25 protein-coding genes (1 of these 25 running past the window's edge) are annotated in these 57,671 nt (G+C 41.4%); 11 read left to right on the top strand and 14 right to left on the bottom strand.

Translation table 11 applies throughout. The annotated features are described in order from the left end of the window. From HQN83_RS13400 to HQN83_RS13380, 5 genes are all read left to right on the top strand, one after another. Positions 1–28,058, top strand: the 3' portion of a protein-coding gene (locus tag HQN83_RS13400; protein ID WP_173090867.1) for a DUF7927 domain-containing protein. Its footprint begins 4,627 nt before the window's first position; 28,058 of the gene's 32,685 nt are visible here — the last part of the coding sequence; its start codon lies beyond the left edge, outside the window; it ends in the stop codon at positions 28,056–28,058. Between the two features lie 16 nt (positions 28,059–28,074). Then, the gene (locus HQN83_RS13395) at positions 28,075–29,067 is read left to right on the top strand and encodes a PorP/SprF family type IX secretion system membrane protein (protein WP_173090866.1); all 993 of its coding nucleotides are present in this window, start codon (positions 28,075–28,077) and stop codon (positions 29,065–29,067) included. A 15-nt stretch (positions 29,068–29,082) separates the two neighbouring features. Further along, positions 29,083–31,080, top strand: coding sequence for an OmpA family protein (locus HQN83_RS13390; RefSeq protein WP_173090865.1), 1,998 nt, complete (start codon positions 29,083–29,085; stop codon positions 31,078–31,080). 439 nt (positions 31,081–31,519) lie between these two features. After that, entirely contained in the window at positions 31,520–32,395 is an 876-nt protein-coding gene (locus HQN83_RS13385) for an ROK family protein (RefSeq protein ID WP_173090864.1), read from the top strand. Between the two features lie 3 nt (positions 32,396–32,398). Beyond that, positions 32,399–33,217, top strand: a complete 819-nt coding sequence (locus tag HQN83_RS13380; RefSeq protein ID WP_173090863.1) for an alpha/beta hydrolase — start codon at positions 32,399–32,401, stop codon at positions 33,215–33,217. A gap of 86 nt (positions 33,218–33,303) precedes the next feature. Here HQN83_RS13380 and HQN83_RS13375 read toward each other — a convergent pair whose 3' ends face one another. Continuing rightward, entirely contained in the window at positions 33,304–33,933 is a 630-nt protein-coding gene (locus tag HQN83_RS13375; protein WP_173090862.1) for a DUF6266 family protein, read from the bottom strand. A gap of 400 nt (positions 33,934–34,333) precedes the next feature. Here HQN83_RS13375 and HQN83_RS13370 point away from each other — a divergent pair, with 400 nt between their 5' ends. Further along, positions 34,334–35,254, top strand: coding sequence for a TIM barrel protein (locus HQN83_RS13370; protein ID WP_173090861.1), 921 nt, complete (start codon positions 34,334–34,336; stop codon positions 35,252–35,254). 169 nt (positions 35,255–35,423) lie between these two features. Here the strand turns inward: HQN83_RS13370 and ettA are convergent, their stop codons facing one another. Continuing rightward, positions 35,424–37,103 (bottom strand): energy-dependent translational throttle protein EttA, encoded by a 1,680-nt coding sequence (gene ettA, locus HQN83_RS13365; RefSeq protein WP_173090860.1) that lies wholly within the window; start codon positions 37,101–37,103, stop codon positions 35,424–35,426. A 187-nt stretch (positions 37,104–37,290) separates the two neighbouring features. Between ettA and HQN83_RS13360 the strand changes: the two genes are divergently transcribed. The 5 genes from HQN83_RS13360 to HQN83_RS13340 all read left to right on the top strand — a co-directional run bounded on the left by HQN83_RS13360 (position 37,291) and on the right by HQN83_RS13340 (position 44,385). Then, on the top strand, positions 37,291–39,831 hold the full coding sequence (locus HQN83_RS13360) for an ATP-dependent Clp protease ATP-binding subunit (protein ID WP_173090859.1): 2,541 nt from the start codon (positions 37,291–37,293) through the stop codon (positions 39,829–39,831). A gap of 210 nt (positions 39,832–40,041) precedes the next feature. After that, a complete protein-coding gene (locus HQN83_RS13355) occupies positions 40,042–41,010 on the top strand; it encodes a formylglycine-generating enzyme family protein (protein WP_173090858.1) in 969 nt (322 codons plus the stop codon). A gap of 46 nt (positions 41,011–41,056) precedes the next feature. Next, positions 41,057–42,382 (top strand): Gfo/Idh/MocA family protein, encoded by a 1,326-nt coding sequence (locus HQN83_RS13350; RefSeq protein ID WP_173090857.1) that lies wholly within the window; start codon positions 41,057–41,059, stop codon positions 42,380–42,382. A 14-nt stretch (positions 42,383–42,396) separates the two neighbouring features. Beyond that, on the top strand, positions 42,397–43,407 hold the full coding sequence (locus tag HQN83_RS13345; RefSeq protein ID WP_173090856.1) for an FAD:protein FMN transferase: 1,011 nt from the start codon (positions 42,397–42,399) through the stop codon (positions 43,405–43,407). Positions 43,408–43,446: 39 nt separating this feature from the next. Next, the gene (locus HQN83_RS13340; protein WP_173090855.1) at positions 43,447–44,385 is read left to right on the top strand and encodes a hydroxypyruvate isomerase family protein; all 939 of its coding nucleotides are present in this window, start codon (positions 43,447–43,449) and stop codon (positions 44,383–44,385) included. 2 nt (positions 44,386–44,387) lie between these two features. Here the strand turns inward: HQN83_RS13340 and HQN83_RS13335 are convergent, their stop codons facing one another. From HQN83_RS13335 to HQN83_RS13280, 12 genes are all read right to left on the bottom strand, one after another. Continuing rightward, positions 44,388–45,461 carry a PA0069 family radical SAM protein gene (locus tag HQN83_RS13335; protein WP_173090854.1) on the bottom strand — a complete coding sequence of 358 codons (1,074 nt, stop codon included), beginning with the start codon at positions 45,459–45,461 and terminating at the stop codon, positions 44,388–44,390. A 41-nt stretch (positions 45,462–45,502) separates the two neighbouring features. Continuing rightward, positions 45,503–46,735 carry a carboxypeptidase-like regulatory domain-containing protein gene (locus HQN83_RS13330; RefSeq protein WP_173090853.1) on the bottom strand — a complete coding sequence of 411 codons (1,233 nt, stop codon included), beginning with the start codon at positions 46,733–46,735 and terminating at the stop codon, positions 45,503–45,505. A 9-nt stretch (positions 46,736–46,744) separates the two neighbouring features. Beyond that, positions 46,745–47,974 (bottom strand): carboxypeptidase-like regulatory domain-containing protein, encoded by a 1,230-nt coding sequence (locus tag HQN83_RS13325; RefSeq protein ID WP_173090852.1) that lies wholly within the window; start codon positions 47,972–47,974, stop codon positions 46,745–46,747. Positions 47,975–47,992: 18 nt separating this feature from the next. Then, a complete protein-coding gene (locus tag HQN83_RS13320) occupies positions 47,993–48,808 on the bottom strand; it encodes an enoyl-ACP reductase FabI (RefSeq protein ID WP_173090851.1) in 816 nt (271 codons plus the stop codon). Positions 48,809–48,884: 76 nt separating this feature from the next. Further along, positions 48,885–50,543 carry a DNA repair protein RecN gene (gene recN / locus HQN83_RS13315; RefSeq protein ID WP_173090850.1) on the bottom strand — a complete coding sequence of 553 codons (1,659 nt, stop codon included), beginning with the start codon at positions 50,541–50,543 and terminating at the stop codon, positions 48,885–48,887. Positions 50,544–50,690: 147 nt separating this feature from the next. Then, positions 50,691–52,466, bottom strand: a complete 1,776-nt coding sequence (locus HQN83_RS13310; RefSeq protein ID WP_173090849.1) for a M56 family metallopeptidase — start codon at positions 52,464–52,466, stop codon at positions 50,691–50,693. 27 nt (positions 52,467–52,493) lie between these two features. Beyond that, positions 52,494–52,874 (bottom strand): BlaI/MecI/CopY family transcriptional regulator, encoded by a 381-nt coding sequence (locus HQN83_RS13305; RefSeq protein ID WP_173090848.1) that lies wholly within the window; start codon positions 52,872–52,874, stop codon positions 52,494–52,496. Positions 52,875–52,949: 75 nt separating this feature from the next. After that, positions 52,950–53,894 (bottom strand): type IX secretion system protein PorD, encoded by a 945-nt coding sequence (gene porD / locus HQN83_RS13300; protein WP_173090847.1) that lies wholly within the window; start codon positions 53,892–53,894, stop codon positions 52,950–52,952. Positions 53,895–53,896: 2 nt separating this feature from the next. After that, the gene (gene coaBC / locus HQN83_RS13295) at positions 53,897–55,090 is read right to left on the bottom strand and encodes a bifunctional phosphopantothenoylcysteine decarboxylase/phosphopantothenate--cysteine ligase CoaBC (protein ID WP_173090846.1); all 1,194 of its coding nucleotides are present in this window, start codon (positions 55,088–55,090) and stop codon (positions 53,897–53,899) included. Positions 55,091–55,111: 21 nt separating this feature from the next. Then, positions 55,112–55,438 (bottom strand): DNA-directed RNA polymerase subunit omega, encoded by a 327-nt coding sequence (locus tag HQN83_RS13290; protein ID WP_173090845.1) that lies wholly within the window; start codon positions 55,436–55,438, stop codon positions 55,112–55,114. After that, a complete protein-coding gene (locus HQN83_RS13285; protein WP_173090844.1) occupies positions 55,438–56,376 on the bottom strand; it encodes an outer membrane protein assembly factor BamD in 939 nt (312 codons plus the stop codon). The genes HQN83_RS13290 and HQN83_RS13285 overlap by 1 nt, the downstream gene beginning before the upstream one ends. Positions 56,377–56,463: 87 nt before the next feature. Then, on the bottom strand, positions 56,464–56,838 hold the full coding sequence (locus HQN83_RS13280) for a DUF5655 domain-containing protein (protein ID WP_173090843.1): 375 nt from the start codon (positions 56,836–56,838) through the stop codon (positions 56,464–56,466). Positions 56,839–57,671: the final 833 nt, after the last annotated feature.

The raw sequence follows: 57,671 nt of genomic DNA, 5'->3' as shown, positions 1-57,671 counted from the left end.
GGCAAATAAGTACGGATAACATTAGCTTTACTAATATTGCATCGGCTACAGGGACAAATTATGATCCGGCTGCAATTAGTCAAACTACGTACTTCAAGCGTTTAGTTACATCTGGAGTATGTTCAATTCAGGCAAGTAGCAATGTTATTACTTTTACCGTTAATCCGGTACTAACTCCTGGGGCTATAAGCGCAAATCAAACCTTCTGTGTAAACGGAGATCCTGCTGCTTTTACAGCAACTGCTCCAACCGGAGGTAATGGAACTTATACTTATCAATGGCAAATAAGTACAGATAATACTAATTTCACTAATATCTCAGGAGCTACTGCAGCTACTTACGATGCGTCTGCCATTACTCAAACAACTTATTACAGACGAGTAGTTACTAGTGCCGGAGTTGGTTGCGGTCCGGTTTTTAGTGCTTCGGTTTCGGTTACAATTCAACCTTTAATTACTAATAATAGTATAACTGTTCCAGCTACAAATGAATACTGTGAAACAGGCGACCCTGGTGTTATTGTTGGCTCAACTCCGATAGGAGGTAGTGGAACTTATACTTATACCTGGGAGCAAAGCACAAATGGTACAGATTGGAGTCCGGTAGCTGGTGCAATCGGTAAAGACCTCGATCCAAATGCCATTTCAGTAACAACCCAATATCGCCGTTTAGTAACATCAGGTACTTGTAACGCTATTAGTACTCCGATTACTGTTACTATAAATAAAACACCAACTGTTGCAAATGCAGGTGCCGACATGGAGCACTGCGTGCAGGATTTATTTAATCTTTCGGCAAATACTCCTACTGTAGGTATCGGAGTATGGGCGGTGGTATCTGGGCAGGCGGTTATTGATGCTCCTAATTCAGCAACATCTACTGCTAATGTTCCTCAAGGAAGTACAGCAACGTTATCATGGACAATAACTAATGGAAGTTGCCCACCATCTGTTGATTTGGTAACACTTACAAATTATGCCTCTCCAAGTACTGCAAATGCCGGACAAGATGTTACGCAAAATAATTCGGGCGTATTTACCATGCAAGGTAACGTGCCTAGTATTGGATCGGGAAAATGGACTGTAAAAGCAGGAAGCACAGCAACAATTGCAGATCCTACAAACCCAAATACCGGGGTTACTATTGCACCTAATACCTCAGCAACCTTAGTTTGGACCATAAGTAACGGGCCTTGCGGAGTTTCAACCGATGAAGTGACAATCAATTATGTAGTTAGCGCAGATATAGTTGTGGCAAAATCATTGCTTACAACTGGAACTATTACCGCAGGACAGTCAATTACTTACCAGATTGTTGCAAGTAACAATGGTCCTAGTAATGCTACAGGCGTAATTATTACTGATGCTGTTCCTTCAGATATTGCCGTAACTTCAATTGCAGCAAATACAAGTGGTTCTGCTTCAGTTGTTCAAAATACATCTGCAGGAAATTCAGTAAATGTTACTGCCAATATTGACGCAGGAACAGGAAATTCAGTAACCATAACTGTTACCGGAACAATCCGTCCTGACTATGCAGGCTCATTAACCAATACTGTAACTGCTACTTCTCCAAATCAACCTGATCCAAATGGAGCAACCTCTACTGTTACTACTCCGGTTACCAGAGTACCGGTATTAGCCGTAGTTAAAAACGGTCCTGCAAATGTGGTTGCCGGTCAATCTATAGCTTATAAAATTACAGTTAGCAACACGAGTATAAGTGATGCTATCTCTACCGTTATTACTGATGCCATACCATCACAGATTACAAATATTACCTGGGCAGCTTCTAAAACAGGTATTGCCTCATTTATCGGAGCTGGAACCGGAACGGGTAATGCTGTAAATTTAACCGGTAGTATCCCTGCAGGTAGTGGAAACACTATTGTGATAGATGTTACAGGTACAGTTTTGCCATCAGCAACAGGAAGTTTCGACAATATTGCAAAAGTTACTCCAGCTGAGCCAGGAGTGCCTCCGGTTAATTCAAATACTGTAACTACTAATGTTTCAAGTGTAACTGGTTTGGTTATGCTTAAAAACGGACCATCATCTGGCGAAGCAGGTAAAGCAATCAGTTATACCTTAACCATCACCAATAACGGAGCTAGTGATGCTCGAAATGCAATCATTAATGACTTGATCCCAGCGGAAATTAAAAACGTAAGCTGGACAGCTGTTACACAGGGTGGAGCCTTGATCAACGGAACTGCGAACGGATCAGGGAATTCAATTAACCTGAACGCCAACATACCAACAGGTGGAATTAATGCAATTAAGGTTACTGTAAATGGTACCATTGATCCATCTTTCAGCGGCGTACTTACAAATACTGCAATAGCAACTCCATCAGAAACAGGAAGTTTACCATCAAGTTCAACTGCAAAAACAAGAGTAACAAGAACTCCGATTGTAGGCGTTACTAAGGCTGCACCAGCAACCTTAACCGCAGGACAGCCAATTACTTATACAATAACAGCTACAAATACCAGCATTGCTGATGCAAAGGCTTTAGTGATTAAAGATAATGTGCCGGCTCAGATTAGTAATGTTAGCTGGACTGCAAGTGCTGCTGGTCAGGCAGCTGTTAGTGGAACTTTTAATGGAACAGGTAATGTAATAAGTATAACAGGGGATCTCCCAACTGGTGCCGCAAATAAAATTGTGATCACTGTTACAGGAACTGTAAACCCTTCTTTCAGTGGTTCTTTAGAGAATACCGTAACCGCTACCCCTTCAGAACCAGGTACAACTCCTCAAACGGCAACAGGAATAACAGAGATTAGTAGAAAGCCTGTTCTGGTTATACAAAAAAGTGGACCGGCAACTATAAAATCTGGTGAGCAGATTACCTATACTATTGATATTTCAAATACAAGTTCTTCTGATGCTATCGATGTTGCAATTAATGACATAGTACCTGCCGGATTAACGAATGTATCATGGACTAGCTCAACAGCTGGTTTGGCTACCGTGGCTACAGGCATTAATGGAAGTGGAAACACAATGGCCGTTAAGGGAAGTATTCCATCTGGTGTAAGCAATAAGATCACGATGCAGGTTACCGGTACCGTTGATCCTTCATTTAGTGGTACATTAATCAATACTGCAACTGCTACTCCACATGAACCTGGAACTACATCGGTAAATTCTACTGTGAATACAGAGGTTAGCCGAACACCAATTATTAGTTTAAGTAAAAGCGGCCCTGCATCTCTTATTGCCGGACAACAGATTAGCTATACAATTGAGGCAACAAACCTAAGTACATCAGATGCTAAAACATTGGCAATTGTGGACAATGTGCCGACGCAAATTACTAACGTAAGCTGGACGACAAGTGTAGCAGGAACTGCTCTTGTTAACAATCCTTCAAATGGAACCGGTAATGCTATTAATATCACAGGCGATTTACCGGCAGGTTCTGCAAACAAAATTACCATAACGGTTAACGGTACAGTAGATCCGGCATTTAACGGAACACTTACCAATAGTGCTACAGCTACACCAGCTGAGCCTGGAACAAGTCCTAAAACTGCTACCAGCACTACCAATGTTAGCAGAACACCAGTATTAGCCATACAAAAAGGAGGCCCTGGAGTAATTTCGGCAGGTCAGGAAATTACCTATTCTATAGTTGTCAGCAATACCGGTACCGCAAATGCTATTGGTGCAACTATTAACGATGCGGTACCTGCCAATATCACTAATGTGACATGGACGAGTGTTGTGGGTGGTACAGCAAGTATAACCAGTGGTTCAACTGGTTCGGGTAACAGTATAGCGTTAAACGCTAATTTACCTGCCGGTTTAAGTAATACAATTACTGTTAATGTTAAAGGAACTGTTATTGCCTCGGCAACCGGTTCTTTGGTAAATACGGCAACTGTAACTCCAATAGAACCCGGTACAACACCTGGAACTTCTACTTTAACGACTGTTGTTAACAGTAAGCCATCAGTAACATTGGTTAAAACAGGTCCTTCAGTAATTTCTGCAGGTCAAGTAGTAAACTATACAGTAACAGCAATAAATAATGGTCCTTCTGATGCAAGAGTTTTGGCTATTGCAGACGTTGTACCTGCCACTCTTACAAATGTAACATGGACAGCTACAGCTACCGGAACTGCATCTGTAACAACAGGCGGTTCTGGAACAGGAAATAATGTTTCCATTAGCGGCGATTTACCTGCAGGATCTGCAAATACAATCTTAATCAACATCAGTGGATCAGTTCCTGCAAATGCAATTCCTGGAACATTCGCAAATACTGCTGTAGCAACGCCTTCAGAAGCAGGTATTACACCGGTAAATTCAAATACAATTACGACTACTATTGATCAAAAATTAGCAGTTACGATACAAAAATCTGCTCCGCCTGCACTTTTTGCCGGAGAAGATATTACTTATACGTTGTTAGTAGGCAACACTGGTCCAAGTGATGCGAAAAACTTATCCATTACTGATGAGATTCCAGCCGGAATAACCAATGTAAGTTGGACCGCGACAGCTCAGGGAGCCGCAACTTTAGTATCTGGTTCAACAGGTACAGGTAGCCAACTTAATGTAAGTGCAAATATCCCTGGGGGGAATGCCAATATAATTTCAATTACAATAAAAGGAAAAGTTGATGCCAGATATAATGGTACTCAGCTTGTAAATACTGCTGTAGCAACACCTTCTGAATCAGGTAATCCACCGGTAAATTCTAATACCACTACAACTCAGATCAGCAAGCAGGCAGATATTCAAATTACTAAAGGAGGTCCGGCTACTGCCGTTGCAGGTTCTGCAGTAACTTATACAATACTTGTAAATAACCAAGGGCCAAGTAATGCCGAAAACGTAAATATAATTGACAACATACCTGCTGGTATTGTTAGTCCTGTTTGGACGGCAACAGCTACTGATGGTGCAACGCTATCAGGCCCTGCAAGTGGTGCCGGTAACATTAATCTGTTTGCTGCTATCCCATCTAATACTGGTAAGGTAACCATTGTTGTTAATGGAACTTTATCAAAAGACTATGCCGCTGCAAGTCTGGTAAATACAACTACAGCTACACCTGAAGCAGGTGTAGTGGATCCAAGTCCGGCTACAAGTACAGTAACCACAGCGGTTAACCGTGTAGCTAATTTGAGGATCATTAAATCTGGACCTGCAGACATTGGAGCTGGAGGTGCAATCACTTATAGCCTTCGTGTAATTAATGACGGTCCAAGTGATGCATCAGGAGTAGAAATCAAAGATGCTTTGCCTGCTCAGGTTTTAAATGCAACATGGACAGCAACAGCTAGTAATGGCGCTATAGTAAGTGCAGCTACTGGTAGTGGTAATGTGAACTTGATCGGTAGTATCCCATCAGGAACAGGAGAAATAGATGTTACAATTAATGGAACGGTTGATCCTGCGAGTACTGATGGATCTAGCTTCAGTAACACTGCTACTGCAAACTTCCCTGCAGGAAGCCCTATAACTGATCCTGATCTTACCTCTAATTCAAGTACAGTTCCTACCAAGGTGAATAATGATCCTGTACTTAAGGTTTCAAAAAGTGGGCCTTCCAATGTAAATATTGGCGATAGGATAGACTATACAATTATCATCAGGAATGGTGGAGCAGGTAATATCACCAATGCAGAGATTACAGACAATGTACCTGCCGATATTGAAGTTTTAGGCTGGACTGCCACAGCACAAAGTGGAGCTTCTTTGAATGGTATTCTTAATAATACAATTACAGGAACTAGCTCTTCAATTGTTTTAATGGGAGATATCCCTGCCGGTGATCCTTCGACAATTATTAGTATCACTATTCAAGGTAAAGTTAAAACAACAGCTCATCCAACATTTACCAATACCGTATCAGTTGAGGCTAATGGAAAAAGAGAAAGTTCTGTTGTAACGGCAGTTAACACTTCTACTGATATTATAGTAGAGAAAGCTGGTCCGCAAACGATCAAAGCTGGCGAGAATATAGCTTATACTATCAAAGTTTCTAATGCAGGTCCAATTGACGCTGCGGGATTAACTATTAATGATAATATTCCAACTAATATCCAAAATGTAAGCTGGACGGCTGTTGCCTATGGTTTAGCAAGTGTGGGTACAGCAAATGGAAATACGGGCGTGATCCAAACTACAGCGGATATTGCTGCTGGTTCAGGAAATTACATTTTATTTAGTGTAACAGGTACTGTTAATCCGGCTATGCCATCTGGAAGTATTAAAAACACTGCTTCTGTGGTATTGCCCGTTGGTGTAACCGACTTTAACATGGATAACAATACCAGTGATGTAACCACTGCTGTTACGTCTCAATCTGGATTTGTGGTTAGGAAGTCGGGACCGCAAGATGCTTTATCAGGTACAGGAATAACTTATACTATAAAGGTTTCAAACGCTGGTCCAAGTAATGCAAGTCAAGCCGAAATCAGGGATATTGTTCCTGCTGGTATTAACAATGTAACCTGGACAACAAGTAGTACGGGGGCTGCTGCGGTAACCGCAGGTAATACAGGATCAGGATCTACTATAGTTGTAACCGCAGATTTCCCTGCGGGTTCCGGCAATGAGGTAACAATAGTTGTTAACGGTACTATAGATCCAGGTTTTACGGGTGAGCTATTAAATAATGCGACAGTTAAGCCTACAGAACCAGGTAATCCACCGGTAAAATCAGATGATGTAAAAACAACAGTAACCAATAAGTCCGGTATTCGTATTGTTAAGTCTGGGCCTTCATCAATTGATGCTGGAAAAACGCTTACTTATAAACTGGAAGTAACAAACTCCGGACCTGGAAATGCAGTGGATGCTGAAATATCAGATGCTATACCAGCTGCACTCACAAATGTAAGTTGGTCGACTGCCACAGAGGCCGGTGCTACAATTACATCGGGAGCTACGGGTAGTGGTAATGCATTGTCTGTAGTTGCTAGTCTTCCTGCCGGGGCCAGTAAAGTGGTTGTCACAGTAACGGCTCAGGTTCCTGCAGATGCGATTGCCGGGAACATTAGCAATACAGCAAAAGTAACTCCTAAGGAGCCTAATAATCCTGAAGTACCGTCTGATCCTGTTGTTACTGAGGTAATTCAGAATTCAGGTTTAACTTTAACTAAAAATGGCCCATCTGCTATTAATGCAGGTGAGTTTATTACCTATACTTTAAACATCGGAAACACTGGCCCGTCCAATGCGAAAGGGGCTCAGTTATCAGATCTTGTTCCTTCAGTGGTTAGAGTGATCTCATGGACCTCAACCACAAGTGGTGGAGCTGTAGTCAATAGTGGTGCTACAGGGTCGGATAGAAACATTAATATGAATGTTGATGTTCCGGTTGGTGGAAACATCGCCGTTACCGTTAATGCGGTAGTAGAACCATTATTTGCAGGTAACATTGTAAATAAAGCTGTTCTTACTCCGTCAGAAAGTGGTAAAACTCCAATTGAGGCTACAGTAACAACAACTTCTGTTAGATTAACAGACATAAAAATAACCAAGAGCGCTACTGGAACGGCAACTGCCGGACAGCAACTGACCTATCAGATTGCAGTTTCTAATAACGGACCAAGTACAGCCCTGGCTTTGAAAATTGAGGATGCTATACCGGTTGAACTAAAAAATGTTAGCTGGAGTACAGTAACTTCAGGAAATGCCTTTGTTGCTACTGGTGCAACTGGAACAGGTAATGCGCTTAGTTTAACTGCCACAATTCCGGCAGGACAGCCAAATGGTTTAGTAATTAATGTGCAGGGAACTATTGATCCTTCGTTTAAAGGAACTTTAAGCAATACCGCCAAAGCTACACCTGCTGATCCTAATAACCCACCTGTCGTAACTCCGCCTGTTGAGACTGTTGTTGAGCAACGCCCTGTTATTGTGATTAACAAAACAGGCCCCTCAACAGCTACTGCCGGATCAACAATCAGTTATGTTGTTGAAGTTGAGAACACCGGATTGAGCAATGCCAAGGATCTGGTAATAACGGATAATGTATCCGCGAACTTAACCAATGTTAGTTGGACAGCACTTGTAAGTGGTACAGGTAGTATCACCCAGGGAGCTACTGGTACCGGAAATGCTATAAGTGTTAAAGGAGATTTGCCAGCTGGAAACAATGGTAAAATAACAATTACAGTAAAAGGAACCGTTGATCCATCTTTTGCAGGAACAATAAGTAATCTAGCTACAGCAACACCATCTGAGGTAGGTAATCCACCTGTTGTAACACCACCGGTAACTACGCAGGTAGATCAGAAACCGGCTATTGTAATAACAAAATCGGGCCCTGCTACAGCAAATGCAGGCGGTCAGATTTCTTATGTAATTGACGTAAGCAACACAGGGTTAAGTAATGCCAAGGATTTGGTAATTACAGATAATATACCTGCTAATATTACTAATGTTAACTGGACTACCAGTGTTGAAGGCACAAGCGCTGTTACAGCTGGTGGAACTGGTACCGGAAATGCTTTAAGCGTTACAGGAAATATTCCGGCAGGTTCAGCCAATAAAATACACATCAACATAACAGGAACTATTGATCCTTCATTTGGAGGAACATTGAGTAACAGTGCTACTGCAACCCCTTCAGAACCGGGTAATCCACCAGTGGTTACTCCTCCTGTTGAAACGGTTACAGAGCAACATCCGGTTATAGTGATCACTAAGGTAGCACCGGCAGTTGCAATAGCCGGTGCTGAGATCACCTATACAATTGAAGCAACAAATACAGGGTTAAGTAATGCGAAGGACCTGTTGATTTCAGATAATGTTTCTGCCGTTCTTAGCAATGTAAGCTGGACGACAGCTGTTGCAGGAACAGGATTAGTAACCTCTGGCGGAACAGGAACAGGCAACAATATTAGCATTAAGGGAAATATTCCTGCAGGAGCAACTAATAAAATCATTGTTACTATAAAAGGTACAATTAGTCCTTCTTTCGTCGGTATTTTAAGTAATGTGGCTACGGCTACACCATCAGAACCAGGTAATCCACCGGTAGTAACTCCACCTGCAGAAACTCAGGTAGATCAGAAACCGTTCATAGTGGTAACTAAAACCGGTCCGGCTACCGCAACAGCCGGGGCTGAGGTTGCATACGTAATTGAAGTAGTAAATACCGGTTTAAGCGATGCCAGTAATCTGGTAATTACTGATGAGGTTCCGGCTGCATTAAGCAATGTAAGTTGGGCAGCAACAGCTGCTGGTAATAGCAGTATTAATGGCTCATCTACAGGTAATGGAAACCAGTTAATTATAAATGCCAATATTCCTACAGGTATGGGTAAGATCACTATTGCTCTTAAGGGAACATTGGATCCTTCGTTTAGTGGTAAGCTAGATAATATCGCGATAGCTACACCAGTTGAAAAAGGCAATCCACCGTTAATAACGCCACCTGTAACGACTATTGTAGATCAGAAACCTGTTATTGCCTTAACTAAAACCGGTCCTGCAACAGCAGTAGCCGGAGCAGAGATTACCTATGTAATTGAAGCCGCAAATACCGGATTGAGCAATGCCAAAGATCTGGTGATTACCGATAATGTACCGGCCGGCTTAAATAATGTAAGCTGGACCGCAACTGCATCGGGTACTGCAATGGTAAGTGCAGGAGGTAATGGTTCGGGCAATGCGATCAGCATTACCGGTAATATCCCTGCAAGCAATGGCAGTAAAATCAGCATTACCGTAAAAGGAACCATAGATGCTTCGTTTGCAGGTAAGCTGAGTAATATTGCTACGGCTACCCCGTCAGAACCGGGTAATCCGCCAGTGGTAACTCCACCTGCAGAAACTACTGTAGACCAGAAACCGGTTATCGTGATCACTAAAACAGCCCCTTCAAGCGGGGTTGCCGGAGCCGAGCTTACTTATGTGATTGAGGCCAGCAATACCGGATTGAGCAATGCAAAAGACCTGGTGATTACTGACAATGTACCTGCGGAGCTGAGCAATGTAAGCTGGAGCAGCAGTGTAACCGGATCAGGGTTAGTGACTTCAGGAGGAACAGGTACAGGTAACACAATCAGTGTAACCGGTAATCTTCCTGCAGGTAACGGCAATAAGATCACCATCACTATCAAAGGTACTATAGCCCCTTCATTTGTAGGCAAATTGAGCAATACGGCGAAAGGTACACCTTCAGAACCGGGCAACCCACCGGTGGTAACCCCACCTGCAGAAACCGAAGTTGGTTCTGTACCGGGAGTAACCATCCATAAAACAGGTCCTGTAACGGCAGTTTCAGGTACAGAGGTGATTTACCTGATCGAAGCAGGCAATACCGGCTTAAGTAATGCAGTTGGTTTGACCATCAGTGATGCTGTACCTGCTACATTAAGCAATGTAACCTGGAGCAGCAGTGTGTCGGGATCGGCAGTAATCACCTCAGGTGGTACTGGTACAGGAAATACGATTAGTGTAAAAGGAAATATCCCTGCGGGAGGCAGCAATACCATCCTGATTACGGTGAAAGGAACCATTGCCCCATCGTTTAATGGTAACCTTGCCAATACAGCTACAGCTACCCCGGCAGAGCCGAACACGACACCGGTAAGTTCAACAAGTACTACCGTGGTGAGCAAAACCCCGGTACTATCGATTCAGAAAAACGGACCTGCAAGCATTTCAGCAGGACAGGCGATTAGCTATACGCTTAATGTAAGCAATACAGGGACAGCAAATGCAGACAATGCAGCAATCACTGATATTGTTCCTGTAAATGTGAACAATGTTAGCTGGACAGCGGTAGCGGATGGTACGGCGACTATTTTAAGTGGTGCAAATGGTACTGGTAATTCGGTATCACTGAATGCCAACATCCCGGCAGGTGCTGGTAATGTGATCCGTGTAACGGTAAACGGAACAGTGAATGCTTCGGCAAGTGGCAGTTTAGAAAACAGTGCTACCGTAACACCATCAGAACCGGGCACGAGTCCTGTAACTTCAACAGTAAGTACGGCTGTTAACCAGTCACCATCAATAGCATTGGTAAAAACCGGACCATCAGTAGTTTCAGCAGGACAGTCGGTTACCTATACTTTAACGGCTACCAACAATGGGCCATCGAATGCACAGAACCTGTCGATTACCGATGCGGTTCCGGCAGGATTAACCAATGTCAGCTGGACGGCAGTAGCTTCAGGTAGTGCAACAGTAAGCACTGGCGGCAATGGTACAGGTAATACTGTTTCCGTAAAAGGAGATATTGGGGCAGGAGCAGGCAATAATATTGTAATTACCATCACTGGTGACATAGATGCTTCAGCCTTACCAGGAACGATCAGCAATGTGGCCACAGCTACTCCATCAGAGCCTGGTATTCCACCAGTGAACTCGAATACGATTACCACCACCATCAATAATAAAGTAAACATCCGTGCAGTTAAATCAGCACCATCAAGTGTTTCAGCAGGAGAACAGTTGACCTATACTTTACAAGTATTTAATGATGGCCCTTCTAATGCAGTTAATTTGGCTATCGCGGATCCCCTTCCGGCAGGATTGGGTAATATTAGCTGGAATACTGTAGTATCTGGAGCAGCAGCAATAGTGGAGAATGGTACAGGTACGGGTAGTTCAGTGAACCTGAAAGTGAATTTACCTGCAGGTTCAACGAACAGTGCTACAGTTACAATAACCGGAACTGTTAATGCTTCATTTAATGGAACATCACTTAATAATCAATTCACAGCAACACCAACAGAGCCGGGTAATCCACCTGTGACTTCAAATAACGTAATAACTACTGTTGGTAAAACAGCAGATCTGCGCATCCAGAAAACCGGTCCTCAGACCGCTGTTGCAGGATCAGCGATTACTTACAGCCTTACTGTAAGCAATGCAGGCCCATCAGATGCAGGCAATGTGAGCATCTCCGATGTGATCCCTGCAGGCATCAGCAATGTGAGCTGGACTGCAGTTGGTCAGAATGGAGCGACGATCAATGGCGCAAGCAGTGGCGCCACAAATACGGTTAATGTCAGTGCAAATATTCCATCAGGAACAAGCAGTGTGCTGGTTACGATAAATGGAACCATAGCCGCAGGCTATAGTGATCCTTCAATTGTAAACACGGCTACGGCTACCCCACCTGCAGGCACTACCGATCCTAGTCCGGCTACCAGTACGGTAACTACGGCGATCAGCCGAGTGGCCAATGTAAGGATCGTCAAATCGGGCCCTGCAAATATTGGGGCAGGTGAGATGCTGACCTATAATTTAAGGGTAGTAAACGACGGTCCAAGTGATGCACCTGGTGTACAGATCAAAGATGCTATTCCTTCAAATGTTGAAAATATAACCTGGATAGCAACGGTTAAAAACGGGGCTACAGTGAGCGTGGCCAGTGGAACAGGTAATATCGATATTACTGGAAACATTCCTTCGGGCACCGGAGAGATCGATATCGAGATCAAAGGCAGGGCAAAAGCAAGCAATGCCGATGGTGCGGTGTTTACCAATACGGCTACGGCCAACTTCCCGACGGGCAGTCCGGTAACAGATCCTGAACCGGCTTCAAACAGCAGTTCAGTAAGTACCAAAGTAAACAACGACCCTGTCCTTAAAGTATCGAAAAGCGGACCTTCGACCACCAATATCGGTGATCCGATCAATTATACAATTGTGATCCGAAATGGTGGTGCAGGTAACATTACCGGTGCACAGATCTCCGATCCTGTACCTGCAGATGTAGCGGTAAGCAGCTGGACTGCTGTAGCTACAGGCGGGGCAACACTAACTGGAACTGCAAGCGGAACAACCAATACCATTGCGACCACTGCAGATATCCCTGCTGATGGAGATCAGAATACCGCGATTACGATTCAGATCACGGGTACGGTAAAAGCTACTGCCCATGCAAGTTTCACCAATACGGTAACGGTAACAGCGAATGGGGTAAGGGAAAGTTCGGTAGTGACTGCAGTAAATGAGTCGACCGATATCCATATTGACAAAACAGGCCCACAAACTGCTTCGGCAGGATCAGCGATTGCCTACAGCATAAAAGTAGGTAATGCTGGGCCGATTGATGTGAGTGGTCTAACGATAAGGGACAATGTACCGGCAGCGATAGAGCAGTTAAGCTGGACCGCAGTAAGCAGTGGGTCAGCGGTACTTACCGGTGCCACCAGTGGTAACAGCAATACGATCCAGACCATTGGTAACATCCCTGTTGGCGCAGGCAATTATATTACCATCAATGTAAATGGTGTAGTTAAAGCAGGTACCCCTGCAGGCAGCATCAGCAATACAGCTGATGTACAGCTTCCGGCAGGCATTACCGATTTCAATACAGCGAACAACAGCAGTACGGTTAAAACCACGATCAACAATGTATCGGGATTGGCGATCAGCAAATCAGGACCACAGGATGGTGTTTCAGGATCAGCAATCAGTTACACGATCAGGGTAGTGAACAATGGTCCGAGTCATGCCAATCAGGCGGTGATTACCGATGCAATACCTGCAGGTATAACCAATGTAAGCTGGACTGCTACCGGATCAGGGGCTACTACAATTACAGATGGATCTGGTGGGGTAGGTAATACCCTATCTGTGCGAGCCGATATTCCGGCAGGTGTGGGTAATGAGGTGAACATTCTGGTAAAAGGAACCATTGATGCAGGCTTTGCCGGTCAGCTGGTAAACAGCGCAACGGTAACCCCATCAGAGCCGGGCAATCCACCTGTTACCTCACCAAATGTGACCACCAAAGTGGTGAACAAATCAGGTATCAGTATAGTGAAATCAGGGCCAGGCAGCATTGATGCAGGTACTAATATCGCTTACACGCTAGAGGTGAGCAATGTAGGTCCTGGTAATGCCATGGCCGCAGTGATTACTGATGCTGTTCCTGCAACATTAACCAATGTAAGCTGGACAACAGAAGCGATTTCAGGAGCGGTGATCCATACAGGAGCAACGGGTACAGGCAATGCAGTGAGTGTAAATGCAGATTTACCGGCAGGCAGTGCCAAGGTGATTGTTCACATTGTTGGGCAAGTACCTGCAAGTGCAATCGCTGGAAGCATCAGCAACACTGCTAAAGTAACGCCATCAGAACCGGGTAATCCACCTGTTCCATCAAATGAGATCACTACAGCTATCGTTAAGAACTCAAACCTGACCCTTGTTAAAAATGGGCCATCAACATTAAATTCAGGAGAAACGATTACATACACTATTGCCATTAGCAATGCAGGTCCATCAGTGGCAAGCGGAGCTGTGTTAAGTGACGTTGTCCCTTCCGAAATTAAAAATGTAAGCTGGAGCAGTACTGTAAATGGCGGAGCTATAATTAGTAGCGGAGCTTCAGGAACTGGTAGTACGATAGGTTTAACCGCCAATGTTCCTGTAAATGGAAGCATATTGGTGAGTGTAACAGGTAAAGTAGATCCAACATTTGCCGGAAACTTTACGAACACTGCAACACTTACCCCTTCAGAAACAGGAAAACCAGCATTAACATCAGCGGTAACTACTACAGTTAAAAATGTATCAGCTTTGAGTATTACCAAAACCGGTGCAGGAACTGCTACCGCAGGTCAGGTAATGAAATACCAAATCCATGTAAGTAATGATGGACCTGGTACTGCTCAGGCCGCAATTATTACTGATAATATACCAACAACATTAAGTAATGTGAGTTGGACAACAAACGCAACAGGATCAGTACAGGTTACTGGCGGGGCTACAGGAACAGGCAATGCACTAAGTGTAACTGCAACTATTCCTGCCGGACAAGGTAATGAACTTGTAATTGACATTAGTGGAACTATAGATCCTTCGTTCTCAGGCAAATTGAGTAACATGGCTACAGCTACACCATCAGAACCAGGTAATCCACCGGTAGTAACTCCACCGGTAGAGACAAATGTTAGCCGTCATCCTTCAATAACATTAACTAAAACCGGTCCGGCTACCGCAACAGCCGGGGCTGAGGTTGCATACGTAATTGAGGTAGGTAATACCGGTTTAAGTGATGCCAGTAATCTGGTAATTACTGATGAGGTTCCGGTTGCATTAAACAATGTAAGCTGGACAGCAATCACCACGGGTAATAGCAGTATCAATGGCTCATCAACAGGTAGTGGTAATGTTATAAATATAAATGGTAACATCTCGGCTGGGGCAGGGAATAAGGTTACTATTACGGTAAAAGGAACGGTAGATCCTTCGTTCTCAGGTAAGCTGAGCAATATTGCTACAGCTACGCCATCAGAGCCGGGTACTCCGCCAGTGGTAACGCCGCCGGTAGAAACTACTGTAGACCAGAAACCTGTTATTGCCTTAACTAAAACCGGTCCTGCAACAGCAGTAGCCGGAGCAGAGATTACCTATGTAATTGAAGCCGCAAATACCGGATTGAGCAATGCCAAAGATCTGGTGATTACCGATAATGTACCGGCCGGCTTAAATAATGTAAGCTGGACCGCAACTGCATCGGGTACTGCAATGGTAAGTGCAGGAGGTAATGGTTCGGGCAATGCGATCAGCATTACCGGTAATATCCCTGCAAGCAATGGCAGTAAAATCAGCATTACCGTAAAAGGAACCATAGATGCTTCGTTTGCAGGTAAGCTGAGTAATATTGCTACGGCTACCCCGTCAGAACCGGGTAATCCGCCAGTGGTAACTCCACCTGCAGAAACTACTGTAGACCAGAAACCGGTTATCGTGATCACTAAAACAGCCCCTTCAAGCGGGGTTGCCGGAGCCGAGCTTACTTATGTGATTGAGGCCAGCAATACCGGATTGAGCAATGCAAAAGACCTGGTGATTACTGACAATGTACCTGCGGAGCTGAGCAATGTAAGCTGGAGCAGCAGTGTAACCGGATCAGGGTTAGTGACTTCAGGAGGAACAGGTACAGGTAACACAATCAGTGTAACCGGTAATCTTCCTGCAGGTAACGGCAATAAGATCACCATCACTATCAAAGGTACTATAGCCCCTTCATTTGTAGGCAAATTGAGCAATACGGCGAAAGGTACACCTTCAGAACCGGGCAACCCACCGGTGGTAACCCCACCTGCAGAAACCGAAGTTGGTTCTGTACCGGGAGTAACCATCCATAAAACAGGTCCTGTAACGGCAGTTTCAGGTACAGAGGTGATTTACCTGATCGAAGCAGGCAATACCGGCTTAAGTAATGCAGTTGGTTTGACCATCAGTGATGCTGTACCTGCTACATTAAGCAATGTAACCTGGAGCAGCAGTGTGTCGGGATCGGCAGTAATCACCTCAGGTGGTACTGGTACAGGAAATACGATTAGTGTAAAAGGAAATATCCCTGCGGGAGGCAGCAATACCATCCTGATTACGGTGAAAGGAACCATTGCCCCATCGTTTAATGGTAACCTTGCCAATACAGCTACAGCTACCCCGGCAGAGCCGAACACGACACCGGTAAGTTCAACAAGTACTACCGTGGTGAGCAAAACCCCGGTACTATCGATTCAGAAAAACGGACCTGCAAGCATTTCAGCAGGACAGGCGATCAGCTATACGCTTAATGTAAGCAATACAGGGACAGCAAATGCAGACAATGCAGCAATCACTGATATTGTTCCTGTAAATGTGAACAATGTTAGCTGGACAGCGGTAGCGGATGGTACGGCGACTATTTTAAGTGGTGCAAATGGTACTGGTAATTCGGTATCGCTGAATGCCAACATCCCGGCAGGTGCTGGTAATGTGATCCGTGTAACGGTAAACGGAACAGTGAATGCTTCGGCAAGTGGCAGTTTAGAAAACAGTGCTACCGTAACACCATCAGAACCGGGCACGAGTCCTGTAACTTCAACAGTAAGTACGGCTGTTAACCAGTCACCATCAATAGCATTGGTAAAAACCGGACCATCAGTAGTTTCAGCAGGACAGTCGGTTACCTATACTTTAACGGCTACCAACAATGGGCCATCGAATGCACAGAACCTGTCGATTACCGATGCGGTTCCGGCAGGATTAACCAATGTCAGCTGGACGGCAGTAGCTTCAGGTAGTGCAACAGTAAGCACTGGCGGCAATGGTACAGGTAATACTGTTTCCGTAAAAGGAGATGTTGGAGCAGGAGCAGGCAACAGCATTGTGATTACCGTGAGTGGAAAAGTGCCATCGTCGGCCTTACCAGGAACGATCAGCAATGTGGCGACAGCTACTCCATCAGAGCCTGGTATTCCACCGGTGAACTCGAATACGATTACCACCACCATCAATAATAAAGTAAACATTCGTGCAGTTAAATCAGCACCATCAACCGTTTCAGCAGGTGAAGGTATTACTTATACCCTGCAGGTATTTAATGATGGGCCTGGTGATGCGAAGGGCTTAAGCATCAGTGATGCGGTTCCGGCAGGTATCACCAATGTAAGCTGGAGCACGATCAATAATGGTACGGCAACAATAGTGGAGAACGGTACAGGTACCGGTAATGCGGTGAATCTGAAGGTGAACCTGCCTGCAGGTGCAGCCAACTCGGTTTCAGTAGTGATTAAAGGTATAGTAGCGGCGAATTTTGCAGGCAGCAGCCTGAAAAACAGCTTTACTGCTACCCCTTCAGAACCGGGTAATCCACCTGTTCCATCAGAAGAGGTGACCACCAATGTTGGTAAAACAGCAGATCTGCGCATCCAGAAAACCGGTCCTCAGACCGCTGTTGCAGGATCAGCGATTACTTACAGCCTTGCCATAACTAATGTAGGCCCATCAGATGCAAGCAATGTGAGCATCTCGGATGTGATCCCTGCAGGTATCAGCAATGTGAGCTGGACTGTAGTTGGTCAGAATGGGGCGACCATCAATGGCGCAAGCAGTGGCGCCACGAATACGGTTAATGTGAGTGCAAATATTCCATCAGGAACAGGCAGTGTGCTGGTTACGATAAATGGAACTATAGCTGCTGGTTATAGTGATCCTTCAATTGTGAACACGGCTACGGCTACCCCACCTGCAGGCACTACCGATCCTAGTCCGGCTACCAGTACGGTAACTACGGCGATCAGCCGAGTGGCCAATGTAAGGATCATCAAATCTGGCCCTGCAAATATTGGGGCAGGTGAGATGCTGACCTATAATTTAAGGGTAGTCAACGACGGTCCAAGTGATGCACCTGGTGTACAGATCAAAGATGTATTGCCATCGGCAATAGAAGCAAATGCTAGCTGGACAGCGACGGTTAAAAACGGGGCAACAGTGAGCGTGGCCAGTGGAACAGGCAATATCGACATTACTGGAAACATTCCTTCGGGCACCGGAGAGATCAATATCGAGATCAAAGGCAGGGCAAAAGCAAGCAATGCCGATGGTGCGGTGTTTACCAATACGGCTACGGCCAACTTCCCGTCGGGCAGTCCGGTAACAGACCCTGAACCGGCTTCAAACAGCAGTTCAGTAAGTACCAAAGTAAACAACGATCCTGTACTTAAAGTATCGAAAAGCGGACCTTCGAGTACCAATATTGGTGATCCGATCAATTATACGATTGTGATCCGAAATGGTGGTGCAGGTAACATTACCGGAGCACAGATCTCCGATCCTGTACCGACAGATGTAGCGGTAAGCAGCTGGACTGCTGTAGCTACAGGAGGCGCTGTAGTAAAAACCGGAGCAAGCGGAACAACGAACACCATTGCGACCACGGCAGATATTCCTGCTGATGGTGATCAGAATACCGCGATTACGATTCAGATCACGGGTACGGTAAAAACTACTGCCCATGCAAGTTTCACCAATACGGTAACGGTAACAGCGAATGGGGTAAGGGAAAGTTCGGTAGTGACTGCAGTAAACGAGTCGACCGATATCCATATTGATAAAACAGGCCCACAAACAGCTTCAGCAGGATCAGCAATTGCCTACAGCATAAAAGTAGGTAATGCTGGGCCGATTGATGTGAGTGGTCTGACGATAAGGGACAATGTACCGGCAGCGATAGAGCAGTTAAGCTGGACCGCAGTAAGCAGTGGGTCAGCGGTACTTACCGGTGCCACCAGTGGCAACAGCAATACAATCCAGACCATTGGTAACATCCCTGTTGGCGCAGGCAATTATATTACGATCAATGTAAATGGTGTAGTTAAAGCAGGTACTCCTGCGGGCAGTATCAGCAATACAGCCGATGTACAGCTTCCGGCAGGTATTACCGATTTCAATACAGCGAACAACAGCAGTACGGTTAAAACCACGATCAACAACGTATCGGGATTGGCGATCAGCAAATCAGGGCCACAGAATGGTGTGTCAGGATCAGCAATCAGCTACACGATCAGGGTAGTGAACAATGGTCCGAGTCATGCCAATCAGGCGGTGATTACCGATGCAGTACCTGCAGGTATCAGCAATGTAAGCTGGACAGCTACCGGATCGGGAGCAGTTGCCATTAATAGTGGTGCAACCGGTACAGGGAATGTGGTGAATGTGAAAGCCGATATTCCGGCAGGTGCAGGTAATGAGGTGAACATCCTTGTGAAAGGAACCATTGATGCAGGCTTTGCCGGTCAGCTGGTAAACAGTGCAACGGTAACCCCATCAGAGCCGGGCAATCCACCTGTTACCTCATCAAATGTAACCACCAAAGTGGTGAACAAATCAGGTATCAGTATTGTGAAATCAGGACCAGGCAGTGTAGTGGCAGGCAGAACTGTAAACTATACGCTAGAGGTAAGCAATGCAGGTCCTGGTAATGCCATGGCAGCAGTGATTACTGATGCTGTTCCTGCAACATTAACCAATGTAAGCTGGACAACAGAAGCGATTTCAGGAGCGGTGATCCATACCGGAGCAACCGGTACAGGCAATGCAGTGAGTGTAAATGCAGATCTACCGGCAGGCAGTGCTAAGGTGGTTGTTCACATTGTTGGACAAGTACCTTCAAATGCTACGGCTGGAAGCATCAGCAACACTGCTAAAGTAACGCCGTCAGAACCGGGTAACCCACCTGTTCCATCAAATGAGATCACTACAGCTATCGTTAAGAACTCAAACCTGACCCTTGTTAAGAGTGGCCCGGCGGCACTGAATGCAGGAGAAGAGATTACCTATACTTTAACGATAGGCAATACAGGCCCATCAGATGCGATAGGTATAAAACTTGCAGATGCAGTTCCGGCTCAAATCAGCAATGTAAGCTGGACAAGTGTAACATCAGCTGGTTCAGTAATCAGTACCGGAGCTACAGGCAACAATAATAGCGTTGCATTAACCGCCAATGTTCCTGTAAATGGAAGTATTGTGGTTAAAGTAGTAGGTAAGGTAAACCCAACTTATGCAGGTGTCTTAACAAATAAAGCTATTCTAACACCTTCAGAGGTAGGAAAACCAGACCTGACCTCAGAAGTAAATACAACTGTAAGTAATCTTACAAGTCTACGTATCACTAAATCAGGACAAGGAACTGCTACCGCGGGTCAGGTAATGAAGTACCAGATTCATGTTAGCAATGGTGGACCGGGTACTGCAACAAACGCAGTAATAACAGATGCTGTTCCTGCCAGTTTAACCAATGTAAGTTGGACAGCAGTAACTTCTGGAAATGCAGTTGTTACTATAGGACAAACAGGAACCGGTAACTCCGTAAGTGTAACTGCAACTGTTCCTTCCGGAACAAATGATGGTGTTACCATTGATATCAGTGGAACTATAGATCCTTCATTCTCTGGTAAATTGAGTAATATCGCTATTGGAACTCCATCAGAGCCAGGTAATCCACCTGTAGTTACGCCGCCAGTGGAAACAACGGTGACAGGTAAACCGGAAATAGTGATTACTAAAACAGGTCCGGCTACAGCTACGGCAGGTAATATAGTTACCTATGTGATAGAAGCAACTAATAAAGGATTGAGTGATGCTAAAGCACTATCAATTATTGATAATGTACCATCGCAACTGAGCAATGTAGAATGGACCAGCAGTACTGCCGGAACAGCATTGATTACAGCGGGTACAAACGGAACTGGAAATTCAGTTTCTGTAATGGGTAATATTCCTACTGGAGCAGGGAATAAGGTAATTATTACAATTAAAGGAACAGTAGATCCTTCGTTTAATGGCAAGTTGAGCAATATTGCTACAGCTACACCATCAGAGCCGGGTACTCCGCCAGTGGTAACACCGCCGGTAGAAACTACTGTAGACCAGAAACCTGTTATTACGTTAACTAAAACCGGTCCTGCATCCGCAGTAGCCGGGGCAGAGGTTATCTATGTGATTGAGGCTGCTAATACCGGATTGAGTAATGCCAAAGATCTGGTGATTACCGATAATGTACCGGCTGGTTTAAGTAATGTAAGCTGGACAGCTACCGCTTCAGGTACTGCAATAGTAAGTACAGGTGGTGCAGGTACAGGAAATATGATTACTGTAAAAGGCAACATCCCTGCAGGTAACGGCAGTAAGATCAGCATCACGGTAAAAGGAACAGTAGATCCTTCGTTTGCAGGTAAGCTGAGCAATATTGCTACGGCTACCCCATCAGAACCGGGTAACCCGCCAGTGGTAACACCACCGGTAGAAACTGAAGTGAGCCAGAAACCGGTTGTAGTAATTACTAAGAGCGGTCCTGCAACTGCTACAGCAGGCGGTCAGGTTACTTACATCATTGAAGCAGTAAATAATGGATTAAGCAATGCTACCGGACTTTCTATAAAAGATGCTGTTGCAGCAGAATTGAAAAATGTAAGTTGGACAGCTACAGCGTCTGGCACAGCAAAAGTAAATTCTGGAGCTTCAGGAACTGGAAATCAAGTATTGGTTATCGGTGATTTGGCTGCAGGAGCTGGAAATAATAAGATCACAATCAGTATAACCGGAACGGTTGATGCTGGATTTGTTGGCAAACTGAGCAACATCGCAACAGGTACGCCTTCAGAGCCAGGCAATCCACCGGTGGTAACTCCGCCAGTTGAAACCTCTGTAGGTTCTAAACCGGGAGTAGTGATCAGTAAAACAGGACCTGCAACAGCTAATGCAGGAGAAGAGGTTGTTTATACCATCACGGCAGGTAATACCGGCTTAAGTGATGCAGTTGGTTTGTCCATCGGTGATGCTGTGCCGGCTACATTAAGCAATGTAAGCTGGAGCAGTAGTGTTTTCGGATCGGCAGTAATTACTTCAGGTGGTACTGGTACAGGCAATGCAATTACTGTAAAAGGAAATATTCCTGCAGGAGGTGGCAATACCATCCTGATTACGGTGAAAGGAACCATTGCGCCATCGTTTAATGGTAACCTTGCCAATACGGCGATAGCTACACCATCGGAACCAAATACGACACCGGTAAGTTCAACAAGTACAGCAGTGGTAAATAAGGTTCCTGTTTTAGCAATTGTTAAAAATGGTCCGTCAAGTATTTCAGCTGGACAGGCGATCAGCTATACGCTTAATGTGAGCAATACAGGAACTGCAAATGCAGACAATGCAGCGATTACTGATATTGTACCTGTAGATGTAAACAATGTAAGCTGGACAGCAGTAGCACAAGGCTCTGCAACTATTTTAAGTGGCGCAAATGGTACAGGTAATTCGGTATCATTGAATGCCAACATTCCGGCGGGTGCTGGCAATGTGATCCGTGTAACGGTAAATGGAGCAGTGAATGCTTCGGCAAGTGGCAGTTTAGAAAACAGTGCTACCGTAACACCATCGGAACCGGGTACAAGTCCTGTAACTTCAACGGTAAGTACAGCTGTTAACCAGTCACCATCAATAGCATTGGTAAAAACCGGGCCATCAGTAGTTTCAGCAGGGCAGTCGGTAACCTATACTTTAACGGCTACCAACAATGGACCATCCAATGCACAGAACCTGTCGATTACCGATGCGGTTCCGGCAGGATTAACCGAGGTGAGCTGGACCACTGCCACAACAGGTACTGCGGTAGTAAGTTCTGGAGGCAATGGTACAGGTAACAGTATTGTAGTAAAAGGAGATGTTGGAGCAGGAGCAGGCAACAGCATTGTGATTACCGTGAGTGGAAAAGTGCCATCGTCGGCCTTACCAGGAACGATCAGCAATGTGGCGACAGCGAGTCCTTCAGAGCCTGGTATTCCACCGGTGAACTCGAATACGATTACCACCACCATCAATAATAAAGTAAACATTCGTGCAGTTAAATCAGCACCATCAACGGTTTCAGCAGGAGAAGGGATTACTTATACCCTGCAGGTATTTAATGATGGGCCTGGTGATGCGAAGGGCTTAAGCATCAGTGATGCGGTTCCGGCAGGTATCACCAATGTAAGCTGGAGCACAATCAATAATGGTACGGCAACAATAGTGGAGAACGGTACAGGTACCGGTAATGCGGTGAACCTGAAGGTGAACCTGCCTGCAGGTGCAGCCAACTCGGTTTCAGTAGTGATTAAAGGTACAGTAGCGGCGAATTTTGCAGGCAGCACCTTGAAAAACAGCTTTACTGCTACCCCTTCAGAACCGGGTAATCCACCTGTTCCATCAGAAGAGGTGACCACCAATGTTGGTAAAACAGCAGATCTGCGCATTCAGAAAACCGGTCCTCAGACCGCTGTTGCAGGATCAGCGATTACTTATAGCCTTACTGTCAGCAATGCAGGCCCATCAGATGCAGGCAATGTGAGTATTTCGGATGTGATCCCTGCAGGCATCAGCAATGTGAGCTGGACCGCAACAGGTCAGAATGGGGCGACGATCAATGGCGCAAGCAGTGGTGCCACGAATACGGTCAATGTCAGTGCAAATATTCCATCAGGAACAGGCAGTGTGCTGGTTACGATAAATGGAACCATAGCCGCTGGTTATAGTGATCCTTCAATTGTAAACACGGCTACGGCTACCCCACCTGCAGGCACTACCGATCCTAGCCCGGCTACCAGTACGGTAACTACGGCGATCAGCCGAGTGGCCAATGTAAGGATCATCAAATCGGGTCCTGCAAATATTGGGGCAGGTGAGATGCTGACCTATAATTTAAGGGTAGTCAACGACGGTCCAAGTGATGCCCCTGGTGTACAGATCAAAGATGCTATTCCTTCGAATGTTGAAAATATAACCTGGACAGCGACGGTTAAAAACGGGGCAACAGTGAGTGCCACTAGTGGAACAGGTAATATCGATATTACTGGAAACATTCCTTCGGGCACCGGAGAGATCGATATCGAGATCAAAGGCAGGGCAAAAGCAAGCAATGCCGATGGCACGGTGTTTACCAATACGGCTACGGCCAACTTCCCGACGGGCAGTCCGGTAACAGATCCTGAACCGGCTTCAAACAGCAGTTCAGTAAGTACCAAAGTAGACAACGACCCTGTACTTAAAGTATCGAAAAGCGGACCTTCGACCACCAATATCGGTGATCCGATCAATTATACAATTGTGATCCGAAATGGTGGTGCAGGTAACATTACCGGTGCACAGATCTCTGATCCTGTACCTGCAGATGTAGCGGTAAGCAGCTGGACCGCTGTAGCTACAGGAGGCGCTGTAGTAAAAACCGGAGCAAGCGGAACAACGAACACCATTGCGACCACCGCAGATATCCCTGCTGATGGTGATCAGAATACCGCGATTACGATTCACATCACAGGTACGGTAAAAACTACTGCCCATGCAAGTTTCACCAATACAGTAACGGTAACAGCGAATGGGGTAAGGGAAAGTTCGGTAGTGACTGCAGTAAACGAGTCGACCGATATCCATATTGATAAAACAGGCCCACAAACAGCTTCAGCAGGATCGGCAATTGCCTACAGCATAAAAGTAGGTAATGCTGGGCCGATTGATGTGAGTGGTCTGACGATAAGGGACAATGTACCGGCAGCGATAGAGCAGTTAAGCTGGACCGCAGTAAGCAGTGGGTCAGCGGTACTTACCGGTGCCACCAGTGGTAACAGCAATACAATCCAGACAATTGGTAACATCTCTGTTGGCGCAGGCAACTATATTACCATCAATGTAAATGGTGTAGTTAAAGCAGGTACCCCTGCAGGCAGTATCAGCAATACAGCTGAGGTACAGCTTCCGGCAGGGATTACCGATTTCAATACAGCGAACAACAGCAGTACAGTTAAAACCACGATCAACAATGTATCGGGATTGGCGATCAGCAAATCAGGACCACAGAATGGTGTGTCAGGATCAGCAATCAGCTACACGATCAGGGTAGTGAACAATGGTCCGAGTCATGCCAATCAGGCGGTGATTACCGATGCAGTACCGGCAGGTATCAGCAATGTAAGCTGGACAGCTGCCGGATCTGGAGCAGTTGCCATTAATAGTGGTGCAACCGGTACAGGGAATATGGTGAATGTGAAAGCCGATATTCCGGCGGGTGCAGGTAATGAGGTGAACATCCTTGTGAAAGGAACCATTGATGCAGGCTTTGCCGGTCAGCTGGTAAACAGTGCAACGGTAACCCCATCAGAGCCGGGCAATCCACCTGTTACCTCATCAAATGTGACCACCAAAGTGGTGAACAAATCAGGTATCAGTATTGTGAAATCAGGACCAGGCATCGTAGTGGCAGGCAGAACTGTAAACTATATGCTAGAGGTGAGCAATGCAGGTCCAGGTAATGCCATGGCCGCAGTGATTACTGATGCTGTTCCTGCAACATTAACCAATGTAAGCTGGACAACAGAAGCGATTTCAGGAGGGGTGATCCATAGCGGAGCAAGCGGTACAGGCAATGCAGTGAGTGTAAATGCAGATTTACCGGCAGGCAGTACCAAGGTGATTGTTCACATTGTTGGGCAAGTACCTGCAAGTGCAATCGCTGGAAGCATCAGCAACACCGCTAAAGTAACGCCATTAGAACCGGGTAACCCACCTGTTCCATCAAATGAGATCACTACAGCGATTGTTAAGAACTCAAACCTGACCCTTGTTAAGAGTGGCCCAGCGGCACTCAATGCAGGAGAAAAGGTTACTTATAACTTGGTTCTTACTAACTCAGGTCCATCATCAGCAACGGGAGTGAAATTAGAGGATATTGTGCCTGCACAAATTACAAATGTAAGCTGGAGTAGTTCAGTAACCGGAGGTTCAGTAATCAGTGCGGGTGCGACCGGTAGTACTAATAATGTAGTCTTAACAGCAGATTTGCCTGTAAATGGAAGTGTTGTTGTAGATATTATAGGAACTGTAGATCCATCGTTTAATGGTAAGTTAAGCAATATTGCTACAGCAACACCATCTGAACCGGGTAATCCACCAGTGGTAACTCCACCTGTTGAAACCACAGTAACTGGTAAACCAGGTATTGTAATCACCAAAACTGGCCCTGCAACGATCAATGCCGGTAATGAAATCACTTACGTGATTGAAGCGACTAACACAGGATCGAGCAATGCCAAGGATCTGGTGATTACTGATAATGTACCAGCTCAAATCAGCAATGTTAAATGGATTACCACAAATGCAGGTGGTGCAGTGATAACAGTTGGTGCAAGTGGTGATGGTAATGCTGTTTCAGTAAAAGGAAACATCCCTGCGGGAGCAAACAATAAGATCACGATTACCGTAAAAGGAACAGTAGATCCATCGTTTAATGGTAAACTGAGCAATATTGCAACGGCAACACCATCTGAACCGGGTAATCCGCCAGTGGTAACTCCACCTGTTGAAACCACAGTTACTGGTAAACCGGGTATTGTAATTACCAAAACTGGACCTGCAACGATCAATGCCGGTAATGAAATCACTTACGTGATTGAAGCGACCAACACAGGATCGAGCAATGCCAAGGATCTGGTGATTACTGATAATGTACCAGCTCAAATCAGCAATGTTAAATGGATTACCACAAATGCAGGTGGTGCAGTGATAACAGTTGGTGCAAGTGGTGATGGTAATGCTGTTTCAGTAAAAGGAAACATCCCTGCGGGAGCAAACAATAAGATCACGATTACCGTAAAAGGAACAGTAGATCCATCGTTTAATGGCAAACTGAGCAATATTGCAACGGCAACACCATCTGAACCGGGTAATCCGCCAGTGGTAACTCCACCATCAGAAACTATAGTTGGTGGTAAACCGGGCATTGTAATTACCAAAACTGGACCTGCAACCATAAATGCCGGTAATGAAATTACTTATGTGATTGAAGCTGCCAATACAGGATCAAGTAACGCTAAAGATCTGGTGATTACCGATAATGTACCGGCTCAGATTAGTAATGTTAAATGGACTACCACAAATGCAGGCAGTGCAGCGATAACAGTTGGCGCAAGTGGCGATGGTAATGCGATTTCGGTAACAGGAAACATTCCGGCAGGAGCAAGCAACAAGATCACGATTACCGTAAAAGGAACAGTTGATCCATCGTTTAATGGTAAGTTGAGCAATATCGCAACGGCAACACCATCTGAACCGGGTAATCCGCCAGTGGTAACTCCGCCAGCAGAAACAACGGTAACCAGAAACCCTGGACTTGCAATTGTTAAAGCTGGACCTGCTGAACTTAAATCTGGAGAGGCAATTACGTATACAATAGACCTTGCTAACACAGGACAGAGCAATGCATTAAACATCGACATTACCGATCGTGTTCCAATAGATATTGTAGATGTAACCTGGAAAGCTACCATTGCAGGTACGGCAAAAATCATATCTGGAGAAATAGGTAGCGGGAATAATGTAAGTTTGCTGGCTGATATTCCATCAGGGCAGGATAATAAAATTAAGATCACAATTACAGGAAAAGTGTCTAAAACATTTACAGGCAGACTTGTAAATACGGCAAAAGCACAAACGACAGACGGTCCTCCGATAGAGGCTTTAAGTAATACCGTTGAAACGATTGTAGCCGAAGCTGATTTTGTGATACCTAATATTATTACCCCGAATAAAGATGGTAATAATGATACCTTCAAAATCAAAGGGCTCGAAAACTATCCGGGAACCGAAGTCGCGGTATTTAATAGATGGGGTAATGAAGTTTATCACTCTAAAAATTACTTGAATGATTGGGACGGAAGCGATCTTAATGAAGGTACTTACTACTATATTATAAGTAGAAAAGAGAAATCAGGAAAGGTTACTGTTTATAAAGGTTGGTTATTTATTAAAAGGTAGAATTTAAGATAAGGACATGCAAGGATTTAGAAAATACGGGTTGTTATTTCTGCTTTTACTAAGTATAAGCAGCGGATATGCGCAACAGACAATACAATTTAGTCAATATGTTTTTAATGGTCTGGCGGTTAATCCGGCGTATGCCGGATACAAGGAAGACTGGACGGCAAGCCTTAGTTTTCGCTCGCAATGGGTGGGGATTGATGGTGCGCCTCGGACCGGTACGGCATCATTTGACGGATTAACGAGAAACCCCAATAAAAAAGTAGGGTTGGGTCTTGTAGCAACTACAGACCGGCTAGGTGCTCAAAATACATCTTCTGTATACGGTAACTATGCTTACCGTTTACAGTTAGATGATGAGGATACTAAAAGGCTAAGCTTTGGATTGGGATTTGGAGTTACACAGTACAATCTCGACGGAACTAAATTTAATCCAACAGACCCTGGGGATGGAGTTATTCCATTAGGAAATCAAAGTAAACTAACCCCTGATTTCCGTTTCGGAGTTTATTACTATACGCCTACCTTTTATTTGGGCGCATCAGTAATGGATCTTTTATCTGGCTTAGGAAAGGATACCGTTACCTCCGATAATTACAAAGTGCTAAGACAAGTGCGTCACCTGTATTTAACTGGTGGGTTAATGCTGCCTCTTTCGGAATCTTTGGATCTTAAGCCGACTTTTATGCTTAAGGAAGATTTTAAGGGGCCAACCAATTTAGATCTTAATGCCTTTTTACTAATTAATAAAACTGTTTGGTTGGGTGCTTCTTACAGAACCGGTGTTAAGCTTTGGAAAAAGAACAATCTGCAAAAAGACCTTGATCAAAGCGATGCCATTTCCGGAATTGTTGAGTTTTACCTTACACCACGTTTTAGGGTTGGTTATTCATATGATTATACCACCAGTAAGCTGGCCAATTATCAGCAGGGTTCGCACGAAATATCTGTGAGCATCAGTCTCCCGGGTAAAAAAGAAAGAGTATTAAGTCCACGTTATTTTTAAGCTGAGCATAATTATATGAACAGAATAGCAATTAAAAACCTGATGAGCAGAAGTATTGTCATCACCATAATAACAGTTTTCATTGGTAACTATTATGCCATTGGACAAGAACAGTTGAGTCGTAAACAACAAGCAGATAAGCTTTTTGAGCGTTATGAATATTATAACGCATCAAGATTATATCTAATATTGGCCGATAAAAAGAATCCTGATGTAAAGATTTTGAAGCAATTGGCTACTTGTTACAGGATGATGAACGAGTATGATAATGCGGCAATATGGTATGCTAAAATCATAGAAAATCCTAAGTCAGAGCCGTTAGACCATTTTTACTATGGAGAAGTACTTCAAAGAAATCAAAAGTTTGAAGAAGCAAAGGAACAATACACAATCTATGGTGTTAAATCAGGAAAACCTCAGGCAGCCGCCATTAAAATGGTTTCTTGTGATAGTGCTGCCGTCTGGATCAAAAACCCAACAGCTTTAAAGATTAAAAACGCACAAGGTTTAAACAGTAAATACTCTGATTGGGGCGCAAGTTTTTACGGTAATGAAGGGATTGTGTTTACATCTGACAGGACTGCTGAGGCGGGCGAAGACAATAAAGATGTTTATGCCTGGACAGGTAATTCATGGTTAAAATTGTATCTGGCTTCTTTAAAAGAAAACGTGGAAAAGGAACTTCCGGTTGTTACCAAGCAGAACTTTCCATCTAAGGTTGATTACCATGTTGCTCCATTAGTTTTGAGCCCAACGGGAGATACGGCCTATGTAACCATAGCAACCCGAACGCCAGCCCGCCAATTGCCAATTGATAAATCGACGGGTAAAAAGTCGAGAGAACGCTTGTATACCCGTCGTTTAGAAATAATGATTGCAGTGAAAAAAGACGGTAACTGGCAGGATATAAAACCTTTTGCTTACAATAATGTGAAAGAGTTTTCTGTAGGACATGCCGCAATTTCTAAGGATGGAAGCGTAATGTATTTCACTTCAGATATGCCTGGTGGACTAGGTAAAACTGATATTTGGTATTGTTTAAAACAAACTGATGGCAGCTGGGGTGCTCCTGCAAACTGTGGCCCGCAGATTAATTCAACAGAAGAAGAAGCTTTTCCGACTATTGCCGGTGATGGCGATTTGTACTACTCCTCTAAAGGTAAAGTAGGGATGGGTGGCTATGATATTTACACCAGTAAAGGTTCGGGAGCTAAGTGGACAACGTCAGTAAATCTGAAGTATCCTGCAAACTCAACCAGTGATGATTTTTACTATGTTTCACTTGATGGTAAATCTGGCTATTTGTCTTCGAACCGCCAAGGTGGCGCTGGCGACGATGATATCTATAGCTTTAATCAAGAGATTGTTCAGCAGATAATACTTGCCCTTCAGGGTACAGTTGCCGATACTAAAACAAAGTCGCCGCTTGATTCGGTGCTTGTGATTTTGAAAGATGCACAAGGCGTGGCTATTAGTCAGAAAGTGACTGGGGCAGATGGGAACTTCTTTTTTGGCTTAGAAAAAGATCAAACCTATAATGTAGAATTTAGCAGGCCTCATTATTCATCGGCAACCATTCCGGTAAGTACCAAAGGGATCACTAAATCTGATACTTTAAACATACAGGCTTTCTTGAAAAAAGAGATATTTATACCGGGTAAAACCTATGTGTTGAAGAATATTTATTATGACTTTGATAAATCAAATATCAGACCTGATGCGGCTAAAGAACTAGATAAACTGATAGCCATATTGAAAGAAAACCGAGAGATTCATATTGAATTGGGTTCTCATACAGATAGTAGAGGTAATGCTCAGTACAACCAATGGTTATCGCAAAAAAGAGCGAATTCTGCAGTGCAGTATATGTTAGATAGAGGTGTTGAGAGAAACCGGATAACGGCCAGAGGTTACGGTGAGACTATGCTGTTAAATAAATGTGCCGATGGTGTAAAATGTACAGAAGCTGAACATCAGCTAAACAGAAGAACAGAGTTTAAAAACTTGAAGTAAAGGTATAAGTGTTCGTTATCCTGAATTTATTTCAGGACCTCGCACTAGCAAGGTTTTCTTTCTCTTGAGAGGTCCTGACCTCGAAGAAGCTGCGAAACAAAATAAATTCAGGATGACGAATTCTGTTTGTTGTCGGTAATTTAACGCGGTATCTCGCTAGAGAAAGAATGCCTTACTAGTGCGAAATATGACCTTCTTTTGCGAGGTCCTGAAATAAATTCTGGATAACAAACGCTTTAGCAGAATCGCCATTGTTGTAACATAAAGAGAATTTTAGTGCAATGGTTTGTTTTGATTAGCCCAATCGTATTAGCTTAATTATCTCCTTCAGAACTACCAATAAAAAAATGCAAATAAATTTTGCTAAAACGGTTTAAATGCCTTTATTTGGGTTATAGAATGAAATCAATTCTATTGTAACCAAATAGACCTAAACTAAATGAACACTAAAACCTCTAGACTTCCCTTCATCGGGGTTGACATTGGCGGATCTCACATCACAGCAGCACACGTAGATTGTACAACATATAAAGTTATTGATAGTACCATGCAGCGTTTGCGCGTTGCTTCAATGGACGAAAATTCTGAGGTAATTATTCAATCTTGGGTTGATGCACTTTCTTCATTAATTTTAAAGTCGTCTGAAGAAACAATAAGAATTGGTATTGCTATGCCCGGACCTTTTGATTATCAGGAAGGTATCTCTTTAATGAAAGGCCAGCAAAAATACGATTCATTATATGGATTAAACATCCGCACCATTTTATCTGAAAAATTAGGTATTCCCGGCGATCATATCGTTTTTATAAATGATGCAGAAGCATTTTTAAGAGGCGAACTTGCTTCAGGCGCTGCTTCAGATTTTGAAAGAGCAATAGGGGTAACCTTAGGTACAGGATTAGGCTCAACAAGTAACTGTAATGGTAGAGTTGTTGATGTAAATCGTGCATTTGTTCCTTTCTTAGACAGTATTGCCGAAGAATATATCTCAACCAGATGGTTCCTAAAACACTATAAAGAGTTAACTGGAAAAGATGCTAAAAACGTAGAAGAATTGCTTGCTACCGCAGACGAATCTATAAAAGATCAGTTGTTTGAAGAATTCTCTACAAATTTGGCCACTTTCTTAAATGATTTTATTGCTGATGAAAATCCTCAGGTGTTAGTAATTGGTGGAAACATTGCTAAAACATGGGATTATTTTATTACTAAATTGCAAGATAAATTAGTTAATAAAACCGTGGTAATAAAGCAAAGCGAGATGTGGGAAGATGCCGCTCTTGTTGGTGCTGCATGTACCTGGATAAGTAATTAGAAAATGAAAAAATGGGGTTTTCTCATCGGCATCTTATCATTTTTAAGTGTCGAGTCTGTTTTTGCAGCTAAGGTTGATACAGTATCAACCTATAGCGCTGCGATGAAGAAAAATATCAAAGCGGTTGTGATTACACCCGAAGGTTACAGCGAAAGCAAAACCTACCCGACGGTTTATTTGCTTCACGGAGCAGGCGATGCTTATTCCGGTTGGGTAAATAAAGTGCCTGCAATTAAAGACTATGCTGATAATTTTCAGATGATCATTGTATGCCCTGATGGAAATGTGACCAGCTGGTATTTTGATAGTCCGGAAGACCCTGCCTGGAAATATGAAACTTATGTAGCTACCGAATTGGTTAATTGGGTAGATCAGAAATACAAAACCATAAAAGATAGAAAAGGCCGTGCAATTACAGGCTTAAGTATGGGTGGCCACGGCGCACTGTATTTGGCCTTTAAACATCAGGATGTATTTGGTGCGGCCGGTAGTATGAGTGGTGGTGTTGATATTAAGCCTTTTCCGTTAAATTGGGACATCGCAAAACGCCTAGGACCTGAAGATAAATATCCAGAGCGCTGGGTCGCAAATTCTGTTATCGACTTAACTTATTTGCTTGTACCCAACAAATTGGCTTTAAATATCGACTGTGGTTCTGATGATTTCTTTTACAATGTGAACGTAAAACTGCACGAAAAGCTGCTGTACAACAACATTCCGCACGATTTTACCATCAGACCAGGATCGCATAACTGGGATTACTGGAAAAATGCCATCGGCTTTCAGCTGATGTTCTTCAACAATCAGTTCGTTAAAAAGTAATTCAACCTCAAAGTAACCTTATTAAACTAAAGTTGTTGATTTAAAAAACATAAGATTTTTAAATCAACAATCTTTTTGGCTGCTTATTAAAGCGTCCCAAAATAAACGCTGTTAGCTATTTTTTTTCTATCTGCTGAAGTCATACTAACAAAAATATGCAAGGTTTTTCCTGCAAATTTTGGGTTAAATTTGAACGTACATTGAGTATCTGTACGCTTAAAACCACCAACCATTCCATCAGCTTTATGCAGTTCTTCGCAGTAAAGTATCAGCATTAACTGGTCGTTAAAAGAGGCAGGTTGAACATTGTTCTGAGACCAGGTAAGCTTTACATTTTCCGGATCAATCAATGCTATGGTAATGTCTTCAATCATTGGTAGTTTGCCAACACTTAAAATCAGTTTACTGTAATCAACACTTAAATTTGGATAAATTCCAAGAAATGCTGTGTTGTAATTTAAAGAAAACGCAGCGCTGATTTCCGTTTTTTGGAATGCATTGTTCGCAAAACCAATATTGATGTAGGGGTGAAAGGGGACTAGCATATTGTTTATAAAATTCATTTTTTGTTGAGTAGCGAGCTGCCCTTGAGTCCTTTCTTTTGGTTCCTTTTGCGATTCTCCACGGACGTATGGTATTCCTTTCCAGCTACTACCAATTACTGGACCTATTTGCCCTGAAATAGGTCCTAAAATTCCTTTTCTAATGTTTGCCATATTCTTTGTGTTTTATGTTTTTATTTTTAGTCATTATAATACATCAGCTTCTTTACAGTTTTTAAAAAGACTCAATAGAGCGTGTTTTCAGACAAAAGTCTAACCTAAGTATAAGGTGAGTCTGACCTGAGTCTGAGTTGAGTCTAAGGTGTTAGCTCCTCCAACAAGATTTCAGATGTTATTCATTACTATTTGATGCCTTTTCGTATTAGAAAATAAAGGAAGGAATATTTATTTGCTTTTGGCAGTGGCGGGGGGGTACCACACCCTTGAGGTGAAATGACCCAAAATCTTGGCTTGTAAAGCGCATACAGCATTTTATTTTTTTCAAAAAAATGAAATTATTATCTATTTTAGACGATAAGAAACATAAACTAGAACCACTATACACTTATTAACTATGGATACTAAAGACCGCAGAAGTTTTCTCAAAGATTTAGGAATGCTGTCTGCTGCTGCAGGGCTTTCTTCTCTAATTCCGTTTGATGCATTGGCACTTCCTAAAAAGGAGTTTTTCAGTATATCTCTGGCACAATGGTCTTTACATAAATCATTGTTTGGGGGTAAACTCACAAATCTCGAGTTTCCAGTAAAAGCAAAAAGAGATTTCGGTATTGATATAGTTGAATACGTAAGTCCATTTTTTAATAAAAAAGAGACCGATCCGGCATATCTTAAGGAGCTATTAAGTATAACCAAAGGTGAGGGAATTCAAAACCATCTGATTATGATTGATGGGGAGGGCGAATTAGGTAACCTGGATGAGAAAGCACGCTTAAAAGCTGTTGAAAATCACTATAAATGGGTAGATGCGGCCAAAACATTGGGTTGTAAAACTATTCGTGTAAATGCTGCCGGTAACGGGTCTGAGCAGGACGTGAAAACTGCCGTAGTTGATGGTTTAAGTAAGCTTACTGAATATGGTAAGCAACATAAAATCAACATTATTGTAGAAAATCATGGTGGCTATTCTTCTGATGGAAAATGGTTGTCGGATGTGATGAAACAGGTTAACAGCCCTTATTGCGGTACATTGCCTGATTTTGGCAACTTTAGAGTAAGCGCTGATAGGGTATATGATATGTACCAAGGGGTAGCTGATCTGGTTCCATTTGCAAAAGGAATTAGTGCCAAAACTTTCAATTTCAACGATAAAGGTGATGAAAAGGATATTGACTATGATCGTATGTTCAAAATTATAAATGCGGCAAAATGGACAGGCATTGTCGGGATTGAATATGAAGGTGATGGCTTGTCGGAAGATGCGGGAATCAAAAAAACAAAAGAGCTGTTGTTAAGAATACAAAAGCAATATAAGTAAGTAACAGATTTTTCAAAGAAAGCTAAGCCGGTCATCCTGAATTTATTTCAGGATCTCTCAAGAGGCAGAAAGCCTTGCTAGTGCGAGGTTCTGGCCTGCGCCAGAATGACGAAAATAAAAAACGAGTGTAATTATTAATCATGATTACACTCGTTTCATTTAAAGGGTATTATACTAATTTTTTATACTTGATGCGATGAGGTGTTACATCGCCAAGGCGTTTTTTACGGTTTTCTTCGTAATCGCTGTAATTACCTTCAAAGAAGTAAACTTGCGAGTTTCCTTCGAAAGCCAAAATGTGAGTACAGATACGGTCTAAGAACCAACGATCGTGACTGATTACTACAGCACAGCCGCCAAAGTTTTCTAGGGCTTCTTCTAGTGCACGTAAAGTATTTACGTCGATATCATTGGTTGGCTCATCCAGTAACAATACGTTGGCGCCTTTCTTTAGTGTAATAGCCAGGTGTACGCGGTTACGCTCACCACCCGATAAAATACCAACTTTTTTCTGCTGATCGCCACCATTAAAGTTAAACTTAGAAACATATGCACGGCCATTTACCGCTTTGTTACCCAATTGAATATTGTCTAAACCATCAGTAATATTTTCATAAACCGTTTTGGTTGGGTCAAGGTCATTGTGCATTTGATCAACATAACCAAGAGAAACCGTATCACCAACACGGAATGTTCCGGTGTCAGGAGTTTCTTGTTGAGTAATTAAGCGGAATAACGTGGTTTTACCTGCACCATTGGGGCCAATAATACCTACTATACCTGCCGGAGGTAGCGAGAAACTTAAGTTTTCGAATAACAATTTGTCACCATAAGCTTTGGTAACATTGTTTGCTTCGATTACCACATTTCCCAATCTTGGACCTGCCGGGATAAATAATTCCAGCTTGTCTTCTCGCTCTCTTGAGTCCTCGGATGCCAGCTTGTCATAGTTTGATAGACGAGCTTTAGATTTAGCATGACGTGCTTTTGGTGCCATACGTACCCATTCCAACTCTCTCTCAAGTGTTTTCTGACGTTTGCTTTCAGTTTTTTCTTCCTGAGCCAAACGCTTAGCTTTCTGATCTAACCATGATGAGTAATTACCTTTCCATGGAATACCTTCGCCTCTGTCTAATTCAAGAATCCAGCCTGCAACATTATCAAGGAAATACCTATCGTGAGTAACTGCAATTACAGTACCCTTATATTCTTTTAAGAACTGCTCTAACCAGTCAATACTCTCGGCATCAAGGTGGTTGGTAGGCTCATCAAGTAATAAAACATCCGGCTCCTGAAGTAGTAAACGGCACATGGCCACACGTCTTCTCTCACCACCTGATAATACTGAGATTTTTGCATCCGGGTCTGGACAACGAAGGGCATCCATTGCACGCTCTAATTTGTTATCTAGCTCCCAGGCATTAACAGCATCGATTTTATCCTGAAGTTCACCTTGTTTAGTCATCAGTTTATCCATTGCATCAGCATCTTCATAGATCTCTGGCAGGCCAAACTGTTCATTAATAGATTCGTATTCTTTAAGGATAGCGGTAATCTCAGCTACACCTTCTTCAACAACTTCTCTAACTGTTTTGTTTTCATCTAGTTCGGGTTCCTGTGCTAGATAACCTACAGTGTAGCCAGGAGAGAAAACAACCTCACCTTGAAAGGCTTTGTCGATACCGGCGATAATCTTTAAAACCGATGATTTTCCTGATCCATTTAAACCAATAACGCCGATTTTGGCACCATAGAAGAAGGAAAGGTATATGTTTTTTAAAACTTGCTTCTGGGGAGGGTAAATCTTATTTACCCCCGCCATTGAAAATATTATTTTTTCTTCTGACATAATTGCTTCTTAACTTGCAAATATCAGTAAATTAGTCAAAGATTAGTAAGATTTATGAAATAACGGCAGTCGTAACATCTAATTAATAGCCAATGGCGTAATTGTTGATAAAATAAAAAAATCAGGGATGCTTTTTATTAAGACAATTTTTATAGTTTAGAGCATTCCGGATTTTAGAAAGGTATATATGGAAGCTAAATTTTCTCCACAAGTAAAAGACGTGATTTCTTTTAGCAGGGAAGAAGCCCTGAGATTAGGTCACGATTACATAGGCGCAGAACATCTTTTGTTAGGCCTTATTCGCGAAGGCGATGGTATGGCCATTAAGATATTGAAATCATTAGGAGTTGATACTTCAAAACTTCGCCGTTCAATAGAGGATTCTGTAAGAGGTACCTCGAGTGTAACAGTAAATCTGGGTAATATTCCTTTAACCAAGCAGGCTGAAAAGGTTTTAAAGATAACATATCTTGAAGCTAAAATCTTTAAAAGCGATTTGATAGGAACAGAGCACTTATTGTTGTCCATCCTTCGTGATGATGATAATATTGCGTCTCAGATTTTATTACAATACAACGTAAATTACGAAATCTTTAAGCAGGAGGTTGAAGTGAATAAAAACGGATTCAAAGACGAGACTCAAAATAGTGCATCGACAGGTGGTGATGAAGATTATCGTGAAGAGGAAAGCTTTAGTAGCCCTAAAAAAGTTTCAGACATAAAATCTAAAACTCCGGTTTTAGATAATTTTGGTAGAGATTTAACGAAAGCGGCTGAGGAAGGTAGATTAGATCCGATTGTTGGTCGTGAAAAAGAAATTGAGCGTGTGTCTCAGATCTTATCTCGTCGTAAAAAGAACAACCCAATTTTAATTGGTGAGCCTGGTGTTGGTAAATCTGCAATAGCTGAAGGTTTGGCTTTAAGGATTGTACAACGCAAAGTTTCGAGGGTTCTTTTTAACAAACGCGTGGTTACTTTAGATCTCGCATCATTAGTTGCAGGTACTAAATACCGTGGTCAGTTTGAAGAGCGTATGAAAGCTGTGATGAATGAGCTTGAAAAATCGACCGATGTAATTCTATTTATTGATGAGATTCATACAATTGTAGGTGCAGGTGGTGCTTCTGGTTCATTAGATGCATCTAACATGTTCAAACCTGCTTTGGCAAGGGGCGAAATTCAATGTATTGGTGCCACAACACTTGATGAATACCGTCAGTATATAGAAAAAGATGGTGCATTGGATCGTCGTTTCCAAAAGGTAATGATTGAGCCTGCAACACCAGATGAAACTATTGAGATATTAAACCGTATTAAAGAAAAATACGAAGATCACCACGGTGTTACTTACACCGATGAAGCAATTCATGCTTGTGTGGCTTTAACATCAAGATACATTACTGATAGGTTTTTACCGGATAAAGCTATTGACGCTTTAGATGAGGCTGGTTCAAGAGTTCATTTAACCAACATTCATGTTCCGGAAAACATTATTGAGATTGAAAACAAGATTGAAGAGATCAAACTTGAAAAGAATAAAGTTGTAAAAAGCCAGAAATACGAAGAGGCTGCTAAATTAAGAGATACTGAAAAGAATCTTTTGGAAGAGCTTGAGCGTGCTAAAGCTGAATGGGAAAATGAAACAAAAACTAAACGTTATACTGTTACAGAAGATAACGTGGCTGAGGTTGTTTCAATGATGACCGGTATTCCATTGCAACGTGTTGGACAAACTGATAGCGTTAAGCTATTGAATATGTACGAGACTGTTGGACAGAAAATTATTGGTCAGGATGATGCCATTAAAAAACTTACAAAAGCTATTCAACGTACCAGAGCCGGCTTAAAAGATCCTAAAAAACCAATTGGTTCATTTATTTTCTTAGGCCCAACAGGTGTTGGTAAAACTGAATTGGCTAAAGAGCTTGCTCGTTTTATGTTTGATAGTGATGATTCACTAATTCAAATTGACATGAGTGAGTACATGGAGAAATTTGCGGTATCACGTTTAGTGGGAGCGCCTCCGGGATACGTGGGTTATGAAGAAGGCGGTCAGTTAACTGAAAAAGTTAGACGTAAACCTTACGCAGTAATTCTTTTGGATGAGATTGAGAAAGCTCACCCTGATGTATTCAACATCTTATTGCAGGTTCTTGATGAAGGACAGTTAACCGATAGTTTAGGTCGTAAAGTGGATTTTAGAAATACGATTATCATTATGACTTCTAACATTGGCGCACGCCAGTTAAAAGATTTCGGACAAGGTGTTGGTTTCTCTACTTCAGCTAAAGTTAATCAGGTTGATGCACACTCAAGAGGCGTTATTGAAAGTGCTTTAAAACGTGCTTTTGCTCCTGAGTTCCTTAATCGTGTTGATGATGTAGTTGTTTTCAACTCATTAGGTAAAGAAGAAATCTTCAAAATCATTGATATAGAATTGAAATCGTTATTTGGTCGTGTTCATAACTTAGGGTATGAGGTTAAATTGACTGAGAGAGCGAAAGATTTTATAGCTGAGAAAGGGTTTGATTCGGCCTTCGGTGCAAGACCATTGAAACGTGCGATACAAAAATACCTTGAAGATCCGATTGCAGAAGAAATTCTTAAAGGAGAGATTCATGACGGAGATATTTTAGAGATTGATTACGACAAAGAAGGAGACGTAATTGTAGTAGAAAATAGAAGTCCGGGTAAGAAAAAGAAAAAAGAAGAAGGAAGTGTAGAATAAAATACCTCCGGTTAATACGAAACGGCTGTTAGATGATCATCTAGCAGCCGTTTTTTTGTTATAATTTTATTTTTTTTGAGATTGGCTTAGTGTTTAATTTACACATTTTGTGAAATTATATGGGCGCAGATTTTGGTTTATCAATTATTGACTCTATTTTAGAGAATCAATAGGTTAGGTTAAAATATTTGTTGTATCAAAATTTTATAAATGAAAGTGAAATTATCATTATTAGTGCCTCTAGCATTCCTTGCTGTTCAAACAACTTTAGCACAGGAGAAACCCGCATCTTATAAACAACAATTGGAAGGGACGAAGCTGTCTTTCGACATGGTTGCCATTCCCGGCGGTGAATTTATGATGGGAAGTAAAAAAGGGAATGCAGACGAACAGCCGGTTCATAAAGTAAAGGTTGCTCCTTTTTGGATGAGTACCTACGAAGTGATCTGGGATAATTATGAACCATTTTTATATAAAGATTATGAAGCAGCGCATAGCACTGCTCCAATTCCAAAAAATGTTGATGCAATAACAAGACCTACTAAGCCATATTTGGATATGACTTTTGGCATGGGTAAAGAAGGACAGCCTGCTCTTGCAATGACTCACTACAACGCTATTCAGTATTGCAAATGGCTTTATGCCAGAACTGGAGTTTTTTACAGACTTCCTACTGAAGCAGAATGGGAATACGCTTGTCGTGCAGGATCTGTTACAGAATACTCCTTTGGTAACGACGGCTCTAAACTAGGTGATTATGCTTGGTTTAACGGTAACAGCGATGGTAAAACACATGTTGTTGGTCAGAAAAAACCAAATGCGTGGGGATTATACGATATGTATGGAAACGTAGCGGAATGGACTTATGACCAGTATATTCCTGATTTCTATGCTTCTGTAAAAGGAGATAAAGCAAATGATCCTGTCGCTGTTCCGGAGAAATTATATCCAAATGCAGTAAGAGGTGGCGCATATAATGATGAAGCGAAAGATGCACGTTCAGCATCAAGATTAGCATCAGACCCAAGCTGGAAACAGTTGGACCCTCAGATTCCGAAAAGTAATTGGTGGTTCCCTGAAGCTCCTTTTGTTGGGATGAGGTTAGTTAGACCTGTAACGCCACCATCTAAAGAAGAGATAGAAGCTTATTACAGCAAAGCGCCGATTAAAGATTATTAAACGATCAATCACACATACTAAGAACCATATATAAACCTAAATTACAATGAACAATGAAGAACTGCGCGACAAACGCCGCGAATTTTTAAAAACTTCGGCTCTTGTTGCCGGAGGTGTTATGTTGAATGGAGTTGCTTTTGCTAACGGCGGAGCTCATTCATCTGTTGATGACACCATCAAAATTGCATTGATTGGTTGCGGCGGTCGTGGTACCGGTGCCGCTTTTCAGGCATTGAGTACTAAGCAAAACCTTAAACTTGTTGCTATGGCTGATGCTTTTAGCGATAGATTAGAAGGTGCTTACAAAGAGATTTCTGATAAATTTGGTGCTAAAGTTGATGTTCCTAAAGAACGTAGGTTTGTAGGCTTTGATGCTTACAAAAAAGCAATTGCATTAGCTGATGTTGTTATTTTGGCAACTCCTCCTGGTTTCAGACCTAGTCATTTTGAAGAGGCTGTTAACCAGAGTAAACACGTATTTATGGAAAAACCAGTGGCTGTTGACTCACCGGGTATCCGTAAAGTTTTAGCTGCTGCTGAAATTGCAAAAACTAAGAAATTAAACGTAGTTGTTGGTCTGCAACGTAGATATCAAAATAACTACAGAGATGTTATTAAACGCATTCAGGATGGAGCTATAGGCGATATCACTGGCGGTCAGGTATATTGGAACAGTGGTGGAGTTTGGGTAAAGCCACGTGAAACGAGCCAAACTGAAATGGAATACCAAATGCGTAACTGGTACTATTTTAATTGGTTATGTGGTGATCATATAGTTGAGCAACATGTACACAATATTGATATTGCTAACTGGGTTAAAAATGCTTATCCGGTTTCTGTTCAAGGTACAGGTAGTCGCGCATGGAGAACCGGAAAAGATTACGGTGAAATTTATGACAATCACTCTGTAGAGTTAACTTATGCAGATGGATCTGTGATTAATAGCCAGTGCCGTCACTTTGAAGGTATTGATAACCGCGTTGATGAAAGTTTCCACGGAACTAAAGGTCGTGTTTTCTTATCGGCAGGTAACGAAGGAAGGTTATACGATTCAAAAAATAAATTAATCTATAACTATAACTCAAAAGTAAATCCTAATCCGTACCAAACTGAGCATGACGAACTTTTTGCAGCAATTGCTAAAGGTGAGTACAAATTCTGGGATGCAGAACGTGGTGCAAAAAGCTGTATGACCGCAATTATTGGTCGTTATGCTACCTATTCTGGAAAGACCATTAAATGGGATGATGCTTTAAAAGCAGACAACAGTTTATTCCCTGACGAGTTGAGCTGGACTGCAAAACCAAAGTTATTACCTGATGCTAATGGATTGTATCCAATTCCTACACCAGGACAAACTAAGGTGATCTAAACGTTACTAACGTAATGTTTTCTATAAATAAAGCTTTTATTTTATTGCTGCTGTCGCAAATTTTTCTTCTTTTTAAGAAGGAAGATCTGCGACAGTATGCTATTCATGGATATGCTCAGGGTACTGACTATTCTATCAAGTATTTTGCGAGAGATAGCATTGTAACCAAAGGGAATGTTGATAGTATTCTGATGGTTATAGATTCTTCTATGTCGTTGTATAAATCATATTCCTTAATCAATAAGTTTAATGCTTCTAAGGATGGTTTGGTTGTAGACCCTCATTTTGCTAAAGTAATGGCAAAATCTTTTGAGGTTTATAAAGCCACAAAGGGCAAGTTTGATGTAACGGTAGAACCATTGGTACAAGCATGGGGTTTTGGGGCAAAACCAATAGATAAGTTTCCTGATAGTGCTAAGATTAAGGAATTGCTTAAGTGCGTTGGGATGCAGAACCTGAGCTTAAAGGGTAATTTTCTTAAAAAGAAGAAGTCATGTGTAAACGTAGATCTTAATGGGATTGCACAAGGGTACAGCGTTGATGTGGTTGCTGACTATTTAATAAACAAAGGAATTACATCTTTTGTAGTAGAAATAGGGGGCGAGTTAAGAATGAAAGGGCCAAAACCTGATGGTACCGCAATGCATATAGGTATTGAGGGGCCAGCCGATTCTCCAAATGCTGAACCTGTAGTACGACATGTAATAGCTATTAATGAAGGTGCAATAACCACTGCAGGCAATTACCGGAAGTTTTTACAGAAGGGCGCTAAAAAGGTAGCTCATTTGATAGATCCTAAAACCGGATATCCTTTAGATAATGCATTGATTAGTGTAACTATTTATGCTAAGGATGCTATTACTGCCGATGGATATGATAGTCCTGTAATGGCCATGAATGTTAATGAAGCGCTTGATTTTATATCAGCTAAAAAAAACATGGAAGCTTACATTATTTATCGCCGTAAGGATGGGAGTGTTGCTGATACACTCACCGCCGGGTTTAAAAAGATGATAATAGAGTAATCCATCATTAAAATAAGTACCTAACCAAATACCAAAAATATGAACAGAATAGAATTTTTAAGAAACAGCTTTGTAGCCACTGGTGCGCTTGTAGCTGGATCTTCATTAAATGGAATTGCTGCAGATAAAACTACAGTAGGGCAAGGCTCAGCTTTGGCTGGTAAAACTTTTAATCTTGATTATGCACCTCATGAGGGAATGTTTAAGAACAGTGCTGGTAACAGTTTCCTAGATCAGATTAAATTTATGCATGATCAGGGCTTTCGTTCTATTGAGGACAATGGCTTTTTAGGAAGATCTGTTGATGAACAAACAAAGATTGGAGATTTGCTTGCCAAATTGGGCATGAGAATGGGCGTTTTTGTTGTTGATGGCGGTGACAACTGGAAGACATCTTTAACAACGGGTAAAAAAGAGTTTAAAGATAAGTTTGTAGAGACTTGTAAAAGATCTGTAGAAGCAGCTAAAAGATGTAATGCAAAATGGCTTACAGTTGTGCCTGGATTTTATGAGCGTCACCTGCCTTATGGAAATCAATTTGCTAACGTTGTAGATGCAATGAGAGCAGGCGCTGAGATTTTTGAACCACATGGTTTAATTATGGTACTTGAAACTTTAAGTGATACGCCTGAGTTGTTTTTACAGCAAACGCACGAAACTTATGCTGTTTGTAAAGCGGTAAAAAGCCCATCTTGCAAAATCCTTTATGATATTTATCATATGCAAAAAACAGAAGGCCAGCTAATGGTGAATATTGACAGATGCTGGGATGAGATTGCATATCTTCAAATTGGTGATAACCCGGGTAGAAATGAGCCTACAACCGGAGAGATCAACTATAAGAACTTATTTAAACATCTTTATGAAAAAGGATACAAAGGTGTTATGGGTATGGAACATGGTAATTCTAAATCGGGTAAAGAAGGGGAGCTTCGCGTAATACAAGCATACAGAGAAGAGGATAATTTCCTTTCTTAATTTTAAAATAGATCGAGTTGAGCTTGCGGTACTTTAAAAAGACCTGAGTTCAACTCCATTTTTTTCTCGTTAAGATGGTTTAAGCGGCAATGAAGTTTAAAGCTATCCCTTATTAATTTGGCAATGTTGCCGTCGCCCCTCATTCTATCCCCAAACCTACTATCGTTTACATTACCTCCATGGCAGGATTGAATCATATGCCATACTTTTTCGAAACGGTCCGGATAGTTTTTGCGTAGCCAATCTTCAAATATACCACCTATTGCTCCATTAAGTCGTACAACAGTATACCCTGCTGATATTGCCCCACAGCCGGCAATTGTTTTAAGGATAACGGGGATTTCATGATCACTTAATCCGGGCACAAGAGGAGCAACCATAACGCCCATAGGTATTCCTGCTTTACTAAGATCTTCTACTATTTTTAAGCGTTGTTTGGCAGTAGTTGTTCTCGGTTCCATTTTTGAACGGAGCTTTTCATTTAAGCTATTAATAGAAACATAAACGAAAACCAAGTTGAGCTTAGCCATTTCTTGTAAGATGTCTATGTCGCGAAGAATTAAGGCATTTTTGGTGATCATGCCTATGGGTTGCTTATAAGCCAGGGCAATTTCCAGAAGTTGTCGGGTTATTTTGAATTTCCGTTCTGCAGGTTGGTAGCAATCTGTGTTGCCGGATAAGGAAATGGTAGAAGCATCCCAGCCTTTGCGTTCAAGAAACTTCTTAAATAGAATGGGGGCATCTGTTTTTACAATTATTTTGCGTTCAAAATCTAAACCTGCACTGAAGCCCCAATATTCGTGTGCGTTTCTGGCATAGCAGTAGGTACAGCCATGCTCACATCCTTGATAGGGATTAAGAGAATAGAGCATACCCACATCGGGGCTGTCAACCTTATTAACAATAGATTTTGATTTGCCTAAAATGAAAGTCGTTTTATGATCTTCTTCTTCCCACTCATCAATTCCTTCATCATGCTCTTTTACATAATCATTTTTAGCAAAGCGATTATGAGGATTAAATTGAGCCCCTCTACCTTTGTGGTAATTGTCCGGTGTTTCTTTGTCTAATATCATTAGTTAAAATTACTAATATTATTAGTAATTTCACAAGAAAGTTACTCACTTTTTTGAGCGGGTACGTAATCTAATGGAACCATATCTGCTACCTTTTCGTATCCCCAAAATCCAGAGTACAATAATGATTTTGGATCTTGTACAGCACCAACTTCATAAAAGTTAGCAGGGCCATCTATCATGGACATAACGGATATCTGGTAATTGGGAATGTCAGCGGGCCTACCTACCGCATGACCCGATGTAGAGGTATATAGTTTCGTTTCCCTTTCTTTTGTAAACATGATATACAAGGCATCGGTGTAATTTATCGTTTTTAGATCCTTGTAAATTGTTTTTACCAATGTGTCAGTTAATACTTCTGACCTGTTTAATACTTGCACCGTTTTTGGCTCATTCTTTTTTCTTTGCCAATAAATAAGAGAGTCATTACTTGAATCTGTTAAGAATGCAGTTCTGGATTGAGATGTAAAAAGCTTTATCTTATTATCTATAAGTTTATCAGCTAATCTGTTCTTATTTTCTACTTCTCTAAGCTTGTAGATAATGAAACCTTCTTCTTTGGTTTTGTTGTTGTAAAGCGATTTAAAAAAGTGCTGAGTAGAACCTGCATATGCGATCTCCCTATTTTTTAGCCACTTTTTCTTTTTAGATTTTGAGCCATCAAGCTCTTCGAAATGCGGAAGCCCTGAGAAGAATATAATGTTTGAATTGAAATCATTCTCAAAGTACTTTAACAGATATTTAATCCGATAGCCTAATGCTTGGTTTTCGACAATTAGAAATTCATCGGCAGTAACTTTTAAAATCCTTCTGCCTTTATCATACTCTGTTATTAAAACTTCCGGGTTTAGAATTTTGCATTTTTCTGCATTTGGTGTTTTTCCAATAAAACGATCCTTAAATAGTTCAATATACTTTTTCCTGTTAGGATCGATGTTAATAACCACCTCTTTGAGCTGGGTAACACTTTCGTGCAGGGTAGCTTCAAGGATAACTGACTTATCAGAAATGATCACATTTTTTGAGAAGGGTAAATAACCCATCATTTGAACAAGTACATCGTAGTTGCCCGGCTTCAGATTAGCTAATGTGAATTTCCCACTATTGTCTGAAACTGCTGCAATCTTATAACCACTTAAATAGATGCCTGCTCCTGGTAAGATTTCTCCTTTAACATCTTTAACGGTTCCGGATATGGAGACTGAATTTTGACTGCTGGCAAAAAGAGCAATAAGTAATAAGGATATGGTTATGAGAAGCGATTTGGTCATGTCTGCGGGCTATTTGAGTGGGATGTAATCCATGGGCACCATATCTGCAATTTTTTCGTAAGCCCAGAAACCTTCATATAAAAAGGATCTTGAGTCGTGGATTCCTCCGTTTTCATAAAATCTGATTGGCCCACCTATTAAATTGGCCACAGAAATTTCGTGATCGGGCATATCCAGTGGACGAAAAATCCAAAAGCCGCTTTTAGAATAAGCTAATGACTCCCTTTCTTTTGTATATACGATGCATAGTGCATCTGTATAATCCAGATACTTTAAATTTTGATTATAATAATGAACCAAGGTATCAGGAATTACCTCCGCACGATCCATTTTCTCCAGATATTTTGGCATATCCTGTTGCTTTAACCAGAAGCTAACTTGGGCAGTATCTATTTTAGCGTCAGTTTTAAAGATTCCGGTTCTCGGAGGGATGGTTCTCAGTTTGGCTAATTTGTCGTTTATTACTTTATCGGGGTAGCGGCTTGGATTAGGAACTTTAACCATTTTGTTAATAATAAAGCCCTCTTCTTTGGTTTTGTTTTGAAAAAGTGCTTTAAAGAAATGCTGAGAGGATCCGTAATATGCAATTTCTCGCTTTGCGATGTATTTTTTTCTTCTGGCCAAAGAAGCTTTCAATTCTTCAAAAAATGGATGTCCGGAATAATAAATTATATGAGTGCGGGAATTGTACTCGAAATTATCGAGCATATATTTTAGTCGATAGCCCAAAGCTTTGTTCTCTATAACCAAAAACTCATCTGTTTTTACTGTGAGTAGGCTCTTGGTTGGGTCGTAATCAATATTAAGAACCTGGGGATTTAGTATTTTACATTGAGCAGCGTTAGGGGACTTTCCTATAAAGAACTCTTTAAACTGCTCAATATATTTTGCACGGTTAGGGTCCGCGCGGATTACAACCTCATTTAATTGTACGGTGTTTTCCTTTAAAGTTAATACCACCTCTACAGACTTATCAGATATAACAACATTTTTAGAATAGGGTAGATAGCCTACCATCTGAACCAGGAGGTCGTAATTTCCCGGCTGAAGATTGTTGATCTTAAAGTTTCCGTTATTATCTGCTGCTGTAGCTATTTTATATCCACTTATATAAATGCCGGCACCCGGCAAAGTTTCTTTCTGATCTCTAACAACCCCACTAATTGAATATGAATTTTGTGCGTAAACATTAAAAGAAAAACATATCAGAGAAATGGCTAATAATAATTGACGGATCATGGATATAAAGCTAACTAGTTATTCTTCTAATCCCATTTTTTGCATAACAATATCGCTTACCCCGGTCGAAGAATATCCTCCATCATGGAAAAGGTTTTGCATGGTTACCATGCGGGTTAAATCTGAGAAAAGGGTGATACAGTAATCGGCACATGATTCAGCATCGGCATTACCCAATGGTGCAATTGAATTTGCATAATCGTAGAAATCACCGAAACCTTTAATACCTGATCCCGCCGTGGTTTTAGTTGGAGATTGAGAAACCGTGTTGATACGTACTTTTTTCTCTAAGCCATAATGATACCCAAAGCTACGGGCAATAGATTCAAGCATTGCTTTAATATCGGCCATATCGGTATAGAACGGATAGGTGCGTTGAGCCGCCATATAGGTTAGTGCTACAACACTACCACCTTCACTTATTGCATCAAGTTTTTTGGCAACGGCAAGCATCTTATGGAATGAAAAAGCGGACACATCTATCCCTTTCTGATAATAATCGTAGTTTAATTCTGTGTATGGAATTTTCTTGCGGATGTTTACACTCATACCAATAGAATGCAATACGAAGTCTATTTTACCGCCTAGTATTTCTTGCGACTGTGTAAATAGGTTGGTAAGATCATCAACATTGGTAGCATCGGCAGGAACGATTTGAGAACCTGTTTTTTCAGCCAGACCATTAATCTCGCCCATTCTCATTGCAATAGGAGCGTTGGTTAAAACAAATTGAGCACCTTCTTCATGCGCTTTCTCTGCAACTTTCCATGCAATTGAGTTTTGATCTAATGCTCCAGTAATGATACCGCGTTTACCTTTTAGTAAATTATACATATCTTTTATTTTTGATTCTTCTTATGATTTATCGAAAGTAATAAAAATATGAAAGATATGCGGGGGCAGTTATAAATTAACTGATGCCGAGTAACTCTTGTGCATTTTTAAGTGCGGAGGCTCCTGGGTCTTTACCACTAAGCATTTCAGCAATGGCTTTTATTCGGTCTTCAGTTTTTAATTTTCTAATGCCTGTAGTAGTCCGATCAGTTTCTTCGTTTTTATAAACAAAATAATGCGCTTCGCCTTTGGCTGCAATCTGTGGAAGGTGGGTGATACAGATTACCTGCATATTCTGTTCCAAATCTCCAATAACATTACCAACACGAACTGCTGTTTCACCTGAAATTCCGGTGTCTATTTCGTCAAATATTAAGGTAGGTAACGAAGTGTGTTTAGCCATGATAGACTTAATGGCCAGCATTAGTCTGGAAAGTTCACCTCCTGAAGCAACCTTGCCAACAGGCGCGGGGGCCTGCCCGCTATTAGCAGAGAACAATAATGTAATACTATCTTTTCCGTCTTTATTTAATTCGGGAAGAACCTCTCGTTCAATCTTGATTTTAGCATTAGGCATACCAACCTGGGTAAGAACTTTAGCTACCTGATCTTCTGCACTACTTATAGATTTGCTGCGGTTAGAAGACAGTTCAATGGCTTTCTCCTCCAGATCTTCTTTCATCAGGCTAATCTCTTTGGCAAGGCGCTCAATCTCCTCATCGCCACTCAATATCTCACTTAAGTTTTTGGATAACTGTTCTTCAATAGCCAAAAGCTCTTCAATAGTATTTACCCTATGTTTTTGCTGAAGACTATAAATGCTATCCAAACGTGAATTTATATCCTCAATTCTTGAAGGGTTAAAGATTATAGCTTCTTCAAAAGCGATAGCTTCCTGAGCTATATCCTTAATCTCTATCAGCGATGAACGTAAACGCTCATTTAATGAAGCATAGTCTGCATTAAACTTCTCAATACTTTGAAGTTGATTGATGGCTTCTTTCAATAAAGGGAGTACTGAGGTTTCCTGCTCGCTTAATAGATTGTAACTAGTTAAGAGGCCTCTTTTAATGTTTTCGGCATTGCTTAACATTTGCAGTTCCGTTTCGAGTTGTTCCTGCTCATCAACTTTTAAAGCAGCGGTTTCAAGCTCATTAAAGAGGAATTGCTCGTAGTCCTGGCGACTGCGTGCATCTGCAGCAGCGTCTTGTAAAACGGTAAGCTGTTGTTGTGCCTTTTTGTAAACTTTATACTGTTCGCGATACTGTGCTAACAGTGATTGATGATTTGCTAAAGTATCTACAACGAGTAACTGAAAACCCTGATCGTTTACTTCTAAAGTAGCATGCTGGGAATGTATGTCGATGAGTTTCTCACCAACCTGTTTCATTACGGTAAGTGTAACGGGGGTGTCGTTTATAAAAGCCCTCGACTTACCGTCTGTTGATATCTCCCTTCTTAAAATATTCTCTTTGTAAAAATCGAGGTCGTTTTCTTCAAAAATAGATTGCAGTGCAGCATCGTTAAGCAGAAACTGACCTTCGATAATACACTTCTTAGCTTGATTAAAGAAGTATTTGGTTTCAGCACGTTGACCTAATATTAGAGATAGTGCACCAAGCATGATTGACTTACCTGCACCTGTTTCACCAGTGATGATATTTAGACCTTTATTAAGTTCCAAATCAACACTATCTATTAAAGCATAGTTACGAATAGAAAGTTTTTGTAGCATATTACTCTGCTAAATTATGAAAACTTAACCAATGGTAGTTTATTCTTGCAAACAAAAAAGCAGAAGATTTCTCTTCTGCCCTCAATCTAATTTTATTGTGTGGTTTAATGCTTATTAGGAAACAATCTCCTTGATATTTAAGTGCAATTAATTTACCTGCATATCTGATTTGATCCCTTTTTTCTTTTTAATGCTGTCAACTCCTTTTTCAAATTTGCTTTTTAGCTCTTTATATTCATCTGAGTTTTTTAGTTCTTTTATTTCTTCCATCTCTTTCTTAAACTCAGGTGAGTTCATTTTTGAATGTAAGTCCTCCATGCTTTTTTTGATATCAGCTTGTTGTTTTTTCCATTCATCAGAGTTGAATTTTTTGCTCATTTCTAAAGCACTTTTTTGAATATCAGCCTGCTGTTTTTTCCATTCAGGAGAATTAAATTGTTTGCGCATATCCTGAGCAACTTTCATAGCCATTTCAGATGCATTCTTTTGAATTTCAGCTTGTTGTTTTTTCCATTCAGCGGAATTGAAATGTTTAGCCATTTCAGCTGCATTCTTTTGCACATCTTTTAGTTGTTGTTTAAACTCAGGAGATTTCATAAATGCCATACTTGCATTTGTTATTGAGTCTATATCAAATTTAAAGTCAAACTTGAAATCATTTATAAACGACTCATTTACTACTTCCTGTTTTAAGCTGTCAGGCATTTCTTTAAGAGAATTGTATTCTACTTTATTCCCCTTAGCATCAACTGTAACAATCTTAAACTTGTTTTTTTTCTTTGTGGTATCTGTTTTGGCTAAATTTCCATCACAATCTTTAGTATGCACAGCTACCGGCAAGATTTGTATTTTGGATTTTATAGCTATTCCTTCAACTTCTATTTTTTTGCTGATTTTGCGCTCCTTATTTACAACCGGTGCTTTTTTAGCAGGACTAATCCAAGCTAATGATATTATAGTTGCTATTGTTAGTGTTATTGCCAAAATCTGTTGTTTGGCATTCATATAATTCGTTTTCATATCAGTTATTCTTTTAATTCGTTGATACAAATGTTGATTATCCCCTGTTGCCGCCATAGATAGGGCAGGAGTGGTTTTGTTTTTTAATATTTCAAGTTTTAAAAGCGCATGTGCGTAGGTTAGCGGATTGCCGGTGAACTTTAATACAAGATCATCGCAGGCATGTTCACGTTCTATATTTATTAATCGGCCACCTAACCATACAAATGGATTAAAGAATAGTATTGTTTCAATACCGGTTTTTATAAGATTTAATAGGTAGTCGTTTCGGCGTATATGCGAAAGCTCATGTATTAATATTGCTTCAACTTGTTTTATATCAAGTTGTGAGGCCAGGGCAACCGGAAACAGTACTACAGGTTTCAAGTAACCGATAACCAAGGGAACATTCACTCTTGAAGACAAATAGAATTCAATATTCTGACGAAGATTTAGCTTGGCCACCATTGATTCAAAAACAGGAAGCCATGTAGCAGGTACTGGATTACGTTCGGCCCATTTTAAATCAATTAGTTTTTTATAGCCAACACCTAAAAGAAACAGTTGAAATAATAGTCCTATGCTATATATGCTTACCAGATAAGGGAAAAAGTTTTCCGTTATGCTGCTCATATCCTGAGGTAAATGGATCAGGTATTCGTTCTGTGCAATGTTGGTTGCTTGATTTGTTGCAACGGCCACGCTATTTGTAGGAAGCTTAAATATTGAAAAGAAGGTGATACAGAACCCTAAAAATATAAGGCATAATGCCCCATAGGCAAGGTTGTGCTTAATTTTTGCATTTATTTTAGGAAATGCACTTGTGATGGCTATAAGTACGCCATAAACGATTGCGCCCTGCCATAAGGAGTGGAAAATGCTCCATCCGGTAGCTTTAATCAGGCTGTTTACTATTGCTTCCATATCTTTGAGTTTGGTTCTTAAGGTTGATTATTTGCTTAATTCATCAAGATATTTTTTTATCGAATCAATTTCATCCTTACTTGCAGTATGGTTTCCAAGTGCCTGCATTACCAATCTCGCCGCCGATCCGTTAAAAACATTATCGATCATTTTATTTACCAGGTGTTGTTCAGTCTTTTGCTGATTTACCAGTGAAGTATAGATGTGAGTTTTAGAAGAGGTATCACGAGCTACTAATCCTTTTTCGTGCATAATCTGCATTAGCTTTAATGTAGTAGTATAACCAGAATCTTTACTTTTCTCTAAGATTTCATGAACGTCTCTTACCGTACAATTACCTTTTTCCCATAGTATCTGTAAGATTTCTAATTCGCTTTCTGTAGGCTTAAGGTTTGTGGATATAGTCATATTTTGCTTATACGAATTGTTTCGTATTCAAATGTACGAATGTATTCGTATAAACAAAATATATTTAACATTTTTTTACTGATTTTTTTTAAGCCCTTGATTAAGAGGAGCCACCGCTTGGTTAAGCGATTCGTATTTGTTGATGTTAGCCGGATCAATTAGCACAAGCAAGTTGTAGGCTTTTATACGATCTGTTGGATCTCCGGTAGGGATAGAAAACACATTTACCACCTCATCGGCCTTAGTAGAAAAGTAAAAGTTAGGGAAAATAGAACCCAACTTTTGTTTGTCCATTTGTTTTAACCCGCTTAGTAAGGTAATCATCTTTTTAACACCTCTGCCTGTATTGTCTTGCAAGCGATCAAGCCCATTGAAATGATAATCATAGATGAAAGCCCTAAGATCTTCAAACGACTTATTTAACAGGTTTTCATTTAGCCAGTAGCGGTTACGCAATCCATCAAAAGCTTTCCAGCCTTTATTTGGAGATACTTGAGCATTGTTTAGAATGGTAGATGCCTTTTTGTAATACGGAGTGCCACCAAGGCTGCTAAAGCTATCCTTATCTAATCCAATAATGGTGTAGGCATAAAAACTCAGCAGAGAGCTAAGGTTAGAAATGTAGGTCTGATCAGAAAAGTCTAAAGACTGCCCCTCAGCATAATTGAAATCGAAATCTTTGTCGCTTAAGTTAAGTAAAGTACTGTTGTAAGCAGATGCATAAACGGGTCTGCTCGATTGAAGCTGAGCTTCTGCTTTGTAGGCAGAACTACCGTCCCAGTCAGTTATCGTGATTACAAAATTACACTCGATACGTTCCTGAGGTGTATAGGTTTCGTTACTCCACTTATTGTTATTCAAAAATTCCCTTAACGTAGTTTCAAGCACTTCCAGATTTCTCCTGTCCATATTAGGAACAGTAGGAGCCTGAACTTGAACTCTTGCATTTAGTTCTTGCGCATTAACAAAGGTTTGACAAGTAAAAAGGGAAAATAAAATAAGTAAGTAGCGTTTTATCATGCTTAGATAAGCTTTAAAATTTCACTGCAAATGTCTTTGGCGACCTCAGTTTTAGATTTCATTTCAAAAACTGTTTTCTCAAATGCTTTATTAAAGATAGTTATTTTATTGGTATCCATTTTAAATCCGGCACCTTTATCATTTAAGGAGTTAAGAACAATGAGGTCGAGATTTTTTCTGGTAAGCTTTCCCTTAGCGTGTTCCTCCTCATTTTCAGTCTCTAAAGCAAAACCAACAAGTAGTTGATTTTTGGTTTTTAACTTACCTAAAGTTGCAAGGATATCTTCAGTTTTTTTTAACTCCAGACTAAATTCACTGCTTGTTTTCTTTATCTTTTGACTTGCTGTGGTAACGGGAGTATAATCAGCCACTGCGGCACTCATTACCGTGATTTGCACATCGGAGAAAGCTTTTTTGCAAGCTGCAAGCATTTGTGCAGCACTTACTACATCAATTCTGTTGAGTTGTTGGGTACTTTTTTCAGCCGTTGGCCCAGTAATTAATGTTACATCAGCCCCTAAGCTTGCAAACCGATCAGCAATGGCAAAACCCATTTTACCAGAGGAATGATTGCCTATAAAGCGTACAGGATCTATAGCCTCGTAAGTAGGGCCGGCTGTTACCAATACCTTTTTTCCTAATAGGGGAAGGTCTTTGCGGATTGTTTCTGATAGAAATGAAACAATCTCTTCGGGCTCAGCCATTCTACCTTCGCCATACAAACCACTAGCTAGTTCTCCTTTGCCTGGGGCAATAAGGAGGTTGCCATAGGATAGAAGCTTTTCTATATTAGTTTGGGTGGTTTCATGTTTCCACATGTCCAGATCCATTGCCGGAGCAACCAATACAGGGCATTTTGCAGAAAGGTAAACTGCGGTAAGTAAATTGTCGCACAGTCCTGTAGCCATTTTGGCTAATGTATTTGCACTAGCAGGGGCAACCAGCATATAGTCGGCCCAAAGACCTAACTCGACATGATTACTCCAAACTCCGGTTTCTTCTTCGAAGTATTGAGTGTAGACAGGATGTTTTGATAAGGTTGCAAGAGTTAGCGGAGTAATGAAATTTGCCGCGTCTGCAGTAAGAATTACTTTGACGTTTGCGCCAGCTTTTACCAGTAATCTTACCAGTGTTGCTGATTTGTATGCCGCAATGCTGCCGCAAACGCCTAGAATGATGTTTTTATCTTTTAGCATGGTTAATACCTATGCGTGATATTATTGTTGCTCTTTAGCAGGATTTCTGTGATAAATTTTATCGTTCAGGAATTCGTCAATAGCAATTAATGAAGGTTTTGGTAAACGCTCATAGTGCTTGCTGATTTCAATTTGCTCCCTGTTCTCAAAAATCTCTTCAAGATTATCGTTAGAAGATGCAAACTCAGCTAATTTGCCGTGAAGCTCTTCTTTCATGTTATTAGAAATCTGATTAGCCCTTTTAGAAATAATTACTAAAGACTCATAGATGTTTCCGGTTTTTTGATCCAGATCATTAACATTTCTAGTAACCGTAGTATTTGGTATTGCGGGTTTATTCGTATTCATTATCTGTTGGGGGTTTTAATTGTATTAGTTGCAGTACTATCTCTTTTAGCTTCTTTTGTTAATTGAGATTTATATTTTTCGTAATTAGCAAGGCGTTCAGCTATAAAGCGTTTAGCACTTTCTATTCCAGATTCACTGTCTTTTTTTAAGCCGTTTACTTCCTTTAAGAGTTTACTTTCAGGATGAGCTTCTACAAATTCATTAGCATATGTAATAGCTTCATTGTAACGGTCTTCCTGACGATCCTCGATGCTATTTTTTGCAAAAGCATATTGCGATTTGATCATTAACAAATCCATTTCCTCAGCATATTTAATATCTGGATAATCGATTTGCGCATTTTTTAATGCGATAACAGCTGCTCTGTAGTTAGATGCTTCACCACCATTACCACCTATTTCGTAATACATTTTAGCATTAGCGTAGGCTTTATCTTCAAGTTTTGTACGTAGAATACCAATGTATTTTGCGGCCTCAACAGCACGTTCACTTTTTGGATAAAAGTTGATGAAAAGCTGTAATGCATCAATCGCTTTGTAAGTATTTTCCTGATCTAAACTAGGTCTTGGAGAATCCAGATAATAGCAATAAGCGCTCATATATCTACATTCTTCAGCGTATTTACTAGTCGGATAACTATCAGCGAATGATTTAAATTGATATCTTGCAGTGGTGTAATCTCTTAGTTTGTAAAGAGTTAAAGCGTAATAATAGTTCAATTCTTCTGCTTCAGCTCTTCCTCTGTATTTTTGAGACAAGTCTTCAAATAAGATCAATGCCTTAGAATAATTCTTTTTGTTGTATAGCTTCATAGCCTCCTGATACTTTTTAGCTACGTCGTTGCTCAGTCTGATTTTCTCAAACTGACTTTTACAACCTGCAATAGTAAGGGCTATAATGGTGAAACTTAATAGTAATACGTGTTTAATTTTAAACATTCTGCAAAGATAAGTTAATAATACGATACCGTCAATTAAAAATAATAGGACGCTAAGCTATGTAAAGGCATTCATCCTATCAAGTGCTTAACATAATTTAACGTTTCCATTTTTATAAGCCATACTCATGTACATTATTACCTCGTCATTTATGTCTTCTTTGTAGTATATGCGGAGGTGGTGATTGTAATCGTTACTTCCCGGAACAAGCTTAATTTTTTGGAAACACATGTTTTCTTCATATGGCTGTTTAAATGGAAATACAACATCAATGAAGTTTTTGCCAAACTGTATAATGTAGGCAAAATTGATTCTGGCGGAAAAGGCGATCATTGTTTTGGTAGCATGAAATTTTATATCGCCAATTTGTTGGTAGCAGGAAACAAAGTGATTGAAAAGTTCAAGCGCGTGAGGTGATTTCCCCTGGAGGAATGCAGACAATGATTTGTCGTTATGATCCATATTGAGTTATTGTATTATATCAGTATATAAATATAATCCATTTTTCTGTTTGGGAGGTTGAGCGTTTAAATTTTTGTTGTGTGGTTATGGTTTTGTTGGGTTCTTCAGAAAACAGGAAGTTGTTGTGGTGTGGTAGGAGCTCTATCCTTTATATATATGGTGTATATATATAACTATATATAGATGTATATATAATGAAGATGTATAGAGTGAAGGTGTATATATATAATAGTGTATACCATATATAGGTATAGATTATAATAGGTGTATATATAATATAATCGATCGTCATCCTGAATTTATTTTGCTTCGCAGCTTCTTCGAGGTCAGCACCTCGCACTAGCAGGGCTTTCTTTCTCTTGAGAGATGCTGATGCCGGCCTTCGCCGGCATGGCGAATTCAGTATAGCGAACGCACGCTGTCATTGGTGATTGATTTTGCTTCGCAGCTTCTTCAAGCTCAGCATTCCGCAATAAACACTGGTAATAAATACACCTAATAGCTGAAGATAAAAAAGTAAGGTATCCATTGGGTACCGGCGCTGTGCCGACTGTATACCGGTTGGGGAGAAATCAGGCTTTTCTGAGGGGTTTCTCAGGCTCTTCCCAGGCCAAGCTGAGGTAAATCGCCTGAGTTGTGCCTGGGTAGAACCTGGGCGATGCCCCGGCGGGTTACCCCGGGAGCCGGGCAGATCATGGCCTGCCCGGAGGGTAAATTTAATTTTCTGCCTAGCCTTTAATGAGTTAGGAGAATTCATGAAATAATAATGGGAAAGGGTTTGGAGGTTGATGGAATTTTCCTACTTTTGCATCCCGCTTCGGAGGAAGAGAAAC

Origin of the sequence: Pedobacter foliorum (assembly GCF_013266735.1) — a bacterium.
Taxonomy (GTDB): Bacteria; Bacteroidota; Bacteroidia; order Sphingobacteriales; family Sphingobacteriaceae; genus Pedobacter; species Pedobacter foliorum.
The sequence above is the reverse complement of the archived record's forward strand: the minus strand, read 5'-3'. Positions and strand labels throughout refer to the sequence as shown.

Bases quoted from the DNA above. Each gene is read 5' to 3' on its own strand.
- ettA (WP_173090860.1), bottom strand. From the start codon at position 37,103: ATGTCAGAAGAAAAAATAATATTTTCAATGGCGGGGGTAAATAAGATT.
- HQN83_RS13305 (WP_173090848.1), bottom strand. From the start codon at position 52,874: ATGACTATATCCACAAACCTTAAGCCTACAGAAAGCGAATTAGAAATC.
- HQN83_RS13285 (WP_173090844.1), bottom strand. From the start codon at position 56,376: ATGTTTAAAATTAAACACGTATTACTATTAAGTTTCACCATTATAGCC.
- HQN83_RS13345 (WP_173090856.1), top strand. From the start codon at position 42,397: ATGTTTTCTATAAATAAAGCTTTTATTTTATTGCTGCTGTCGCAAATT.
- HQN83_RS13395 (WP_173090866.1), top strand. From the start codon at position 28,075: ATGCAAGGATTTAGAAAATACGGGTTGTTATTTCTGCTTTTACTAAGT.
- porD (WP_173090847.1), bottom strand. From the start codon at position 53,894: ATGATAAAACGCTACTTACTTATTTTATTTTCCCTTTTTACTTGTCAA.
- HQN83_RS13320 (WP_173090851.1), bottom strand. From the start codon at position 48,808: ATGTATAATTTACTAAAAGGTAAACGCGGTATCATTACTGGAGCATTA.
- HQN83_RS13325 (WP_173090852.1), bottom strand. From the start codon at position 47,974: ATGATCCGTCAATTATTATTAGCCATTTCTCTGATATGTTTTTCTTTT.
- HQN83_RS13390 (WP_173090865.1), top strand. From the start codon at position 29,083: ATGAACAGAATAGCAATTAAAAACCTGATGAGCAGAAGTATTGTCATC.
- HQN83_RS13370 (WP_173090861.1), top strand. From the start codon at position 34,334: ATGGATACTAAAGACCGCAGAAGTTTTCTCAAAGATTTAGGAATGCTG.
- coaBC (WP_173090846.1), bottom strand. From the start codon at position 55,090: ATGCTAAAAGATAAAAACATCATTCTAGGCGTTTGCGGCAGCATTGCG.
- HQN83_RS13360 (WP_173090859.1), top strand. From the start codon at position 37,291: ATGGAAGCTAAATTTTCTCCACAAGTAAAAGACGTGATTTCTTTTAGC.
- HQN83_RS13340 (WP_173090855.1), top strand. From the start codon at position 43,447: ATGAACAGAATAGAATTTTTAAGAAACAGCTTTGTAGCCACTGGTGCG.
- HQN83_RS13380 (WP_173090863.1), top strand. From the start codon at position 32,399: ATGAAAAAATGGGGTTTTCTCATCGGCATCTTATCATTTTTAAGTGTC.
- HQN83_RS13330 (WP_173090853.1), bottom strand. From the start codon at position 46,735: ATGACCAAATCGCTTCTCATAACCATATCCTTATTACTTATTGCTCTT.
- HQN83_RS13310 (WP_173090849.1), bottom strand. From the start codon at position 52,466: ATGGAAGCAATAGTAAACAGCCTGATTAAAGCTACCGGATGGAGCATT.
- HQN83_RS13385 (WP_173090864.1), top strand. From the start codon at position 31,520: ATGAACACTAAAACCTCTAGACTTCCCTTCATCGGGGTTGACATTGGC.
- HQN83_RS13280 (WP_173090843.1), bottom strand. From the start codon at position 56,838: ATGGATCATAACGACAAATCATTGTCTGCATTCCTCCAGGGGAAATCA.
- recN (WP_173090850.1), bottom strand. From the start codon at position 50,543: ATGCTACAAAAACTTTCTATTCGTAACTATGCTTTAATAGATAGTGTT.
- HQN83_RS13335 (WP_173090854.1), bottom strand. From the start codon at position 45,461: ATGATATTAGACAAAGAAACACCGGACAATTACCACAAAGGTAGAGGG.
- HQN83_RS13355 (WP_173090858.1), top strand. From the start codon at position 40,042: ATGAAAGTGAAATTATCATTATTAGTGCCTCTAGCATTCCTTGCTGTT.
- HQN83_RS13290 (WP_173090845.1), bottom strand. From the start codon at position 55,438: ATGAATACGAATAAACCCGCAATACCAAATACTACGGTTACTAGAAAT.
- HQN83_RS13350 (WP_173090857.1), top strand. From the start codon at position 41,057: ATGAACAATGAAGAACTGCGCGACAAACGCCGCGAATTTTTAAAAACT.
- HQN83_RS13375 (WP_173090862.1), bottom strand. From the start codon at position 33,933: ATGGCAAACATTAGAAAAGGAATTTTAGGACCTATTTCAGGGCAAATA.